This window comes from Clostridium hydrogenum, assembly GCF_021432385.1.
GTDB lineage: Bacteria > Bacillota > Clostridia > Clostridiales > Clostridiaceae > Clostridium_S > Clostridium_S hydrogenum.
Genome location: NZ_JAEACT010000002.1, coordinates 2040929 through 2098599, shown reverse-complemented (window position 1 = coordinate 2098599; position 57671 = coordinate 2040929). Strand labels below are relative to the sequence as shown.

Annotated in this window: 51 protein-coding genes and 2 pseudogenes (2 of these 53 running past the window's edge); 40 read left to right on the top strand and 13 right to left on the bottom strand. The window is 30.9% G+C overall.

Annotated features, from left to right (window positions below):
- A protein-coding gene (locus tag CUEA01_RS09495; protein ID WP_234121398.1) for a glycosyl hydrolase 53 family protein crosses the window boundary here: on the top strand, positions 1-1850 show its 3' portion. Its footprint begins 1030 nt before the window's first position; 1850 of the gene's 2880 nt are visible here — the last part of the coding sequence; its start codon lies beyond the left edge, outside the window; the stop codon is at positions 1848-1850.
- Positions 1851-2713: 863 nt separating this feature from the next.
- A pseudogene (locus CUEA01_RS25340) lies at positions 2714-3921 on the top strand (IS110 family RNA-guided transposase).
- A gap of 290 nt (positions 3922-4211) precedes the next feature.
- Here CUEA01_RS25340 and CUEA01_RS09485 read toward each other — a convergent pair.
- Together CUEA01_RS09485 and CUEA01_RS09480 are read right to left on the bottom strand one after the other, a co-directional pair.
- Positions 4212-6263: a beta-galactosidase gene (locus tag CUEA01_RS09485; RefSeq protein ID WP_234121397.1), complete on the bottom strand. Its 2052-nt coding sequence runs from the start codon at positions 6261-6263 to the stop codon at positions 4212-4214.
- Positions 6264-6603: 340 nt separating this feature from the next.
- Positions 6604-6843, bottom strand: a complete 240-nt coding sequence (locus CUEA01_RS09480; RefSeq protein WP_234121396.1) for an alpha/beta-type small acid-soluble spore protein — start codon at positions 6841-6843, stop codon at positions 6604-6606.
- Positions 6844-7163: 320 nt separating this feature from the next.
- Between CUEA01_RS09480 and CUEA01_RS09475 the strand changes: the two genes are divergently transcribed.
- Both CUEA01_RS09475 and CUEA01_RS09470 read left to right on the top strand, forming a co-directional pair.
- A complete protein-coding gene (locus CUEA01_RS09475; RefSeq protein ID WP_407929251.1) occupies positions 7164-7361 on the top strand; it encodes a hypothetical protein in 198 nt (65 codons plus the stop codon).
- Positions 7362-7781: 420 nt separating this feature from the next.
- Entirely contained in the window at positions 7782-8213 is a 432-nt protein-coding gene (locus CUEA01_RS09470; RefSeq protein ID WP_234121394.1) for a hypothetical protein, read from the top strand.
- A 378-nt stretch (positions 8214-8591) separates the two neighbouring features.
- On the opposite strand, the gene CUEA01_RS09465 is transcribed toward CUEA01_RS09470, so the two are convergent.
- Entirely contained in the window at positions 8592-8840 is a 249-nt protein-coding gene (locus CUEA01_RS09465) for a hypothetical protein (protein ID WP_234121393.1), read from the bottom strand.
- Positions 8841-9286: 446 nt separating this feature from the next.
- On the opposite strand from CUEA01_RS09465, the gene CUEA01_RS09460 reads away from it, so the two are divergent.
- The 8 genes from CUEA01_RS09460 to purD all read left to right on the top strand — a co-directional run bounded on the left by CUEA01_RS09460 (position 9287) and on the right by purD (position 17847).
- Entirely contained in the window at positions 9287-9748 is a 462-nt protein-coding gene (locus CUEA01_RS09460) for a chemotaxis protein CheX (RefSeq protein WP_234121392.1), read from the top strand.
- A 567-nt stretch (positions 9749-10315) separates the two neighbouring features.
- Complete coding sequence (purE, locus tag CUEA01_RS09455; protein WP_329603991.1) at positions 10316-10813, top strand: 5-(carboxyamino)imidazole ribonucleotide mutase; 498 nt, start codon at positions 10316-10318, stop codon at positions 10811-10813.
- Position 10814: 1 nt separating this feature from the next.
- Positions 10815-11522, top strand: a complete 708-nt coding sequence (gene purC / locus CUEA01_RS09450; protein WP_234121390.1) for a phosphoribosylaminoimidazolesuccinocarboxamide synthase — start codon at positions 10815-10817, stop codon at positions 11520-11522.
- A 389-nt stretch (positions 11523-11911) separates the two neighbouring features.
- Entirely contained in the window at positions 11912-13339 is a 1428-nt protein-coding gene (purF, locus tag CUEA01_RS09445; RefSeq protein WP_234121389.1) for an amidophosphoribosyltransferase, read from the top strand.
- 22 nt (positions 13340-13361) lie between these two features.
- Positions 13362-14360, top strand: a complete 999-nt coding sequence (gene purM, locus CUEA01_RS09440) for a phosphoribosylformylglycinamidine cyclo-ligase (RefSeq protein WP_234122160.1) — start codon at positions 13362-13364, stop codon at positions 14358-14360.
- Positions 14348-14962 (top strand): phosphoribosylglycinamide formyltransferase, encoded by a 615-nt coding sequence (gene purN, locus CUEA01_RS09435; protein ID WP_234121388.1) that lies wholly within the window; start codon positions 14348-14350, stop codon positions 14960-14962. Before purM ends, purN begins: the two co-directional genes overlap by 13 nt.
- Positions 14963-15080: 118 nt before the next feature.
- Positions 15081-16580, top strand: a complete 1500-nt coding sequence (gene purH / locus CUEA01_RS09430; RefSeq protein WP_234121387.1) for a bifunctional phosphoribosylaminoimidazolecarboxamide formyltransferase/IMP cyclohydrolase — start codon at positions 15081-15083, stop codon at positions 16578-16580.
- Between the two features lie 16 nt (positions 16581-16596).
- Positions 16597-17847 carry a phosphoribosylamine--glycine ligase gene (gene purD / locus CUEA01_RS09425; protein WP_234121386.1) on the top strand — a complete coding sequence of 417 codons (1251 nt, stop codon included), beginning with the start codon at positions 16597-16599 and terminating at the stop codon, positions 17845-17847.
- Between the two features lie 38 nt (positions 17848-17885).
- Here the strand turns inward: purD and CUEA01_RS09420 are convergent, their stop codons facing one another.
- Positions 17886-18302, bottom strand: a complete 417-nt coding sequence (locus CUEA01_RS09420) for a hypothetical protein (RefSeq protein ID WP_234121385.1) — start codon at positions 18300-18302, stop codon at positions 17886-17888.
- A 355-nt stretch (positions 18303-18657) separates the two neighbouring features.
- On the opposite strand from CUEA01_RS09420, the gene CUEA01_RS09415 reads away from it, so the two are divergent.
- From CUEA01_RS09415 to CUEA01_RS09395, 5 genes are all read left to right on the top strand, one after another.
- Positions 18658-19560 carry an Rpn family recombination-promoting nuclease/putative transposase gene (locus CUEA01_RS09415; protein ID WP_234121384.1) on the top strand — a complete coding sequence of 301 codons (903 nt, stop codon included), beginning with the start codon at positions 18658-18660 and terminating at the stop codon, positions 19558-19560.
- A gap of 140 nt (positions 19561-19700) precedes the next feature.
- Positions 19701-20597, top strand: a complete 897-nt coding sequence (locus CUEA01_RS09410) for an MBL fold metallo-hydrolase (protein ID WP_234121383.1) — start codon at positions 19701-19703, stop codon at positions 20595-20597.
- Between the two features lie 79 nt (positions 20598-20676).
- On the top strand, positions 20677-22122 hold the full coding sequence (locus CUEA01_RS09405) for a carboxylesterase family protein (RefSeq protein WP_234121382.1): 1446 nt from the start codon (positions 20677-20679) through the stop codon (positions 22120-22122).
- A 37-nt stretch (positions 22123-22159) separates the two neighbouring features.
- Entirely contained in the window at positions 22160-22405 is a 246-nt protein-coding gene (locus CUEA01_RS09400; RefSeq protein WP_234121381.1) for a TIGR04076 family protein, read from the top strand.
- Positions 22406-22522: 117 nt separating this feature from the next.
- The gene (locus CUEA01_RS09395; protein WP_234121380.1) at positions 22523-23152 is read left to right on the top strand and encodes a non-canonical purine NTP pyrophosphatase; all 630 of its coding nucleotides are present in this window, start codon (positions 22523-22525) and stop codon (positions 23150-23152) included.
- Between the two features lie 98 nt (positions 23153-23250).
- Here CUEA01_RS09395 and CUEA01_RS09390 read toward each other — a convergent pair whose 3' ends face one another.
- The gene (locus tag CUEA01_RS09390) at positions 23251-24294 is read right to left on the bottom strand and encodes a S1C family serine protease (RefSeq protein WP_234121379.1); all 1044 of its coding nucleotides are present in this window, start codon (positions 24292-24294) and stop codon (positions 23251-23253) included.
- Positions 24295-24429: 135 nt separating this feature from the next.
- Here CUEA01_RS09390 and CUEA01_RS09385 point away from each other — a divergent pair, with 135 nt between their 5' ends.
- From CUEA01_RS09385 to CUEA01_RS09350, 8 genes are all read left to right on the top strand, one after another.
- Complete coding sequence (locus CUEA01_RS09385) at positions 24430-25737, top strand: C45 family autoproteolytic acyltransferase/hydolase (protein ID WP_234121378.1); 1308 nt, start codon at positions 24430-24432, stop codon at positions 25735-25737.
- A gap of 317 nt (positions 25738-26054) precedes the next feature.
- Complete coding sequence (locus CUEA01_RS09380) at positions 26055-26783, top strand: hypothetical protein (RefSeq protein WP_234121377.1); 729 nt, start codon at positions 26055-26057, stop codon at positions 26781-26783.
- 38 nt (positions 26784-26821) lie between these two features.
- Complete coding sequence (locus CUEA01_RS09375; protein ID WP_234121376.1) at positions 26822-27220, top strand: MerR family transcriptional regulator; 399 nt, start codon at positions 26822-26824, stop codon at positions 27218-27220.
- 63 nt (positions 27221-27283) lie between these two features.
- Positions 27284-28480 (top strand): enoyl-ACP reductase FabV, encoded by a 1197-nt coding sequence (fabV, locus tag CUEA01_RS09370; protein WP_234121375.1) that lies wholly within the window; start codon positions 27284-27286, stop codon positions 28478-28480.
- A gap of 106 nt (positions 28481-28586) precedes the next feature.
- Positions 28587-29108, top strand: a complete 522-nt coding sequence (locus CUEA01_RS09365; protein ID WP_234121374.1) for a GNAT family N-acetyltransferase — start codon at positions 28587-28589, stop codon at positions 29106-29108.
- Positions 29109-29135: 27 nt separating this feature from the next.
- Positions 29136-29774, top strand: coding sequence for an MBL fold metallo-hydrolase (locus CUEA01_RS09360; RefSeq protein ID WP_329603990.1), 639 nt, complete (start codon positions 29136-29138; stop codon positions 29772-29774).
- A 4-nt stretch (positions 29775-29778) separates the two neighbouring features.
- Complete coding sequence (locus CUEA01_RS09355) at positions 29779-30936, top strand: iron-containing alcohol dehydrogenase (protein WP_235699826.1); 1158 nt, start codon at positions 29779-29781, stop codon at positions 30934-30936.
- A gap of 82 nt (positions 30937-31018) precedes the next feature.
- Entirely contained in the window at positions 31019-31180 is a 162-nt protein-coding gene (locus CUEA01_RS09350; protein WP_234121373.1) for a hypothetical protein, read from the top strand.
- A gap of 257 nt (positions 31181-31437) precedes the next feature.
- On the opposite strand, the gene CUEA01_RS09345 is transcribed toward CUEA01_RS09350, so the two are convergent.
- The gene (locus CUEA01_RS09345) at positions 31438-33330 is read right to left on the bottom strand and encodes a PTS fructose transporter subunit IIABC (RefSeq protein WP_234121372.1); all 1893 of its coding nucleotides are present in this window, start codon (positions 33328-33330) and stop codon (positions 31438-31440) included.
- 157 nt (positions 33331-33487) lie between these two features.
- Positions 33488-34399: a 1-phosphofructokinase gene (gene pfkB / locus CUEA01_RS09340; protein ID WP_234121371.1), complete on the bottom strand. Its 912-nt coding sequence runs from the start codon at positions 34397-34399 to the stop codon at positions 33488-33490.
- A 147-nt stretch (positions 34400-34546) separates the two neighbouring features.
- Here pfkB and CUEA01_RS09335 point away from each other — a divergent pair, with 147 nt between their 5' ends.
- Both CUEA01_RS09335 and CUEA01_RS09330 read left to right on the top strand, forming a co-directional pair.
- Positions 34547-34897, top strand: a complete 351-nt coding sequence (locus CUEA01_RS09335; RefSeq protein ID WP_234121370.1) for a hypothetical protein — start codon at positions 34547-34549, stop codon at positions 34895-34897.
- Positions 34898-35285: 388 nt separating this feature from the next.
- Complete coding sequence (locus CUEA01_RS09330) at positions 35286-36515, top strand: deoxyguanosinetriphosphate triphosphohydrolase family protein (protein WP_234121369.1); 1230 nt, start codon at positions 35286-35288, stop codon at positions 36513-36515.
- A gap of 475 nt (positions 36516-36990) precedes the next feature.
- Here the strand turns inward: CUEA01_RS09330 and CUEA01_RS09325 are convergent, their stop codons facing one another.
- The gene (locus tag CUEA01_RS09325; RefSeq protein WP_234121368.1) at positions 36991-37416 is read right to left on the bottom strand and encodes a GtrA family protein; all 426 of its coding nucleotides are present in this window, start codon (positions 37414-37416) and stop codon (positions 36991-36993) included.
- A gap of 673 nt (positions 37417-38089) precedes the next feature.
- On the bottom strand, positions 38090-39076 hold the full coding sequence (gene galE / locus CUEA01_RS09320) for a UDP-glucose 4-epimerase GalE (RefSeq protein WP_234121367.1): 987 nt from the start codon (positions 39074-39076) through the stop codon (positions 38090-38092).
- 253 nt (positions 39077-39329) lie between these two features.
- On the opposite strand from galE, the gene CUEA01_RS09315 reads away from it, so the two are divergent.
- From CUEA01_RS09315 to CUEA01_RS09300, 4 genes are all read left to right on the top strand, one after another.
- Positions 39330-40346 (top strand): LacI family DNA-binding transcriptional regulator, encoded by a 1017-nt coding sequence (locus CUEA01_RS09315; protein WP_234121366.1) that lies wholly within the window; start codon positions 39330-39332, stop codon positions 40344-40346.
- A 225-nt stretch (positions 40347-40571) separates the two neighbouring features.
- Entirely contained in the window at positions 40572-41213 is a 642-nt protein-coding gene (gene uppS, locus CUEA01_RS09310) for a polyprenyl diphosphate synthase (protein ID WP_234121365.1), read from the top strand.
- A gap of 134 nt (positions 41214-41347) precedes the next feature.
- On the top strand, positions 41348-42115 hold the full coding sequence (locus tag CUEA01_RS09305) for an HAD hydrolase family protein (RefSeq protein WP_234121364.1): 768 nt from the start codon (positions 41348-41350) through the stop codon (positions 42113-42115).
- Between the two features lie 22 nt (positions 42116-42137).
- Positions 42138-43283 (top strand): glycoside hydrolase family 113, encoded by a 1146-nt coding sequence (locus CUEA01_RS09300; protein WP_234122157.1) that lies wholly within the window; start codon positions 42138-42140, stop codon positions 43281-43283.
- Positions 43284-43700: 417 nt separating this feature from the next.
- Here CUEA01_RS09300 and CUEA01_RS09295 read toward each other — a convergent pair whose 3' ends face one another.
- Positions 43701-44501 (bottom strand): TSUP family transporter, encoded by an 801-nt coding sequence (locus CUEA01_RS09295; RefSeq protein WP_234121363.1) that lies wholly within the window; start codon positions 44499-44501, stop codon positions 43701-43703.
- A 59-nt stretch (positions 44502-44560) separates the two neighbouring features.
- Positions 44561-46471, bottom strand: coding sequence for an LTA synthase family protein (locus CUEA01_RS09290; protein WP_234121362.1), 1911 nt, complete (start codon positions 46469-46471; stop codon positions 44561-44563).
- A gap of 226 nt (positions 46472-46697) precedes the next feature.
- Between CUEA01_RS09290 and CUEA01_RS09285 the strand changes: the two genes are divergently transcribed.
- The 4 genes from CUEA01_RS09285 (at position 46698) to CUEA01_RS09270 (ending at position 50122) form a co-directional block, all read left to right on the top strand.
- Positions 46698-47051, top strand: a complete 354-nt coding sequence (locus CUEA01_RS09285) for an RDD family protein (RefSeq protein WP_234121361.1) — start codon at positions 46698-46700, stop codon at positions 47049-47051.
- Positions 47052-47069: 18 nt separating this feature from the next.
- Complete coding sequence (gene rlmD / locus CUEA01_RS09280) at positions 47070-48425, top strand: 23S rRNA (uracil(1939)-C(5))-methyltransferase RlmD (protein ID WP_234121360.1); 1356 nt, start codon at positions 47070-47072, stop codon at positions 48423-48425.
- Between the two features lie 197 nt (positions 48426-48622).
- Positions 48623-49036: a M60 family metallopeptidase gene (locus CUEA01_RS09275; protein ID WP_234121359.1), complete on the top strand. Its 414-nt coding sequence runs from the start codon at positions 48623-48625 to the stop codon at positions 49034-49036.
- Positions 49037-49117: 81 nt separating this feature from the next.
- Positions 49118-50122 (top strand): NADH:flavin oxidoreductase, encoded by a 1005-nt coding sequence (locus tag CUEA01_RS09270; protein WP_234121358.1) that lies wholly within the window; start codon positions 49118-49120, stop codon positions 50120-50122.
- Between the two features lie 232 nt (positions 50123-50354).
- Here the strand turns inward: CUEA01_RS09270 and pflA are convergent, their stop codons facing one another.
- Positions 50355-51149 carry a pyruvate formate-lyase-activating protein gene (pflA, locus tag CUEA01_RS09265; protein ID WP_234121357.1) on the bottom strand — a complete coding sequence of 265 codons (795 nt, stop codon included), beginning with the start codon at positions 51147-51149 and terminating at the stop codon, positions 50355-50357.
- A complete protein-coding gene (gene pflB, locus CUEA01_RS09260) occupies positions 51115-53367 on the bottom strand; it encodes a formate C-acetyltransferase (RefSeq protein ID WP_234121356.1) in 2253 nt (750 codons plus the stop codon). Before pflB ends, pflA begins: the two co-directional genes overlap by 35 nt.
- Before the next feature lie 485 nt (positions 53368-53852).
- Here pflB and CUEA01_RS09255 point away from each other — a divergent pair, with 485 nt between their 5' ends.
- The 5 genes and pseudogenes from CUEA01_RS09255 to CUEA01_RS09235 form a co-directional block, all read left to right on the top strand.
- On the top strand, positions 53853-54287 hold the full coding sequence (locus CUEA01_RS09255) for a hypothetical protein (protein WP_234121355.1): 435 nt from the start codon (positions 53853-53855) through the stop codon (positions 54285-54287).
- Between the two features lie 943 nt (positions 54288-55230).
- On the top strand, positions 55231-55623 hold the full coding sequence (locus tag CUEA01_RS09250) for a hypothetical protein (protein ID WP_234121354.1): 393 nt from the start codon (positions 55231-55233) through the stop codon (positions 55621-55623).
- Positions 55624-55625: 2 nt separating this feature from the next.
- Positions 55626-55844, top strand: coding sequence for a helix-turn-helix transcriptional regulator (locus tag CUEA01_RS09245; protein ID WP_234121353.1), 219 nt, complete (start codon positions 55626-55628; stop codon positions 55842-55844).
- Positions 55845-56194: 350 nt separating this feature from the next.
- Positions 56195-56431, top strand: a pseudogene (locus CUEA01_RS09240) (hypothetical protein); the annotation flags it as partial.
- Between the two features lie 1113 nt (positions 56432-57544).
- On the top strand, positions 57545-57671 hold the start of the coding sequence (locus tag CUEA01_RS09235) for an FRG domain-containing protein (RefSeq protein WP_234121352.1). Its footprint extends 836 nt past the window's final position; 127 of the gene's 963 nt are visible here — the first part of the coding sequence; its start codon is at positions 57545-57547; its stop codon lies beyond the right edge, outside the window.

Below are 57671 nucleotides of genomic sequence, written 5' to 3'. Positions count from 1 at the left end.
CTGCTACAGTTCAAGGGCAAGCAACTGAAGTTAGAACAATGATGAATGTAATGGCGCAGCTTCCAAATAACAGAGGTTTAGGTGTGTTTTATTGGGAAGGAGATTGGATTCCTGTGAAAGGAGCAGGCTGGATATCTGGACAAGGCAATGCGTGGGAAAATCAGGCTATGTTTGATTTTAAGGGTAATGCACTTCCTTCTTTAGATGTATTCAATCAAGTTAGCAGCAGTGCAACAGTTGATCCAATTGTAATAAGTATTCCTAAGGTAAGTATAGATGGTTTTGTTGGAAGTGATCCGACTTCAAAGTTACCTTCCACAGTCACTGTTGTTTATAGTGATGGAACTATGAAAAGTGAAAATGTTGCATGGGATAAAATATCAGCTTCTGATTATGGAAAAGAGGGAACCTTTACTGTAAGTGGAACTGTTGATGGCACAACTGTAAAAGCAGCAGCAGATGTTAAAATGTCAAGCAATTTAATGCAAAATGGAGGTTTTGAAACAGGAGATACCTCAGGTTGGCAAATAACAGGTGATGATGCTAACGATGGCGTAATAAAGATGGATTCTTGGACGGCAGATGGGGGCAAGTATACTTTAAATTCTTGGAAAGCTACACCTTTAAAGTATAATGTTAGTCAAAGCTTTGAAAATATACCTAATGGCACTTATGTTTTAAAAGCGTGGGTAGTAGGCTCAGGTGATGGCAAAAGCAATGTAAAACTCTTTGCAAGCGGCTTTGGCGATAAGGATACGACTTTAGATGTATCAAAGTATAGTTCTTGGACACAGGTTACTTTAGGAAATATAAATGTAACTAATGGAAAATGTACAGTTGGAATGAATGTTGATGCAGCTGCAAATACTTGGTGGGATTTAGATGGCGTTGAGTTTTCAAGGGTAACAAATACAACAGTAACTAGTATTAAGCAGCCATATGTCGAAGGAGTTGTGGGTACTGATCCAACTTCGAAGTTACCAGCTACAGTTGATGTTTCTTATAGCGATGGAAGTACTCAAACAAAAAATGTTACTTGGGATAAAATATCAGCTTCAGATTATGCAAAAGCAGGAACCTTTAATATAAACGGAACTGTTGACGGTACAGATGTAAAGGCAGTAGCTACTATAAAAATGTCAAATAATGTATTGCAAAATGGAGGCTTTGAAACAGGAGATACCTCAGGTTGGCAAATAACAGGTGACAATGCTAATGATGGTACGGTAAAAATGGATTCATGGACAGGAGATGGAGGAAAGTATACATTAAATTCATGGAACAAATCAGCATTTAATTATAAGGTTAGCCAAACGGTTAATAATCTTCCAAATGGTATATATACTTTAAAAGCCTGGGTAGTAGGTTCTGGAGATGGCATAAGTGATGTAAAACTTTTTGCAAGTGGTTTTGGAGATAAAGACCTTACATTAGATGTATCAAAATATAGCTCTTGGACACAAGTTACTATAGGTAATATTAAAGTAACTAATGGAAAATGTACAGTAGGAATGAATGTCAATGCACTTCCAAATACTTGGTGGGATTTAGATGGTGTAGATCTTGAAAAAACAGGTGACTTAATAGTAGTACCATCACCTATATCATCAACAACGACATCAGCTAATCAGAATCAAGGAGGAAGTGCTGTAAACGGAGCCAATCCGGCACAAACTGTAAATACATCTACTTCTACTGGTAGCATAAATAAAAACCTAGGAACCCTTCCTAAAACAGGTTCAAGTGTAGATTTTAGTGTACTTGCTGAACTTGGAATGATTTGTATTGCTTTAGGAGGCGCTATAGTTACTTTAAGTAAAAAAATTAGAAGAAAGAGAATTGTAAAGTAATTTTTCAAAGTACAGTGAAGGATGATTTTCTTCCGCTTTGCTAAAGAAAATCTTAAAACTTATTTTTTTGATTGCTTGCGCAATTGTAGTATTTCTTGTTTTTATCTTAAAATTCCGTAGGAACGGAGGAATTTTTTCATTAAACCACTGTAATTGTGAAATAAGAGCGTTTTGGAACGATTTAAATAACAGCTTATAAATCTTAGAGGAATATTCTTAAAAGGCTTAGAACTTTCAATTTGTTTGAACGGTAGTTAGTTATTGAAAGTTCTTAGGATTTTAAGGATATTCCTCTTAGATTTATTGCTTCTATTACTCTCATTTAGTCCTCTGTTTAATAACTGGTTAACTGGTATATTTGTAATATTTTTATTAAGAATAATTATACAAGATATCAATAGCTATTTCAAAATATTTAGTACGTAACTTATAATTACTGTATTAAGTTGTTAGAAAATAATTATATATTGTGAAACAAAGAGATAGTGGATTAATCAAATAGCCTTTGGTAGGCGGAGGAAAAAATGATGTTAGGGAATAGCATTGAAAAAATATTTTAAATAAAATTGTATAAAACTTAGTGGAAAATTTTTTAAGCCTTTAGAGCTTTAGATTGTCTTGTACTATAAGTGTAGATACTTAATCTCATTTGATTAAGTAATCTGCACTTATTTTTATTATAATAAGAAATGGGCTGATGATTCAATTTGTTGGAATTTTACTTCCGTAGCTCAAACTATCACCCATTGCTTATTATGGATATTCGATTAAGCAGGTTGGAACTATAATTAGCTTCCGCGTAACGAACAAAAATGAGTAGTAATAAGTGGATGGACAAAATTTTTAACAAAGGAGTTGATATTATGATTAGCATTGGGATAGATATTTCAAAAGGCAAAAGTACAGTTTGTATTCGTAAATTACACGGTGAAATTGTGGAGAAACCTTTTGAAGTTAAACACACTTTAGAAGATCTAGGAAAATTAGCTGACAAAATTATAAGTTTTGATGAAGAAAGTAAGGTAGTTTTAGAAGCAACAGGACACTATCATATTCCAGTATTGTCGTATCTACAAGAAAGGGGTATTTTTGTTTGCGTTGTTAACCCTATGCTTATGAAAAAATATGCAAGTATATCTCTTAGAAAAGGTAAAACAGATAAATTAGACTCTAAAAAAATATCAAAGTTTGGATTGGATAATTGGTATGAACTAACCAATTATAAAGTAGAAGAAGATATATATTATGAACTCAAAACTCTTTCAAGACAATATTTTCAATTTATGTCCTTAAGGATAAAACTTAAAGTAATGCTTTCAAATCTTTTAGACAAAACTATGCCAGGTATTGCAGGACTCTTAGCTTCAAACTCAACTAGTTTTGCAAAAGATAAGTTATCAGACTTTGTACAAAAGTATTGGCATTATGACAATATTGTTAAGTTAAGTTAAGTGAAAATAAGTTTACTGAAAGCTATAAAAAATGGTCAAAAAAAGAAGGATACCAATTTAGTGAGAATAAAGCTCATGATATATATATTCTCGCTAAAAATAGTATCCCAACTATGCCTTCTAAGATGTCAAGCACAAAAATGATCACCTCAGAGACTATCAAAGGAATCCATTCCATTGGAATATCCTTGAATCTAATATTATCACGAATGAAGGAACTTGCCAAGTTATTGCCAGAATACGATGTTGTTTTGAACATGAATGGTGTAGGAGAAAAATTAGCACCAAGAATTATTGCAGAAGTAGGTGACGTAAGAAAGTATTACAGTTCAAAAGCTCTTGTGGCTTATTCAGGAATAGATGCTCCTCCTTATCAATCTGGAAATTTTAACGGTAACGATCGAAAAATATCCAAGCGAGGATCTCGATATCTGAGAAAAACAGGTTATGAGATAATGAAAAGCATAAAATGCAGAGTTCCTACTAAAGACACAGCAGTATATGACTATATAATAAAAAAAGAATCAGAAGGTAAAGCAAAGAAACAAGCTAAAATAGCAGGACTAAATAAATTTTTGAGGATATATTATGCTAGGGTTTCAGAAGTTTTAAAAAACTAAAAAATATAAAAATAGGGCACTTTAAAAAATCTTCTATAAGAAGGTTTTATTAAAGTTACCCTATTTTCTTAAAAAAATTTTTAAAATTTTTTTAAGAAAAACACTTGACTTTACTTAGCAGGTTTGAGCGTCTTTTTGCGAGTTATCTAAAGCTCTTAAGGATTAGAAAATTTGCTGCTTAGTTTTATTAATTTTATTTAAGATTTTAAGATGCTATTCACTAACATCATTTTTCTACACCTACCAAAGGCTATTTGATTTTGCACTACACCTTTGTTCGCAATCTTTAATTATTTTTTTAGTATAGCAAGTCCATATGGAGCTAGAGTGATTGTTTTATCAACTTTTTCTTTTGAAAGAATGTCATAATAACTGCAATCATCAAGTTCAATTTTTGTAGTAGCATTATTAAAATTCATTAAGAATATATAGTCATTTTCTCCATTAGTTCTTAATTGTGCAGTCACACCATAAGGTAATTCGGTAGTAATTGCGTGTTTTAAGCTTAGGGTATTATTTAAATAAGTATAAAATGTATCATTGAAATCTTCTTTAGTTCTTGCAGCAATGTAGTAAGCCTTTCCAGATCCAAAGTTATTAACAGTTACTGCTGGTCTCCCTTTGTAAAAATCATCACCATAAACAGCAAGACTTTCAGCTGTTTCAGTATGTATCAAATCACAAAGTTCTATTGCTTCAAATTCACCCTTAAGTTCATTTGAATTGTTAAAGTTTATTGTATTGCGCTGGTCGTCTGTAAGAGAATCTATTTCTTCAGACCATATCCCTAGAACTTTTCTTAATGGACCTGGGAAACCTCCAAGAAAACATAAATCAGTTTCGTCTGCAATGCCAGACCAGTAAGTAGAAACCAGCGTACCACCATTTTTAACAAAGTTTTCAAGTCTCTCGCCAACACCTGGTCTTACCATATAAAGCATAGGTGCAACGACAAGCTTGTACTTAGAAAAATCACAATCCATATTTATAACATCAACAGGAATACCTTTTTTCCAGAAAGCTTTGTAGTGTTGTTCTATAGTTTCTTTATATTTAATGCCACAATTTCTTGGACCTTGAGCATCATCTATTGCCCACCAGTTTTCCCAATCAAATATTATTGCTACATCAGGATTAACAGAAGTACCCAAAATCTCATCCAATTTTGTAAGTGTTGTACCAACATCTGTAACATCTCTAAACACTCTTGTGTTTTCATGACCGCAGTGATCTACTACAGCGCCGTGAAATTTTTCACTAGAGCCTCTGCTCTTTCTCCATTGGAAATATTGTACTGTGTCAGAACCATGGGCTACTGCCTGCATTGAGGATAGTAAATGCATTCCTGGTTTTTTTAATTTGCTTGTAGCCTGCCAATTTGTTGCTCCTGGTGTGCTTTCCATAAGCATAAAAGGTTTTCCGCCTTTTAAAGATCTCATTACATCATGTACCATAGACATTCTTGAAGCTAAAGTTACATCGTCGGCTTCATTGTGCCAAGTAGGATAGTTGTCCCAAGAAACTACATCTACTTCTTTTGCAAATTTCCAATAATCTAGCCCGTAGAACATTTCCATAAAGTTTGTAGTGATTGGCAAATCAGCATTTGCTTTTCTTAGTGGTTCAATTTCCCACTTATAAAAATCGATAGTTTGATGAGTAACAAAACGTTTCCAATCTAGATTTAAGCCATGAACGCCTTCTTCACCGTAAGGAACAGGAGATTCAATTTGAGACCAATCTGTATATGTATGACTCCAGAAAGTAGTCCACCACGCCTTATTTAAATTATCTAGAGTTTTATATTTTTCTTTAAGCCAATTTCTGAAAGCTTCCTCACAAAGGGGACAGTGGCAATCTCCACCATACTCATTACTTATATGCCATCCTATTACACCAGGATGGTTAGAATATCTTTCAGCAAGTTTAGTATTTATTATTCTAGTTTTTTCTCTATATATAGGGGAGGTATAGCAGTGATTATGTCTTCCTCCATGTGAATTTCTCATTCGATTAGAACTAACTCTTAGCACCTCAGGATATTTAAAAGACATCCATGCAGGTCTTGCACCAGTAGGAGTAGCTAAAAGAACGTGTATATCGTTTTCATATAACTTGTTTATAACACCATCTAGCCATTCGAAATTAAATTTACCTTCTTCTGGTTCAAGAGATACCCAAGAGAAAATTCCTACAGTCATTACATTACATTTTGAAAGTTTCATTAAACGAATATCTTCTTCTAAAATTTCTGGATGGTCAAGCCATTGATCAGGGTTATAATCTCCACCATGAATAAAGTGAGGAAGTTTGCTACTGATTGGTTTGTATTTGTTAATCATTGTAATATCACCTCTAAAATCATTATTAGTAAATCAAGAAAACCTTTTCTATCATCTATTATAACATATTTAGAGATGTAATCAATATGTTGCTATAAAAATATTTGAAAGCAACTAAATCAAAGTACAAAGTACAGAGTACAAAGAATGATGATTTACCTTTCCTTGCGTCAGGTAAATCTTAAACTTACTGTTGTTAGCTTTGCTGACAACAGTAGAACTGCTATTGAAAGTAATTCTACTAAGTTAAAGAATCTACATGGGCTTACGCCAAAACCCATAGCAAGTGTATCCTTCTTTGTACTCTGTACTTTATGCTTTGTACTTTGGCTTAATGCTCTTATTTTAGTTTTTTTTCAAAACTTTCAACCATTTTTTTCACCATTCCTCCACCAACGTTAAGCATTTGATGTTTTGAATCTTTATGGCTATTAAATTCTGAAAGCTCTTCGGATGTTTCTTCCTTTAATTTTTCTAACCCTTTTCTAGCTCCTGGAACTAATATTTTATGATTTTTAGACAAAATATCACCTTCTTTTGTAAAGAGTATGTAAGTAGTTTTTACAATTCTAATAATCATATGCGTATATTATAGATAAATTACAATTTAACTCAGAGTACAAAGTACAGAGTACAACGAAGGACGATTTTTCTCCGTTAACACTATGAAAAATCTGAAAACTTATTTTCTTTATTGCTGCGCAATTGCGTCATATATGGCGCTCAGCGAAGCTGACACCATTTAAGTTTAAGATTTGCCTAAGCAAAGCGAAAGGTAAATCATCATTCACTGTACTCCGTACTCTGTCATCTGTACTCTGCTCGACAAATTACAATTTAACAGAATAAATAATATTGTAGGGGATAAAATAAACTTAAATAAAGTCTAATTTTTAGGTGGTGATAAATTTGAAATTTACGACCGAGGATATGATAAAGCAAAAGCTTATTGATGCACAAGAAAATGTAAGGGATTATCAGGAATATTCAGGAAAAGTAGATGATAAGGAAGTTGATGAGACTTTTAAAAGGTTTGCAGAAGAATCAGCATATCAAGCCCAAACATTGCAAAAGCTTCTAAATAAGTACGAAAAGTAAAAATATTGCGAAGTAAGAGCATTCTGGAACATTAAATAACATCAATAAATCTAAGAGCAATATTCTTAAAATCCTAAGAATATTGCTCTTAGATTTATAAGATGTTATTTAAATCGTTCCAAAACGCTCTTACTTCGCAATTACAGTGACTTAAGGAAAGAACACATACCAGAGGCTTAGGCGTAAGCCCATTAAGATTCTTGAACCTGTATTATTAATTTCTAGTGCTCCATTTCAAATACATAAATTAATCAAGAATATTAGTGTGCCTACGGAATTTTGGTGTAGTACAGAAACAATAATAAGGACCATGTATTACATAAAATCAACCTTAACTGTACTCTGCATTACAAATTCTAATTTACAAAAAAATGCGTATAATGTATAATTATAAAAAAACTTAAGAATGGGGGATATTATATGGGGAAACTTGCAAATTTATTTGGATGGATTGGCTTATGGGGATATGTATTTGCACTGCTGAATTATTTTGTTAAGTATATCAATAAACGATATATTAATAAAATTGGGAAAAATAAGTTTACCAATGCCTATAGGGGCATTATGAAATACATTGTAAAGTACCATAAGATTGCAGGAATAATAGCTACGGCATCAATATTAATTCATTTTTATCTTATGCTTACTAAAGGAAAAGTATCGGTGACAGGAGTCATAGCAGCATTGATTATGATAATTGTAGCAATACTAGGTGTATATTACTATGGAATAAAAAAAAGAGCAAGGGGTTCATGGGTTAAAGTTCACAAGATTTTATCTATAATATTGATAGTACTTGTGGTATTTCATGTTTTGTTTGCTAAAGCATTTTTAGTTAGATTATCTCATTAAAAGAACTTATCTAATATTATTATTTAATACAGATTTTAAAAGTATTGCGAAGCTTTAATCAAAGTACAGAGTACAGAGTACAAAGTACAAAGTACAGTGAATGATGATTTCCTTCCGCTTTGCTACAGAAAATCTTACAACTTATTTTTGATTGCTTACGCAATCGCGTCATTACTGTTGTCAGCAAAGCTGACAACAGTTAAGTTTAAGATTTAGCTGACGCAAGGAAAGGTAAATCATCCTTCTTTGTACTTTGTACTCTATACTTTGTACTTTGATTTTGTTCGCAATATTTTAAATTTTTGTATTAAACAATCGTATTGCATAAGTTGTTTTTTTATAAATTACAAGTTAATGGATTTTCAACTTGATTTATTTTTAGTAGTACATCCACCAAGGCCTTTTATGATGGTAGTACATGTGATAATGAGGATATGGATAATAGTGGTAGTTGTGATGGTGATGATGATGCTGTCTGTAATCATCGGAATCCCTATCATCCCAATCGGAATCATCATCGTCATATTTTGACATATGCATACCGTAGTTGCTCATTGACATTGGACAACCACTCATTTTATTTGGGCATTGAGGAGTTTTCATGCCCATCATAGGACATTGCATCATAGGGCACCCCATCATATAAGGCATTTGGGGATATGAAAAGTTTTCATATTCGTGATCATGATCATCATGATGATCATGTCTGATATCATTTTCTGAATCCATAAGTAACCTCCATAAATTTTAATTACACTATAATAGTATATTTATATAACAATAAAATGTTTACAAAATTTTAAAAAAATTTAAGTGTATTTAATATGTAATGGTATATGTACATAATATCTGATATAATAAAGTTAAATTACTATGAGAATTTTAAGGTATCTCCAAAAAATTATAGATAAACCAGTTCAACTAATGAAATTCATGTGCACCATAATGCTAAGAAGACGGCATTTTGGTACAAATAAATTTCAAGTTTCAAAGTGGTATATCTTTAAATATAACAAACTTAAGAGACTAACATAAAAAACTATAAGCATAATTATTTTAGAGGTGAAGGGAAAATGAAAGTCGAATATATAAATCCATTTATAGTATCAAGTATTGATATTTTAAAACAAGTGTGTAATATCAGCGTAAGCAAAAATCAGCTTTTTGTTAAAAAGGGTTTTACGCAGCTTAAAGATGTAACTATATCGGTAGGAGTTACAGGCGATATAAAGGGAAATTTTGTTATGGGGTTTGATAGAGAAACTGCTATGAATATTGCATCAATAATGATGGGAGGATTTCCTGTTACGGAGTTTAATGAGATTACAGCAAGTGCAGTTTCGGAAATTTGTAATATGATAGGTGGACAATCAGGAATCCATTTTTCAGATATAAATACAAAAATTGACATAACACCTCCAATGATGCAAATTAATAGAGAACATGCTACTGCAAATTACGCAAATCAAACAATATGTGTTCCACTTTCCTTAGATATAGGTGGTACTTTGGAATTAGATGTATGCATAATTTAGGCTATGGACTGTTGCATAAAATTATTTAATATGCAAATCTTAAAGATTACGAATTAAATCAATTCACAATTCACGATGCACAATTCACAATGAAGGATGATTTTCTTCCGCTTGCTACAGAAAATCTTAAACTTAATTTTTTTATTGCTTACGCAATAGCACCATTTATGGTGCTAAGCGGAGCTTATAATATTTAAATTTAAGATTTACCTGACGAAAGGAAGGCAAATCATCCTTTATTGTGCATTGTGAACTGTGAATTGATTAAATTAGTTCGCAATAATTATAAATTACGTATTAAATGCCATTAGTGTAGTAACCCCATAGTCTTATTTATTAGGCTATGTTCTAAATAAGTGTTGATTTTCACACTTATTTAAAACATAGCCATTTATTATAAAATAATAGTTTAACCTAATTTTAAAATAAAAATACGAACGTTAACGAAAAAAATACACCGTATAATTGACATGACACGAACAATCATAATGATAAGTTAATTAATGTTATTGACTTATGCAGAATATTATGCTAACATGAAATTAAAATGACAAAGAAATTTCATATATTAAGGAGGCAAACTTCATGAAAGTTGCTATAATATTCGGAAGTAAGTCTGATACAGAAAAAATGAAAGGTGCGGCTACTGCACTTACTGAGTTTGGCGTAGAATATAAGGCTTACATTTTATCAGCACATAGAGTACCAGAAAAACTAAGTGAGGTTATAAAAGAGTTAGAAGAAAATGGCTTTGAAGCTATTATTGCAGGAGCAGGTCTTGCAGCACATTTACCAGGTGTTATTGCATCTCAAACAACGCTTCCGGTTATCGGAGTTCCAATAAATGCAGCTATTGATGGCTTAGATTCTTTATTTTCAATAGTTCAAATGCCTAAGAGTATACCAGTTGCTACTGTGGGAATAAATAACAGTTACAATGCAGGAATGCTTGCAGTTCAAATACTTTCTATAAAATATCCAGAAATAAAAGAAAAACTTGTTAAATTCAGAAAAGACATGAAAGAAAAATTTATAAAGGATAATGAAGAAGGAGTGGAATTTTAATATGGAAAAGAAAGAATTAATGTACGAAGGAAAAGCTAAGAAAGTTTATGCAACAGATGATAAGGATAAAGTAGTAATATATTATAAAGATGATGCTACAGCTTTTAACGGAGAAAAGAAGGGACAAATAGAAGACAAAGGTGTTCTTAATAATATGATAACATCAATGTTATTTGAACTTCTTGAAAAGCATGGAGTAAAAACTCATTTTGAGGAGAAATTAAATGATAGAGAGCAACTTTGCAAAAAAGTTGAAATAGTACCTCTTGAAGTTATAGTAAGAAATGTAGCTGCTGGAAGTATGGCTAAAAGACTTGGACTTGAAGAAGGAACTGAACTTAAAACAACAATTTTTGAAATATGCTACAAAGATGATGTTCTTGGAGATCCACTTATAAATGATACTCATGCAGTAGCAATTGGAGCTTCAACTTTTGATGAATTAAAGAAAATTTACGAAATGACTGCAACTGTAAATGACGTACTTAAAGAATTCTTCCATAAGCAAGGAATTAAACTTATAGATTTCAAAATTGAATTTGGTAGATTCCATGGAGAAGTTTTACTTGCAGATGAAATAAGCCCTGATACTTGCAGATTATGGGATGAAAAAACAAACGAAAAATTAGATAAAGATAGATTTAGAAGAGACTTAGGTAATGTAAAAGAAGCTTATGTTGAAATACTTAAGAGAATAAGCGGTAAATAAAGATAAACCATTTGAAACTTCAAAATTAATTTGTATCAAAATGCCATGTTCTGGGCATTATGATGCAAATTGATTTTGGTAGTTGAAATGGTTTATCTAAAGAAAACCTCTATGAAACTTCAAAATTAATTTGTATCAAAATGCCGGTTTTGGGTACTTTGATGAATATATAGTTTATAATTGAGCTAGTTTTTTTTACTTACAAAATAGGCTGAAGATGCTTTTTAGTGCTTCAGTCTATATTAGACTTTAGTAAAGATAAACCACCTTGAAACTTAAAATTTATTTGTATCAAAATGTCGGCTTCTAGACATTATGATGCAAATGAATTTTAATAGTTGAAATGGTTTATCCATAATATTGTAGATAATTTTGAGAAGGAGATAAGCATGAAAAATATTCAGTATACAGTAGAACATGAAGATGTGGATAAGTTCAAAGAAGAATGCGGAGTTTTTGGTATTTTTTCCACTAGTAAAATAGATGCAGCACAATTAACATATTACGGCTTATATGCACTTCAACACAGAGGACAGGAAAGTGCGGGCATTGCTGTTTGTAATGATGGTAAAATTGATGTTTACAAGGAAATGGGATTAGTAGCAGATGTATTTAATACTGAAATATTAAATTCAATGGTTGGAAATTCTGCAATAGGTCATGTAAGATATTCAACTACTGGAGGAAGTACTGCCTTAAATGCTCAACCTATAATAAGTAATTTTAAATTAGGTTCTATTGCTATTGCACATAACGGAAACCTAGTAAATGCAGATGTTATAAGAGAATTACTTGAAGACGGTGGAACTATGTTTCATACATCAATAGATACAGAAGTTGTACTTAATTTAATTGCTAGAGGTGCCAAAAAAGGAATAGAAAATGCTGTTGTTGATGCTATTCAGGCAGTTAAAGGTTCATATGCACTAGTAATACTTACAAAGGATAAACTTATAGGAGTTAGAGATCCAAATGGTATTAGACCACTTTGTATTGGAAAACTTGATGATAGCTATATTTTATGTTCAGAAAGCTGTGCCCTTGATACAATTGGAGCTGAATTTGTACGTGACGTAAATCCTGGAGAAATTGTAATAGTTGATAAAGACGGACTTAGAAGCATTAATTTTGCAGAAAGAACAAAATGTGAAACTTGCTCTTTTGAATATATTTATTTTGCAAGACCAGATAGTGTAATTGATGGAATTGATGTTTATAAATCAAGAGAACTTGCTGGAGAAGAATTATATAAGAGTTCACCAGTTGAAGCGGATATTGTAATAGGAGTTCCTGATTCAGGTATTCCAGCTGCACTTGGTTATTCAAAAGCTTCTGGTATACCATATTCTCTAGGACTTATAAAAAACAAGTATATTGGAAGAACTTTTATATCTCCAACTCAAGAATTAAGAGAAAAAGCTGTATCTGTAAAACTAAACCCAGTTAAATCTTTAATAGAAGGAAAAAGGGTTGTTTTAATAGATGATTCTATAGTGAGAGGAACTACTAGTAAGAAACTTGTAGATTTAATCAGGAAAGCTGGAGCTAAAGAAGTACATTTTAGAGTTTCGTCACCAATAGTAAAATTTCCATGCTATTTTGGAATAGACACTGCTTATAGAAGTGAGCTTATAGGAGCACACAAAACTGTAGAAGAAATAAGTGATTTCATTGGTGCTGATAGTGTTGGATATTTAAGTATAGAGGCACTTTTAAAGACTCTTGGAAAAGATAAAAAATTCTGTTTAGGTTGCTTTAGTGGAATTTACCCTGTTTCCGCACCTATGGAAGCAGCAAAAGATAGACTTGAAGATTAATATTTTGAAAGGTTGTGTAGGAATGGTAACATATAAAGATAGTGGAGTTAATATTGAAGAAGGTTATAAATCCGTTAAATTAATGAAAGAATATGCGGCAAAAACTTTTATACCAGGAGTTATAAACAATCTAGGAAGCTTTGCAGGTATGTTTGAAATAGGAAAAGGCTATGAAAACCCGGTTTTAGTATCTGGAACTGATGGTGTAGGAACAAAACTTGCTGTTGCCTTTAAAACTAAGAAATATGATACTGTAGGAATAGATTGTACAGCTATGTGTGTAAATGACATATTATGCCATGGCGCAAAACCAATATTTTTTCTTGATTACATTGCTTGTGGAAAACTTGAAGCTGATGTAGCGGCAGATCTTGTTAAAGGTGTTTCAGCAGGCTGCGAGGATGCTGGATGTGCGCTAATTGGAGGAGAAACAGCAGAAATGCCAGGCTTCTACGATGAGGGAGAATATGATTTAGCTGGTTTTGCTGTAGGAATAGTTGATAAAGCTAAAATAATAGATGGAAGTAAAATTCAAGATGGCGATGTGCTTATAGGAATTGCTTCATCTGGAATCCACAGTAATGGTTATTCTTTAGTTAGAAAACTTATAACAGATTTAGATCAAGATTTTAACGGAAAGAAAATGGGCGAAGTTCTTTTAACTCCTACTAGAATATATGTTAAGCCAGTTCTTAAACTTTTAGAAAAATTTGAAATCAGAGGAATGGCTCATATAACTGGCGGCGGTTTTTATGAAAACATACCAAGAATGTTTAAGGGTGATTTTACAGCTGAAATTGATAAAAATAGTTTTGAAGTTCCAGAAATATTTAAGCATTTAATGTCACTTGGTGTAGATGAAGATCACATGTTTAATACATACAACATGGGAATTGGTTTTGTTTTATGTGTAGCAAAAGAAGAAGCTGACAAGGTACTTTCTGAACTTAAGAATATGGATGAAAAGGCTTATAAAATGGGAACTGTGAAAGCTGGAGGTAATGGTGTATGTTTAAAATAGCTGTTCTAATTTCCGGCGGTGGAACAGATCTTCAGTCAATTATCGATGCGGTTGAAAATAAAGAAATAACGAATACGGAAATTGTGGCTGTCATAAGCGATAAAAAAGGGGCTTACGGAATAGAAAGAGCAGAAAAACATGGAATAAAAACTTATGTTTTTGATAGAAAAGAATATAAGGGAACAGTTTCAGATGAAGTATTAAATTTACTTAGGGGTAAAGTAGATTTAATAGTTCTTGCAGGTTTTTTATCAATATTAAAGGGAGATTTAATTCACGAATTTAATGGCAAAATAATAAATATACATCCTTCACTTATTCCTTCTTTTTGCGGAAATGGAATGTATGGTTTGAAAGTTCATGAAAAAGCTTTGGAATATGGAGTTAAAATTTCAGGCTGCACAGTTCATTTTGTTGATGAAGGTACAGATACTGGAGCTATAATACTTCAAAAAGCAGTAGAAGTTTTAGATGATGATACTGCTGAAGCTCTTCAAAAAAGAATATTAGTTGAAGAGCACAAGCTTCTTCCTATGGCAGTAAAGCTTTTGTCAGAGGGAAAAGTTATGAAAGAAGGCAGACACGTAAAAATCACTAAATAAAGATATACCACTTGAAACAGTAAAATTAATTTGCATCAAAATGCCGTCTTCTAGGCATTATGATGCAAATTAATTTTGGTAGTTGAAATGGTTTATCTATAATGAAAGGAAGTAGAATATGTTAAAGAGAGCATTAATAAGTGTTTTTAATAAAAATGGAGTTTTAGAACTTGCACAATTTTTAAATAAAAAAGGTGTTGAAATAATATCTACAGGAGGAACTTTCAAGTATCTAAAAGAAAATGGAATTCCTGTTGTTGAAGTATCAGATGTAACAGGCTTTGATGAAATGCTTGATGGAAGAGTAAAAACACTTCACCCATTTATACACGGTGGAATTTTAGCTATAAGAGAAAATGAAGAACACATGAAGGCTATCGAAGCAAAAGGAATAAAACCAATAGATATGGTGGTTGTTAATTTATATCCTTTCTTTGATAAAGTGGATGCGGATATTACTTTTGAAGAAAAAGTTGAATTTATAGATATAGGCGGTCCTACAATGATAAGGGCAGCTGCAAAAAACTTTCAAGATGTAGTTGTTTTAACTGATGTTAATGATTATAAAGACGTAATGGATCAAATTGAAACTAATGGAGAAGTTGATTATAAATCAAAGAGAAAATTTGCAGGAAAGGTATTTAACTTAATGTCAGCTTATGATGGTGCAATAAGCAGATTCCTTCTTGAAGATGAATATCCAGAATACTTAACTCTTCCATACAAAAAGAGAATGGATTTAAGATACGGAGAAAATCCTCACCAAACAGCAGCTGTTTATGAAGCAGCAACTGGAAGTGGAGCAATGAAGGATTTTGAGCAACTTAATGGTAAAGAACTTTCTTACAATAACATAAAAGATATGGATATAGCTTGGAAGGTAGTAAATGAATTTGAAGAATTAGTATGCTGTGCATTAAAACATAATACTCCATGCGGTGTTGCTATGGGAGAAACTCCATTTGAAGCATACAAAAAGGCTTTTGATTGTGATTCAACTTCAATATTTGGAGGAATAGTTGCATTAAATAAAACTGTTGATAAGGAAGCTGCTACAGAAATGGCAAAAATCTTCCTTGAAATAGTTATAGCACCAGATTTTACAGAAGATGCTCTTGAAGTTTTTAAAGCTAAAAAGAATTTAAGAGTTATAAAAGCCTTAAAGAAACCTTCAGATAAATTTGAACTTGCAAAGGTTGATGGTGCAATTTTAGTTCAAAGTGCTGATGAAAAGTTAATAGATGAAATGAAAGTTGTTACTGAAAAAGCTCCAACAGATCAGGAAATGAAAGAAATGATTTTCGGAATGAAAGTTGTAAAATACGTAAAATCAAATGCAATTGTCGTTGTAAAAAATGGAGCAGCAGTAGGAATTGGCGGCGGTCAGGTTAACAGAATATGGCCTGCAAAGGATGCTATGGAAAGAGGAGAAGGGGCAACAGTGCTTGCTTCAGATGCTTTCTTTCCATTTGGCGATATAGTAGAAGAAGCTGCAAAACACGGAATAAAAGCAATAGTTCAACCAGGTGGTTCTTTAAGAGATCAAGAATCAATAGATGGCTGCAATAAGCATGGAATTTCAATGGTTATGACTGGAGTAAGACACTTTAAACACTAGGAATTGGAGGTTTATTATGAATATATTACTAATAGGCTCAGGTGGTAGAGAGCATGCACTTGCATGGAAAATGGCACAGAATTCAAAAGTTGAAAAGATATACTGCGCACCAGGAAATGGCGGAACAGCTAAAGAAGATAAATGTGAAAATGTAAACTTAAACAAAATAGATGAACTTTTAAAATTTGCTAAAGAAAATAAAATAGAGCTTACAGTAGTAGGCCCAGAAGTACCACTAGTAGACGGAATAGTAGATGAATTTAAAAAAGAAGGACTTAAAATATTTGGACCAAGTAAATATGCAGCTGGGCTTGAAGGCAGCAAGTCTTTTTCAAAGGATTTCATGAAAAAGTATAATGTAAAAACAGCAGAATATGCAGTTTTTGAAAATGCTGAAGCTTCTATAGATTATTTGAAAACTTGTTCATATCCCATAGTAATAAAAGCAGATGGTTTGGCAGCTGGAAAAGGTGTTGTAATTTGTGAAAAATATGAGGAAGCAGAAGAAACAATTAAATCCTTCATGGTTGATGATGTATTTAAAGGTTCAGGCAAAAAAGTTGTCATTGAAGAATTCTTAAGAGGTGTTGAAGCTTCAATACTTTCAATAACAGATGGTACAACTATACTTCCATTTGTATCTTCTAAAGATCACAAACAAATTTTTGACGACAATAAGGGACCTAATACAGGTGGTATGGGAGCAATAGCACCAAATCCATATTGCACAAAAGAAGTTCTAGAGAGCTTTAATGAAGAAATTTTAAAGGCTACACTTCATGGTATACAAGAAGAAAAAATGGATTTCACAGGTATAATTTTCTTTGGAATAATGATAACAGAAAAGGGAGTATATCTTCTTGAATACAATGTTAGAATGGGAGATCCAGAAACTCAAGCAGTGCTTTGCTTAATGGAGAGTGATTTAGTAGATTTAATAGAAGCAGCACTTTCAAAGAAGCTTACAGAATTTGATTTGAAATGGCACGATGGAAATGCTTGCTGTGTTGTTGCAGCTTCTAAAGGATATCCAGGTAAATATCCTACTGGATTTGAAATCACAGGAATTGAAGATGTAGATAATAAAGTATTCTGTGCAGGAGTATCACTTGAAAATGGAGTTTATAAGACTAACGGTGGTAGAGTGCTTTGTGCTTCAGCAAGAGGAAATTCTCTAGAGGAAGCAATTGAAAAAGCGTATGCAGATATAAATAAAGTTAAATTTGATGGCATTTACTATAGAAAAGATATAGGAAAAGCACGTTAGAAATCAAAAAAAGCTGTAGGGTTGAACCTACGGCTTTTTTAACTTAAATTGATTTTAATATTTCCCTTGGCTTTTTTTCCATCAATTTCAATTTTTATATTCTTACTATCATTCTTGTTTATTGTTATAGTTTTACTTACCGAACCACTTCGTTTGAATAAAACCTTATTGTCATTATAAATTTTTAAATTAAAATCTCCACTTGTAATGTTAGAATCAATTTTCATATTATAAGCATCTTTTTTTGAAATAACTTCTTTAATGTCATCTCCATTAAGGGAGTCGAATTTAATATCATATCTATTATGCTCAGAGTTATCAGTCCAAAAAAATCGTTCACCATCCGCAGCTAATTGTTTTAAATCGAAGCTGTTTCTTGTCTCAATATTCTTATATGCATCAAATCCCATAATACAAACTACTACAATTAAAATTCCAATTAGAGCTTTTTTCATTTTAGCCTTCCTCCATATTTTACTGAATTTGAGTTTTAAATTAACTGTTTTGTAATTTTATACCTTAATTGTACTGCCAAGGTTCATGTAAGTCAATAAATATCCTTTATGCATTGACAGAACTTTTCCTCCTAATTGTTACTATTACATTTATTGCATTAGGATTCATGAATCAATAATAGATATGGAAAGCTAGAATTTTGAGGTAAGTACAGCGGAAATTATAGAAGTGTGGCAATAGCAGCTACTTAGTTTAATGAAGTAGATTTTGTATATAAATTCAGTTAAAAAATAAGTTCAGTATAGAATAAGAATAGCAAATTTGGTAGAATATTATTAACGGAGGAGGATTACAATGAATAATAATTATGATGATAAAATAATTCTTGACCCGAAGAATGACATAGTATTTCAAAAAATATTTGGAAGTCCTGAAAATGAGGATATATTAATAAGTTTTTTAAATGCTATTTTAGAAGAAACTGAAAAAGAAAAGATAAAGCATATAGAATATGTGGATACAAAACTATCAGATATAGAAGCTGTAGATGATAAAATTGGAATATTAGATGTAAGAGTTATAACAGAAAAAGAAATTCACATAAACGTCGAAATACAACTTATAAATAGATATAATATGTTGAAAAGAACTTTGTTTTATTGGTCTAGGTTGTACTCAAACCAAATAAAAAAAGGTGAGGACTATAAGAGGCTTAATAAAACTATAACCATAAATATATTAAATTTTAATTATATTGAGAGCAAGAAGTATCATACAGCATATCACTTATACGAAGATGATGAAAGGACGATGTTAACAGATATATTAGAAATACATTTTGTTGAATTGCCAAAGTTTTTAGATGAAAATCTAGAGATGAATAACAGTCTGGATAAGTGGCTTACATTTTTAACAAAACCAGAAAAAGAAGTGATGGAGGTGGTAGAAATGAGTGAACCAGCAATAAGAAAAGCTATAACAGTTTTAGATATGTTAAGTAGAGACCCGGAAACTGTGAGACTCGCAGAACTTCGAATGAAAAAAATATTAGATGAGAAGAGTATGCTTGAAGGTGCAAAAGAGGAAGGCAAGATTGAAGGTTTAGAAGAAGGAAGAGCAGTAGGTAAAACTGAAGCAAAAGAAGAAACAGCAATAAGCTTCTTAAAACTAGGAATGAGTGAAGTTATAGTAGCGCAAGGAACTGGATTAAGTATTGATAGAATAAATGAACTTAAAGCAAAACTAGAAAATGATTAATTAATGTATGTATGGCAGCAATTGTAATGATTGCTGCCACTAAAATTTTAAGCTTAAATTTAGAATCGATATTTATTTGATACTATTCATAATAAATTATATAATTAATTTAAAGTAATTTTTGCAGAAGGGAGAATATTATGGAACTTACTAAGATTAAGGGTAGTACATATTATATAGATGCACCAACAAATATAGGAGTTTATGTTTTTAAAAATAAAAATTGTCTTTTAATAGACAGTGGAAAAGATACTGGAGCAGCACGTAAAATAGATGAGGTTTTAAAACAAAATGGACTTCATCCAAAGTATATAATAAACACTCATCACCACATGGACCACTGTGGGGGTAATGTATATTTTAAAGAAGAATATCCAGGCTGTTTAGTTTATACCTCAGAGAAAGAAAAACTTCCTATGGAAAACCCTCATTTATATCCATTTTCACTTTTTGGTGCAAGTCCAATTAAAGAACTTCACAAAAGTAACAAGGAATTTTTAGTGGATTTTGTAACTGTAGAAGGTGAAAATAAAATAAATGATGAGAAATTTGAAATTATAAGTTTAGGTGGACACACAGTAGATCTTATTGGAATAATTACACACGAAAAGGTATGTTTTGTTGGGGATAGTGTATTTAGTACAGAAATACTTGAAAAATATTCACTGCCATATCTTTATGATGTAAAACTTGAAAAAGATACTTTAAATAAGTTAAAAACTGCTGATGCAGATTATTTTGTAATAAGTCACAGCAACAGTGTGTTAACAAAAGAAGAGTTTATGTTAGTTATAGATAAGAATTTAGCTAATATAGAAAACTATGAGAATCAAATTTTAGATTTACTTGATCAGCCATTAACTAGAGAAGATATTTTAGAAAATTTATCGGTATTAAATGAGCTTGCAATGGATTTTAATCAATACCACATAAATTTTTCCGCAGTTTCAGCCTTTGTTGCTTATCTTTACAACAAAAATTTGCTTCAATATTCAATAGATGATGGAAAACTATATTATTTTAAAAAACCACAGTAGTGTTAAAGATAGCATAATGCAGGTAAATCCACCTTTATAAGAATTTTGATAAAGTACGTGAAGATTTGGGGGCATTACTATGATAGAAACAGATATTGTAAATACAACAGGCGGTAAGGTTCAGGGCTTTGTTTCAGATGTATATGAAATTTTTCTTGGAGTTCCATTTGCAAAGGCAAAAAGATTTTGTCCACCTGAGGAAATAAATTGGGAAGGGACCTTTAGAGCAGTTCATTATGGTCCAAGATGCTGGCAAGCGCCTAGGAAAATGCAGAGTATTTCTAAAGAGAAATTTAATATGTCAGATGATTGCTTAAATATGAATATATTCACACCAAGTATTAAAGGAAAACTTCCCATTGTAGTAGATATATATGGTGGAGCATTTCAAAATGGTGGAGCAGATAAGAAAATAAAAACAGGAGTTGGACTACTTAAAGGAGAACAATTTGTTTATGTAGGGTTCAATTATCGTGTAGGGGTATGGGGATATCTTTATTTAGGAAAAAAGCTTGGAGATAAATATAAAACTTCAGGTAATAATGGGACATTGGATCAAATAGCAGCATTAAAATGGATTTATAATAATGCAGCTGCTTTTGGTGGTGACAGGGATAGAATTACGGTGATTGGTGAATCTGCAGGGGCTAAGTCCATTGGTGCACTTATGGTAGCTAAGGAATCTAAAAATTTGTTTCACAGTGCAGTGTTATCAAGTGGTGGAATTCAAAGTATAAGGGATACAAATACTGCGCATGAGATAACAAAGCGTTTTCTTAAAATTTTAAAGCTTAATAATATTGAAGACATACTTACTGTAGATAATGACATTTTAACGAAAGCAAATGAAGAGTTTTGCAGCAGCGGTGTATCGACTTGTTATTTTGGACCTGTAGCTGATGATATTGTAATTCCAACTGATTGGCATGAGGACATTAAAAGTGAAAATGGTTGGAAAGGCAAAGCAGTTATTGGCTGCAATAAAAATGAATGTGGATGGTATAGCTACTTTGCTCAGGATGAAGAATTTAATACAATAGCGAAACAGCTTTTTGGCGATAATGCAGTATATGCGGAAAATGAATTCAGTAAAATTGCGAGTGACATTGATGAAAAAGAAAGAATTCAGAAGAAATGTGATATCCTTTCTGATTATATGTATAGAACTCATACTTATAAATTAGCTGATACTCTAATAGAACGTGGATTAACAGTATGGCAGTATAGCTATGAATTGCCACCTGCACTTCATGCACTTGATATGATGGCGCTTTGGGAAGAGGAAGTGCCAGAAATGCTAATTAAAATACTATCACAAGAGCAACTAAAAAAATCTGGAGATATTTTACGCGATATGTATGTAGGTTTTGCTATAAATGGTGAACCTAAATTTACTTCAAAATGGCTGCCATCTACTAAAGAGCAAAAATATGTTTTCAGAATTAATGAGGCTGCCAAGGTAGAAAAATTAAATGGATCGGATGCATTAATGGACTTCCCGGAAGAGGCAATATTATTAAAGTAAATTATAATTAATAAAAACAAGAAAGAAGTATGTTATTATGAAAGTTAAGTTGACGATACTAGAAAGTAAATGTCGTGGAGGATATCATAAAGCGGGGGATACATATATTGTAGAAGACCTTTGTCCTCCTATATGCCATGAATTGTGGCAGTGTATATATCCCAATGTTTATACGCTTTTAAACAATGGAGATTTAGATTATGGCAGCACTAGAGAAAAGAAATTTCAATTTAGATGTCCAGATGAAGGAAGAGTCTTAATTGAAGGAAAAGTTATTGAATAAAGATAAACTACTTGAAACTTCAAAATTAATTTGTATCAAAATGCCATCTTCTAGGCATTTTGATGCAAATTGATTTTGGTAGTTGAAATGGTTTATCTATAGAATGTAGGTGAAGATATGAAAATTTTGTATGGTACAACAAATCCATCAAAGATTAAATGGATGAAAAAAATGCTTGAAGGATTAGATATAGAATTATTGACTTTAAATGATGTAAAACTGCAATTAGGAACTATAGATGAAAGTGGAAATAAGCCTTTGGAGAATGCGAGAATTAAGGCGCTTGCATATTATAAAGCAGCTAAAATTCCTGTGTTTTCTTGTGATTCGGGTTTATATATTGAAGGCTTAAACGAAGAAGAACAGCCAGGTGTGCATGTTAGAAGAATTCATGGAAAAACATTAAATGATGAAGAGATGATAGAATACTATTCTGGAATTTCAAGAAGCTTAGGTGGAAAAGCTATAGCAAGATATAGGAATGCAATATGTCTTGTAATTGATGAAAAGCAAATTTTCGAATATGATGGTGAGAAGATAGCATCTGAGAAATATATAATAGCAGCAAAACCACATAAAAATAGAGATGAAGGATTTCCATTAAATTCTCTTTCGGTGCATATTGAATCGGGCAAATATTATATGGATATAAAAACACCTATTAAGGAAGATGAAAATGAAGCAAATGCTTATAAAGAATTTTTTATGAAAGCCCTAAAAAGGCAGACAGAGTACAAAGTACAGTGAAGGATGATTTTCTTCCGCCACTGTACTCTTATCTATAAATTCTGGTTTAACAGGATACACTCGGTATGTGTAATTTCATTGTTTCAGGTTGCTTGTATCTATTGCATTGCATTAATTTTAACATCAAAATTTCTTTCGCCGCTAGAAGTCATAGCTTTTATCCTTACAGTATTTCCTACTCCTAAATTATAAATGACCTCTCTTAAATCATTTACAGTATTAACTATATTTCCGTTCATAGCTAAAATGATGTCACCTTTTCTAAGACCAGCAGCATATGCACCACTGCCTGAATTAACATTGTAAATATAAATACCATTTTGAAAATTTATATTTAAATACCCCGACATTGATTTATCGAAAGCAATAACTCCGAGGACAGGAGTTGTAAATTTGCCAGTTGCCTTTACACTTTTTAATACAGGTTTAATTATATTTATTGGTATTGAAAAGCCTATTCCTTCTGCACTCGTAATTTTCGCTGAATTTACACCAATAACCTCTCCATTTATATTTATAAGAGGACCTCCACTGTTACCGGGATTTATTGAAGCATCGGTTTGAAATAAATCTTCCATAAAACTACCTTCGCTAACTTCAAGAGTTCTGTTAACTGCACTTATAATTCCAGAAGTAACGGTCCTTTGAAAGTTTAATCCCAATGGGTTACCAATAGCTATGGCAGTTTCACCTATTTTTACCTTTGAAGAATCTCCTAATTTTACAGAAGAAAAATTTTTACCTGCTATTTTAATTATAGAAAGATCTAATGCTTCATTTGACCAAACAGGAGTACCAGAAAGGTTTCTACCGTCGTATAGAGATACAGTTATATCCCTACTGTTAGCATTAGCTACATGGTTATTTGTAAGTATATATCCAGCATTGTCAATTATCATACCGGAGCCAACACCCTGAACTGTTTGGTTGTTTTCATTTATGCTTGTTGTTGTAATTCCAACCACAGAGGGGATTACTTTTTCCGAAGCAGTAGTTATAGAAGAACCATTAGATGCGGCTTCTGCATTTGCAGTATTTTGATTTGTATTAGATTTAGTCATTGGAATATTTTTGCAACCAGTAAGTCCAGAAATAAGAAATGTATTTATCAATATACTACTTATTAATTTAGAATTTTTCATAATGTCACCTCCAATGTTTTTATTATTTTTTCACAAGGGACAAATTAATATTCATTACCATATATTTACAATTAACGTGGCTTAGTATAAAATATTTATAATGGCAAAAGTATAAATTGTAAATAGAGGTGAAACATGAACAAAAAATTTATTTTAATAATAGTTGTATTCTTTATTATACAAATATCGGTAACTGGATGTGGTTATAGAAAATCATCAAATAATAATGATTCAGTAGCTATAATAATTAATAAGGGCAAATACTATAATGTTACACTTGATTTTACAAAAGCTAAATCGCATAAACAAGTAGGTGAGGAGTATGGGGAAGAAATTTTAAAAGTTGTACCTAATTATGAAACAATGGTTGATTCATATATTAAATATTTGGTTACAGTAGATAATGATTATAAAACTATAATAAAAAGGGCTAAAGGTATTGAAGCCCAATTAGATAAAGCTTATAAAGATGAAATAGAGGGAATGGCATCTAAACTATCAAACTCTAAAAAAGACATACCCGGTGATGGTAAGTTATCTAAGGATGAAATATATTTAATGAGTTTATTACCTGATGTGTTAAGTGCGACTAAAGGCTCAGCTCTTGCGGTATATGGGGAACGTTCTAAAAGTGGACATACATTAGTTGCTACGAGTTTAGAATTTCCTTCAGATTTGAAAAATGATTTGGCTAAAATACAGGCTGTAACTACCTTTAATAATAATGGCAAATCCATTTGTACTGTAGGATATTTGGGGTATTTAGGGGTTATATCCGGTTTTAACTGTAATAAAGTTTTTGCCTCAATTTTAGCTTCAAAGACAAATGAGATTTATTCATCAAACTTGAAACGTTCATATCCATTTGATTTAAGATATGCTTTAGAAAATTGCTACACTTTGGATGATGTTGGAAGTTATCTAAAAGAAAAAGAAAGAAATTATGCATTTAGCAATTTAATTTTTTTAGCTGATTCAAAAACAAGTAAAGTTTTAGAAAACAATCAAGCACTTGATTCAAATGCGGTCAGAGATTTTAGAACAGAAAAATCTATACTCAATCCAGGAATAAACTGGGATGTGAAGAACTCCATCGCCTGTGTTAATTCGTTTTTATTAAAGGGAAATTATGATAATCACTCTTATGATGCGTCCAATGTTAAAAGATGGGACAGCATGAAGAAGGAACTTTTGTCAAAAGGAAATTCTATTGGAATAAAAGAAATTAAAGAAATAACAGATTTTTATAGTGGAAGCAAGCCTGGAGATGCTGTTGATGGAGATTTATATGATAAAAATTTTCAACAAAAAATAATATTTGAGCCTAATAATTATAATTTACAGGTGTCTTTTAGAACTACAGATAATAAGTTACCTAAGAATCCAGTTTACTTAAGAATTAATTTAAAAGATAATGACAATAAATTTTGGAAAATTAATTAAAACAAACAAATCAGAGTACAGAGTACAGATGACAGAGTACAGTTAAGGTTGATTTACCTTCCTTTTGTCAGGTAAATCTTAAACTTAAATGTTGTCAGCTTCGCTGATTAACATTGATGTTACGATTGCGTAAGCAATCAAAAACTAAGTTTTAAGATTTTCTGTAGCAAAGCGAAGAAAAATCATCCTTAACTGTACTCTGTACTCTGTCAACTGTACTCTGAATAAAGGTTCGTATTTTTTAAGATATCTAAGTTGAATAAAAATATTACATGTTATAAAATAAAAGAAAATCAATAAATAGGTAGGTGAAAAACTTGGCAGATGTTGCTTTGATTTGTGTAACACATGATCCGAAGGGTAAAAATTTAAAGTTTTATGAGAAGGTAAGCAATGTTTTTAGGGAGATTTATTCTAATTTATTTATTACAGTAAGTGAAGAAACTGATATTAAATTACAAGAAAAACTTATGGCAGGAGGCTTTAATGTAAAAGTAATAGCTAAAAAGGGTGCAGCTAATGCTAGAAGAGAAGCTGTAAATTTTGCACTTTCAGGGAATGATAAGTATTTTCATTATTGTGATTTTGATAGACTACTTACCTGGGCTATTGAATATGAAAGTGAACTTAGAAGAATTCCTTTATACATAGAACAATTTAATTATCTTATATTAGGAAGGACGGAAGAAGCTTTTAACACTCATCCTGTTGAATGGATTGAAACAGAGAAGATTACAAATAAGATATTTTCATTAGAATTTGGACAAGAAGTAGATATTACTGCTGGCTCCTCTGGTTTTTCAAGAAAAAGTGCAGAGGCTATTGCAAAATATTCTAAAGATAAAATGACAGATGCGGAATGGCCAATGATAGTGCATAGAATTGAAAAGTTAAAAGTTGGATACAAGGCAGTTAAAGGATTATTGTATAAGGAAGAAGAAAATGGATATGGAAGAAAAATTTCAGCTTCAGAAAGATGGCTATCTAGAGTGAAATTATGTTATATTATTAGTGAATCAGCCGTAAAAACTGGAAAAGAAAATTAAGGCATCTTAAAGAAAATAACTAATAAAGGTAGGTTTCTATGAGATATTATACAGTCGGTGAATTAAGCAAAATTGTAAATATGAATATCGAAACAATTCGTTATTATGAAAAGATAAACTTAATCCCTAAACCAGAAAAGTTTGAAAATGGATATAAAAAGTATTCAGAAATGTATGTATACAAATTAAAATTAATAATGAAAGCAAAATCTTATGGTTTTACTCTACATGAAATAGCTAATTTCCTTTGTGAGGTTTCAAATAACGGAATTGAAGGAATGGGATTTAATGAGATTATTGAAAATAAAGTAAAAGAAGTAGATGAAGAGTGCAAAAAGCTTATTCACAAAAAAGAAATGCTAATAGAATTTCAAAGTGAAATAGAAGAACTAACATGCCCTGTGCTAAATAAAATAATAAATGAAAAAAATGTTTGACAATGTAGTATACTCCACATAGTATAATTTTATTATAAATTAGGTATGCTTGGAGGAGAAATGATGAAAATAAAAGCGGAGATTATTAGAGGGCTTGTTAAAAATGTTCATCCATATGGATGCAGACAGGAAGTATTAAATCAAATAGATTATTGTAAAAAAGCTAAACAATTTAATGGAGCTAAAAAGGTTTTAATAATCGGTGCTTCGTCAGGCTTTGGTCTTGCAACTAGAATTTCATTGGCATTTGGAGGTTCAAAAGCTGATACTATTGGAGTATCATATGAAACAGGTGCAACGGATAGAAGGCTTGGAACAGCTGGCTGGTATAATAATATATTTTTTAAAGAGTTTGCAGAAAAAGAAGGTTTAATCGCCAAAAACTTTATTGATGATGCTTTCTCATATGAAGTTAAAGAAAAGGTAATTGAATACATAAAAAAAGAGTTTGGAAAAATAGATTTGCTTGTGTATAGTCTTGCTGCACCAAGAAGGAAAGACTATAAAACAGGAAAAATCTATAATTCAACAATTAAAACAACCTCCGGAGAATTCACAGGTAATACTATTGATATTTCTAACGATGAAATAGTTATGAAAAAGGTTAGTAGTGCAACTCCAGAGGAAATAGAAGGTACTAAAAAGGTAATGGGAGGGGAGGATTTAGAAGAATGGTGCTATGAGCTTTTGAAGAATAACTGTTTTTCTGATAAAGCAATTGCCATAACCTACTCATATATAGGATCGCCAAAGACGTATAAGATATATAGAGAAGGTACTATAGGGGTAGCAAAAAAAAATCTTGAAGAAACTGTTCTTAGGATAAATAAAAAACTTTCAGAAGAAATAGGTGGAAGGGCATTTGTATCTGTAAATAAGGCATTAGTAACAAAAGCAAGTGCATACATTCCAACGTTTCCTGTATATGCTGCAATTTTGTATAAGGTTATGAAAGAAAAAAATATTCATGAAAACTGTATAATGCAGATGCAGAGAATGTTTTCAGAAAAAATATATTCAGGAAGTAAGATAGAATTTGATGAAGCTGGTAGACTTAGAATGGATGATTTAGAACTCAGGGAAGATGTGCAAAGAGAAGTAGATGAGCTTTGGAAAAAAGTCACTCCAGAAAATTTTAAAGTTTTATCAGATTATGCTGGTTATAAAAATGAATTTATGCAGCTAAATGGTTTTGATGTTGATAAAGTAAATTATGATTCGGAAGTTAATACTGAAATATTGAAAAAAATGATACCATAAATAAAGATAAACCACTTGAAACTTTAAAATTAATTTGTATCAAAATGCTGGCTTTTGGGCATTATGATGCAAATTGATTTTGGTAGTTGAAATGGTTTATCTATAAATGAAGCAAGGTGGAATTAGGTTGGTTGAGCTAAAAGAGTTATCTCTTCACGATGGAAAAGAAATATTTGATATGATTAAAGAAATTGGACCGGGCGAAAATGGATATATGAATGCTGGATATAATATAAGTTATGATGAGTTTGAAAGTTATCTTATTGGACATATAGAAATGTCTAAAGGTATAAATTTAAATTCTAAATATGTTCCACAAACAACATATTGGCTATATATTGATGAAAAACCGGTTGGGATTACAAAGCTTAGGCATTATTTGAATGAAAACTTAAAAAAAGAGGGAGGACATATAGGATATACTATAAGGCCAACTGAAAGAGGAAAGGGGTATGGTAAGCTAATACTTAAAGAAGCTTTAAAAAAAGCTAAAGAAAAAAGTATGCTGGAAGTACTTTTAACTTGCAATGAAAATAATACAGCTTCAAGAAGTGTAATAGAGGAAAATGGTGGAGAACTTCAGGATATTATTGAAGGTATATGCAGATATTGGATAAGAAAATTTTAATTACAAAAGAGGTGAGAATTTACGAAAATTAATAAAATAACAACTAACGCTATAGCATATGAATTTGATGAACTTGGAAGCTGCCTAACCTATGCATTTTTAATTGAAAAAGAAAATGCCTTCTATTTAATAGATACATTTTGCGGCAGTGATTATATGATGCCCATAATAAAAAAAATAGGTGAGAAAAAAGTTACAGCTATAAATACACATTCTCATTGGGATCATGTATGGGGAAATTGCTGTTTTCAAAAATCTGATATAATAAGTCATGAAAAGTGCAGGAAACTGTTAGATGGAGTATGGGAAAAGGATTTAGAAAAAAACAAGAAATATGCTTTAGGAAATACAACTAAATGCTTGCCAAACATAACTTTTACGGATAAATTAGAATTTCATAAAGATGGTATTGAAATATTTTATAGTCCGGGTCATACTATAGATTGTATTTCTATATTTGATCATGAAAATAAGACGCTTTATGTAGGGGATAATTTAGAAAAACCTAATGTATCTGTTGAAGATGATGATATTGAAACTTATATTAATACACTTAAAAAATACATAAGTTATAAGCCTAAAAGGATTATGGCAGGGCATACTTTAAATTTAACGGAGCAGGATATTTTAGATACGATTGAACATTTGAAGAAAAAAGGAGACTAGAATTATGATTAACTTTGATTATTTTTTACCAACAAGACTTTTATTTGGACCTGGTAAGCTAGCGCAAATAGGAAAAATTACAAAAGAGTATGGCAATAAGGCATTAATAGTTACAGGAAGAAGCAGTACTAAAAAAACAGGTTTATTAGATAGAACAGTTTCATATTTAAAAACAGCAGGGGTTGAAAGTGTTATATTTGATAAAGTTCCATCAAATCCACTTACAACTACAGCAGAAGCTGGTGTTAAGTTGGCTAAGGAAGCTGGCTGTAATGTTGTAATTGCATTAGGTGGGGGAAGTGCGATGGATGCTGCTAAGGCAATTGCTTTTATGGCTATTAATGAAGGAGACATTAATGATTACATATTTGGAAGAAAAATAGGAACGACTGCGCTCCCGATAATAGCGGTAACAACAACAGCAGGAACTGGAAGCGAAGGAGACAAGCTTGCTGTTTTAACTAACCCTGAGAATAACGATAAGAAATCCTTAAATTCACCACTTATATATCCAAAGGTTTCAATAATTGATGCTGAGCTTATGACAACACTTCCAAGACATATAATAGCACCTACTGGAATTGATGTCTTCTGCCATGCAGCTGAGGCATATGTTTCAAACAATAGCAATCCAATAAGTGAAATTTTAGCTTTAAAGGCTATGGAACTTGTATACCAAAACTTGCCTAAGGTGTATGAAAATCCAGAAGATATAGAGGCATGGAGTAAAATGGCTTTTGCTAATACACTTGGTGGAATGGTGATAGATGCATCGGGAGTAGCACTTGCTCATGGACTTGAACATCCTGTAAGTGGTCTTTTGGATGTAACACATGGTGAAGGGCTAGCAGCAATTTTAGCTAATTGGGCAGAATATTCGTACGAGAGCGCAGAAGAAAAATTTGCAAACATAGCTAAAATACTTGGTGAAGATGTAGAAGGCTTAAGTGTTCATGATGCCGCTAAAAAGAGCATAAATGGAATTAAAAAACTTCTTAAGAAATTAGATTTAAATAAGACACTAGGAGACCTAGGCGTAAAGGAAGAACATATAGAATGGCTTTCAAATAATGCTGTAAAAACCATGACTTATGCTATAGGAAATAATCCAAGAAAGCCTGAACTTGACGAAATAAAAATGTTATATAGAAAATGCCTTTAATTTGAGTACAGATTAATAAATGTTTACATATTTTGAAAATGATGATAATATTATAAATAAAATTTACTTAAGGGGGAGGACTATGTCTACAATGGTTGTGTTTTCATTTATTAATATAATAATTATTTTAGCCTTATTAGGCATCGGAATTTATGGATTTGTATTGTTTATAAAACTTGCTAAAAGGGGAATCAAAGCACTAGATATTTATATTGAGGAAAAGTCTAATAATAAGCTTAAATAAGAGACCGTGGGAGAAAATAAAAAGACAGAGTAAAGAGTTGATAGTAGAGAGTAGAGTTAAGGATGATTTACTTTTCCTTACGTCAGGTAAATCTTAAACTTAAATGGTGTCAGCTTCGCTGAACGACATTTATGATACGATTGCGTAAGCAATCAAAAATAAGTTTTAAGATTTTCCGTAGTGAAACGGAAGAAAATCATCATTCACTCTACTCTCTACTCTTTACTCTCTACTCTGTTTTTTACTTTGTATTAATTTTAAGCTTCAGTGTTTACTGGTTTCTTTAATATACCAAGAAGTATTGCAGTAATAACTGCTCCAATTATGATTGATAATAAGTATAATAAAGGGTTTCCTTTAACTATAGCTATTACAAATATTCCGCCGTGAGGGGCTGGAAGGCCTATATTAAAGAACATAGCTAAAGCTCCTGCTACAGCTGAACCTACAACAGATGCAGGTATTACTCTAGTTGGATCACTAGCAGCAAAAGGAATAGCACCTTCAGTTATAAAACAAGCACCCATTATATAGCAAGTTAAACCAGATTTTTTTTCATCAGCAGTAAATTTGTTTTTGAATAAAGTAGTTGCAAGGGCAATTCCAAGAGGAGGAACCATACCGCCAGCCATAACAGCAGCATGTGGATAATAGTTTCCAGAACTTATCATTGCAATACCAAAAGCAAAAGCAGCTTTGTTTATTGGACCACCCATGTCGATAGCCATCATTCCGCCCAATACTAAACCTAGAATAAGTTTATTTGTTGTACCCATTCCAGTTAACCAATGTTGAAGACCTAAATTTATTGCTTTTGCAGGTCCTACTATTACAATAAACATTATTGCACCAGTAATAAATATACCAAACAGTGGATATATAAGTACAGGTTTTAAACCATCAAGGGTTTCAGGGAGTTTTGCAAATATTTTCTTTAAAAGAACAACTACATAACCACCAAGGAAACCAGCAATTAAGCCACCTATAAAGCCTGCACCATTATTTGCTGCAATGAATCCACCAACCATAGCTGGCGCAAAACCAGGTCTATCAGCAATACTCATACCAATAAAGCCGGCAAGTACAGGAATCATTAAGGCAAATGCATTTCCGCCGCCTATATCGTTCAATAATTTTGCAAAATAATTATAAGTAGGATCTTTAGGATCATAAGCTTTAATTCCAAACATAAAAGATACAGCAATTAATATACCGCCACCAACGACAAAAGGAAGCATGTTTGAAATACCATTCATAAGGTGTTTATAGAAACCTACTCTTTGTCCAGACGATTTAGTAGAAGCACTAGCACTTCCACCTTCATGCTTGTACACAGGAGCATCTCCATTTAATGCCTTAGTTATAAGCTCTTCTGGTCTTTTGATACCGTCAACTACTGGTACTTGAAGAACCTTTTTACCATCAAATCTTGCCATTTCAACTTGCTTATCAGCAGCAACAATAATTCCAGCTGCTTTTTCTATTTCTTCAGCAGTTAATCTGTTTTTTACACCAGTTGATCCGTTAGTTTCAACTTTTATGTCTACACCCATTTCTTTAGCCTTATTTTTTAAAGCATCTGCGGACATATATGTATGTGCAATTCCAGTTGGGCATGCAGTAACAGCTAATACAAGACCTTTTGAATTTTCATTTTCTGTTTGTATTTCTTCTGAAACTTCTTCTTCTAATTTTTCTTCTTCTTGACTATTAATAAGATTTAGAACTTCATCTTCACTTTTTGCTTCAAGAAGACCATTTTTAAAGTCTGGATTCATTAGCATAGTAGATAATCTAGATAAAGTTTCTAAATGTTCATTGTTAGCACCTTCGCTTGCTGCTATCATAAAAAATATATTAGCAGGTTGTCCATCAAGTGAATCATAATCTACTCCATCTTTTGAAAGTCCAAAAGCTAAAGCAGGTGTTTTTACGGCAGCAGTTTTTGCATGGGGGATTGCAATTCCATCACCAATTCCTGTAGAGAATTCTGATTCTCTTTTTAATATGGCTTTTTTGTACTCGTCTTTGTCATTTAACTTTCCAGCGCTGTAAAGCTTATCAACTAATTCATCGATTACAGCTGGTTTTGTTGTTGATTTTAAATTTAAAATAATAGTGTCTTTACTTAAAAGTTCTGTAATTTTCATTATTAACCTCCTAATTGAATGAAATCATTGTAAATCCTAAACTAATATTATCTAGGTATGGGGTTATAGTTTAGAATTTTTATGATTTCACAATAATATAAATATAATTATTTGTACCAAAATAAGAATAAGCTGCATATTTTGGTACAAATGAATTTTATAATTTTGAAACTTGAATTTGTTTTAAATAGTGCTCAACATCTTCTTTTATGCATAAATCCTTTGAAAAGGCTGTTGTACTTCCAGAAGCAGCACCATATCTGAAAGCTTCTAGTATATCTTTATTTTCAGAGTATTTTGCAAGGAATCCACCTATTACAGAATCACCAGCACCAACTGAATTTTTAACAGTGCCTTTAGCAGGTGTTGCATGATAAACTCCAGAAGAATTGATTAAAAGAGCACCTTTTGCAGCCATTGATATAATAACATTTTGGGCACCCATTTCAATTAATTTTTTTGCATAAAATATTATGTCTTCTTTAGTTTCAAGTTCTTTGTTAAATATTTCACCTAATTCATGATTATTTGGTTTTATTAAAAATGGCTTGTTTTTTAAAGTAGCAACTAAAGCATCGCCAGTTGTATCAACAATGACTTTAACGTTATTGTCAGCACATTTTTCTTGAATAATAGAGTAAATATTGCTAGGAACAGATTTTTGAACATTACCAGCTAATACTAAATAATCTTCAGAAGTTAAACTTTTTATTATATCAAATAATTTTTCTAAATCGCTAGAAGTAACTTCAGGACCAGCACCGTTAATTTCTGTTTCAGTGTCAGACTTCATTTTCACATTTATTCTAGTGTCCTCTTTTACCTCAATGAATTGAGTTTCTACACCTTGTTCTTCTAAGGAATCTACAATAAACTTACCTGTAAAGCCACCAACAAATCCTAAAGCCTTACTTTTTACACCAAGATTATTTAAAACTCTTGATACATTTATTCCCTTTCCGCCAGCAAACTTTTCGTTGCTTGATACCCTATTAACTGAACCTTGCTTAAATTTATCTACATTTATTACATAATCTATAGCGGGATTGAAAGTAACTGTATATATCATTTATTTTCACAACCTTTACAAAATAGTTTAATTTTTAACACTATGAATATGATAATACAAATTCAATCAAAAAACAACACAATTAATCATAAAATTATTGGTTTAAAACCATAAATGAAAATATATAATCAATAACAAACATGCCAAATGTCGATATTTAAAATTAATACAAATTTTATGGCATATTATTGGAGGTTTAACCTAAAAATAACTAATAATGTGTTTTTTATGTTTAAATATGATATAATGTGTAAGAACGTTAAATTAATAAGTATAACTTTTCATATAAATGTCAAAGATATATTATGTATTAAAATTTTTGAGGTGAATTTAATGAAAATTGGAAGTATAGTTAAAATTGAAGACAACAACGATTGGAAAGGCTTTTACGGTATTGTGAAATACATGAAAGATGAAGAGGCATATATTTTTTGCATTAAAAACCCATGTTATCTTTACAAGGCTTCTCATAGAAATAATATAGTTGTTGTAGGATAGATTTACTATATAAGCATTGCTTAGACAATAACAAGTGACTTTATATTATTTTGCAGGTGGTTTTTATAATATTTAAAATTATTCCCCATATAAACCACCTCAATATCAATTTAACCCCTTTACTTTATATAAGGCATCTTCAAAAAATAATAAATCCATCTAGGAAATGGTTTTGTGTAATACTTTGTCAATAGAACCCACTAAGACTATTAAGTATTAACGGAATTTCCTTGTAGTATGGAATTGTTATTTTTTGAAGATGCCTAATATGCATATGCGTATTTGCAATAAAAATATGTATATGCATATTTTTATTGCAAATTTTTTTATATATGACAGGAAGCTTTGATATATGTGTTAAAATAAATGATAAGAAGGAGATGATTTTATGAAAGAAGGTAAACTAAGTGAAGTGGCTTCAAAAGTAGGAAATCCACTTTGGGAAAACTTTATAATGCGAAATGAAGAAATTCATGATAGAGAATATGATATAAGAAGTGATTTTGAAAAAGATTATAATAGAATCCTTCATTGTACAGCATATAGACGTTTAAAGCACAAAACACAAGTTTTCTTTGCAACAGGACATGATCATATATGTACTAGGATAGAACATGTTAACCATGTTTCAGCTGTAAGCTACAATATAGCTAACTTTCTAGGATTAAATACAGAACTTGCCAATGCTATTGCAATTGGTCATGATTTAGGACATGCTCCTTTTGGACATGAAGGTGAAAGAATTTTAAGAGATATAATAAAAAAAGAAATAGATGGGACATATTGGCACGAGCAAAATAGTCTAAAATTTGTAGATGAACTTGAGACACTGCCAGACCAAGAAGGAAATGAAAAAAATTTAAATTTAACTTATGCCGTTAGGGATGGTATTATAAGTCATTGTGGAGAGGTCAATGAGAATGCGGTGTATCCAAGAAAAGAGTTTATTGACCTTAAAAAAATTTCAAAGCCAAATGAGTATTCACCATATACCTGGGAAGGATGCGTTGTAAAGATAGCTGACAAAATATCATATTTGGGAAGAGATATTGAGGATGCTATTACTTTAAAAATATTGGCAGATGATAAGATTAAGGAGCTTAAAGGAATTATTGGCGATGTTGTAAATATTAATGTAGGAAATATAAATAATACATTTCTCATGCATGATTTTACAATTGATTTGTGCAAGAATAGTTCTATTAAGGAAGGACTTAGATTTTCAGATAAATATTTAAAACTTATGAATTCTATTAAGCAGTTTAACTATGACAATATATATAATCATAAGAGACTAGAATTTTTTAAGGATTATGCAAGACTTATAATAAGATCCATTTTTAAAACTCTTAAGGAATTTTATTCAAATAAAAATATATTTGACGAATTGGAGAAGGCAAGAGCTGACTATCCAAATTTAATTCATTCTTTTAAGGATTGGCTTATTAAGTATTCATTTAGTTCTTGGAAAATAGAAAGGGCTGCAAATTATAAAAATAAATTGATATATAATTTAAATGATGAAAGAGAATATATAAGAGCTGTTGTAGATTATATAACTGGTATGACAGATCAATATGCCATAAAAATATTTGAGGAGCTTATTAAATTCGAGTAAATGGAATGCTAAGTAAGAGTATCACAGGATGTTAAATAAAATTAATAAATCTAAGGTAAAAAACTTTAAAAGCCTAAGAAGCTTCAATAACTCGCTGAAAGGATGCTCAGACAATTGAAGCATCTAAGGCTTTTAAAGTTTTTTATCTAAGATTTATAAAATTTTATTTAAATCATCCTGTAATACTCTTACTTAGCATTTACAGTGGTTTAAGGAAAAAATTCCTCCGTGCCTACGGAATTTTGAAATACATATCTATTTTAAAATATGTAATTATTTTGTAAACTTAAAATAGCAACTGCGACAATTTAAATAACATCTTATAAATCTTAGGGGAATATTCTCAAAAGCCTTAGAAATTTCAATCTGTTTGAACGTTAGTGAGTTATTGAAATTTCTTAGGATTTTAAGAATATTCCTCTTAGATTTATTGATGTTATTTAATGTTCCAGAATGCTCTTACTTACCATTATTTTTATTTTTTGAATATGACAAGCTTACTTGCTGCATAGTTAAAAATTACTACAATTATGTTTGCAATGATTTTTGCTACAAAATTATGTATTCTAAGCATTTGTACACATAAAAACATAGTGCCTAAATCGATAAAAAGTGATATAAACCTAAAAGTAAAGAAAGAAATAGTTTCTTTTAGCAGTACATTTAAATCTTTGCTGTAACTTTTAAAAACAAAAAGTTTGTTAGTTACAAATGCAAAAATTACTGCAAAAACCCATGCAAATACAGAGGCAATCATGTAATTAAGATTAAGCTTGGAAGTTAAAATCCAATAAGACGCTAAATTAATTATAGTTGTAAACCCACCAAAAATAAGATAAGATATTTTTTCTATATTATTTTCAGTTAAATATTTATCTTTAATTTCATTTAATTCTCTCATATAATATACCTACTTTAAATTATTTTTAACAATAATAATATAACTTTTAAATAGGGGAGTGTCAAGAAAAAAGACGTGCAATTTGAAATTTGAAAATTGCTTATCCAAGTTTATTTTGGAAAATTACAATTTAACACAGAGTACGGAGTACAGAGTACAGAGTACAACGAAGGATGATTTTTCTACGCGAGCGTAGAAAAATCTGAAAATTTATTTTCTTTATTGCTTACGCAATCGCACAATACATGGTGCTCAGCGAAGCTGACAACATTAAGTTTAAGATTTACCTGAGAGAAGCGAAAGGTAAATCATCATTAACTGTACCCTGCTTTTCAAATTGTAATTTTATTAAGAGACATTATGTATTAAAAATTTCAAGATTCACGGTGGTTTATCTTTATCTGTATATGTTCAGTGTTTTGCACTATTCTAAAATTCCGTAGGCACGGAGGAATTTTTACATTAAACTACTGTAAATGCGAAGTAAGTGCATTGTAGGATGATTTAAATAAAATTGTATAAATCTTAGGTGAAAAACATTAAAAGCCTTAGATGTTTCAATTGTCTGAGCGCTTTTTCAGCGAGTTATTGAAACTTCTTAGGCTTTTAACGTTTTTTAGCTTAGATTTATTAATTTTATTTAATATCCTGCGATGCACTTACTTCGCAATGTTTATTCGTTATAACCGTTAGGATGAGCACTGTGCCATTTCCAGGCAGTTTCAATTATTGTTTCAAGTGAATTAAATTTAGGTTCCCATCCAAGTTCGTTTATTGCTTTATCGGAAGAGGCTATTAAGATTGCAGGATCACCAGCACGTCTTTCAGCAACTTCTGCTTTTATATTTATACCAGTAACTTTTCTTGCTACTTCAACAACTTCCTTAACTGAGAAGCCTTTACCATTTCCTAAATTAAAGATTCTGCTATCTCCGCCATTTTGAAGTCTTTTTAATGCTAGTAGATGGGCTGATGCAAGATCAGAAACATGAACGTAATCTCTAATACATGAACCATCCTTTGTATTGTAGTCATCTCCAAAAATCATTATTTTTTCTCTTACGCCACTAGCAGCTTGAAGTATTATTGGAATAAGATGAGTTTCAGGATTATGATCCTCACCAATTTGTCCATTTACATGTGCTCCACAAGCATTAAAATATCTAAGAGCAGTATATTTTATTCCATAAGCCTTATCACACCATTTAAGTATTTTTTCAACTGCAAGTTTTGATTCTCCATAAGGATTTGTAGGGAAAGTTCTGTCTTCTTCCTGTATTGGTGTACTTTCAGGTTCTCCATAAGTTGCTGCTGTTGATGAAAATACTATATATTTTACACCATGCTTGTTCATTGCACCTAAAAGTTTTACTACTGAATGTATATTATTATCAAAGTATTTAAGTGGATTTGTAACACTTTCTCCAACAAGAGAATTTGCAGCAAAATCTATTACAGCATCAATTTTGTTTTCTGTAAAAACTTTATCAAGAAATTCTGAATCTCTAAGATCTCCGACATAAAGTTTTTGACCTAAAACAGAAGATTTATGTCCTGATTGTAAATTGTCAAGTATAACAACTTCATGATTATTTTCTAATAAATGGGCTACCATGTGACTTCCTATATATCCAGCGCCACCGCAAACTAATACTTTCATTTATATATCCTCCTTGTATGTGAATAGTAAATATAATAATTAACTTAGAAAAGGTTTTCTTTACTACACATCCTATTATAATTCATTCTAGCACAAAAGTCATTGGCATAAAAGAGAATTTATTATTAAGTTTTTATGAAATCCTATAAATATATTTGGGTTATATGATATTTACTTTACAATGCGATATAAAACTGATAGAATTTAAGAAAAGGTTTCCACAAAATTAAGTTGGGAGGTTAAGTTAGGTATTATGTCTGTAAATATAAAAGATGTTGCACGAGAAGCCAAAGTCTCAATGAGCACTGTATCTAGAGTTATAAATAACAACTATCCTGTAAAACAAGAAACAAGGGAAAGAGTTGAAAATGCAATCAAAAAATTAAAGTTTAATCCTAATACACTTGCTAGAGCACTTATAAATCATAATACTAAAACAATTGGTGTATTAGTTCCCAGTATAGATAACCTATTTTTCCCAACGGTAATTAGAGCTATAGAAAATGTATTGAGAAAAAATGGATATTCTATATATCTTTGTGATACAGATGATAAAGCTAAGCAGGAAGTTTTTTATATAAAGTCTTTGATGGGAAGACAAGTTGATGGACTTATTTGTATAGATCCCAAGACTGAAAATATGAAAAGTGGTTTTTATGAAGAGATTAGTAGACAAATACCTCTTGTTTGTATAAACGGTTACAATAAAAATATAAATTGTAATTTTGTGTTAAATGACCAAGAAAGTGGAGCAAAACAAGCAATGGAGTATTTGATAGAAATGGGTCATAAAAATATTTTGTTTGTTAGAGGAAGAAAGAGTTATTCTTATGATTTAAAGGAAGATGTATATTTAGAAATACTGAAAAAGAAAAAGCTTTCTAAATATAAGAAGATAATAGATATAGGTGATGGAAATAGTTATGAAACTGTAAATAATACCATGGATATAATTTGTGAGGAGCTTAAAGAGAGTAAACCTCCAATAGCTATATTTGCATGTAATGATCTTATGGCAATGGGAGTATTAAATGCATGTAAAAAGATGAAACTTGATGTTCCTGGTGATGTATCTATAATTGGTTTTGATAATATAGTAATTACTAGGCTAGTTGAACCTCAAATTACAACCGTAGATCAAAACATGTATTTGTTGGGTGAAAATGCTGGAAAGATGCTTTTGGACATAATAAACGATAATAACGAAAAGATTGGAATGGTAAAACTAAATACAAGGCTTATCATACGAGAAAGCTGTAGAAAGTTATAAAAAAATATATGAAAAAAAATCTCCTAATTAATATGGAGATTTTTTTATTTAAATTTTTAATTAGTAATGTTAAAATAAGTAATGGATGTAGCATAAATTTTTACTTATGATGAAAACATTGAGTGTTTTACTTCATATTTAAAACATATTGAATAATTAATGTAAATGTTGCTAATAATATTTACATAAAATTCTACATGTAGAAAATATTGAGGTGAAGTAAATATGAGATTGCCAAATCATATAGGAATTATTCCAGATGGAAATAGAAGGTGGGCAGCATCAAGAGGTATGCAAAAGGAAGAAGGCTATGATAATGGAATAAATCCTGGACTTAGTCTATTCAAACTATGTCAGCGTGAAGGAATAAAAGAAGTGACATATTATGGTTTTACTACGGATAACAATAAAAGACCACTAAAACAAAGAATTGCATTTACTAAGGCATGTATAGATGCAGTCAAGGTTTTAGCCAAAGAGGATGCTTCACTTCTTGTTGTTGGAAATACAGATTCAGATGTGTTCCCTAAGGAATTAATCCCTTTAACGAAGAGAAAAAAATTTGGTAAGGGAGGAATTAAGGTTAATTTTTTAGTGAACTATGGTTGGGAATGGGATTTAAATAATTTAAAAAAATGTGATAGTAATAAAAAGAATGTAGCAAATTATATAAAATCTGCAGATGTATCTAGAATAGATTTGATAATTAGATGGGGAGGAAGAAGAAGACTTAGTGGATTTTTACCAGTTCAATCAGTATATTCAGACTTTTATATAGTAGATAATTATTGGCCAGATTTTAAGGAAGCAGATTTTTATAAAGCATTAGAATGGTATAATAATCAGGATATTACCCTTGGTGGATAAGAATAGTTAAGCTGCTAAGGTTAAAACATAGATTATTATGAAGATATACCATTGTGAAATTTGAAACTAATTTCACTTTGGTTTTCCTTTAGTTGCATGTGGAATATTACTCTAATTTGAGGGAGATTTTTACAATGAGATATGATGGATTAGTAATAGATATAGATAATAGTATATTTAATGCTGAAAATGAAGACAAGCATTTAGAAGATATAAAAGCTATTAAGTCATTAACAAGCAGAAATATACCTGTTATTATTTGTACAGAAAATGATAAGGAATATGCTAAAAGAGTAATTGAACGTTTTAATATAATAGAGCCGGCTATTATCAAGGAAGGTGCAGCGGTTTATTCACCTTTTGAAGTAGAATTTAATTTTAATTTTCATTTGCCGCTAAGAACTGTAAAAATACTTTGTAGTTGGGCTAATGAAAATAATGTTTCAATAAGTTTAATGACAAGCAGTGGAGAAATAAAATATGATAAATGGTCTTTGGCATTACAGAAATTTGTTTTAAATGATGAAAGCTTATGTCAATGTTCAATTGTTAATGAAGTTATAATGCATATTTCAAGTGATGAAGTAAAAACAAAATTGTTTGATTATACTTCTAATAATGATTTAGATTGTTATCTACGTATTCGTGATAAATACATTGTTCAATTTATGCCTAAAATCGATAAAGTAAAGGCATTAAGATACTTAGCTGAAAAGAAAAAATGGAATATAAAAAATTTTATAGCTCTTGGCAAGATTTCTAATATTTCCTCATTATTTGAAGAAGTTGGGCTTGGAATTTCAACATGTTCAAATTTACAGGACCAATGCAATATTGGTAAAAAGGATAGTAATGAAATTAATTGTAATATAATAAGAAAGTGCGTAGAATGTTATTTTTAGAAAAAGGGAAGGCGTTTTAATGATTAAAATAAAGAAATTTGCAGTGTTTTTAGCTTTAATAGTAGTAATTTCAATTGTAATAATTTTAAGTTTAAAAAATCCAGATATTAGAGGCAGTGTTAATAAGCAAATAAATAAGATGGAAGGTAAGACTCTAAATAAGGACTTTAAAAGCAAAATTAAATCTGGAAATCTTTCTACAGATTATAAAATTGAACAAGTATTAGAAGACGTAGATAAATTTCATCTTAATACTGTAAATGTTCCGGTTGTTGTAGATATTAAGGATTTAAAATCAGATAAAATGACTGTGAATTATGAAAGTGAGCAGAAAGCAATAAAACTTATAAAAAAATTAAATAAAAAGGGTATAAATGTCCTTTTGGAACCTTACCCATGGATAGCAAATGGAACTTTATATGAAACTGAATGGAAACCTACAAGTATAAATAGTTTCTTTTGGAACTGGAAGACAGTAGTTCTTAAAAGACTAATTGATGATATAGCAGTGCCGTATCATGTTGATGCTTTAAATGTAGCTTCAAATTATGTGAATATGGAGTATGCGGACAACTATTGGTGTGATGTAATTGACTATGTTAGAAAATATTATAAGGGTCTTGTTACCTATAGAACCTCTTATTGGGTTACAGCTTCTTGGGATAAAAATACTCAAAAAGCTTATGAAAAAAAGCTTAATAATAAGTTGTTTTCAAAGGTGGATTTTATTAGTATTGCTGCATATTTTGAGCTTACAGACAAAGATAGGAATTCTGTGGAAAATTTAATGAATGCAATATCAAGTACTCAAATTTACTATAGAAATCAAAATGTTAAACAGGAAATTAAAAATTTTAATACAAAATGGAATAAACCAATATTCTTTGGTGAACTTGGCTTCCCAAGAGAAACAGGAGCTTCAATTCAGCCATGGAATCCTTCATTAACTAAAAAACTATATGTAAATGGAAAAGTAGAGGAAAGAAAAGAAGTAGTTGATGGACAAGAACAGGCAAATTGTTTTGAAGCCTATAGAAGAATGTTTGAAGGTGAAAAGTGGTTCTTAGGTTTCTCTATATTTGCTGTAGGTGAACACGGGAGTGATAAGATGTACTATCCAAGTAGTGAAAGTACTAAGGTTATCAATAAGTGGTACGCAAAACAGTAAAAATTAAACATTGCCAAATAAAGTGTAGTGCAAAATCAAATAACATGGGACAGGTACATTAAAAATGATGTGGTCTACGAGTATCTCGAAATCTTAAATAAAATTAATAAAACTAAGTGGCAAATTTTCTGAAAACTTAAGAACTTTCAATAACTCGCTGAGAGGAAGCTCAAACAATTGAAAGTTCTAAAGTTTTCAAAAAATTCCCCACTAAGTTTTATACAATTTTATTTAAAATATTTCTTCGACACTCGTATACCACATCATTTTTTTAACGCACCTGTCCCATGTTATCTTGATAGTTTCACTGCATCTTTATTTCTGTGCAATGTTTAAATAAATTTGTATTACAAAATTTACAGTTAAAAACTTCCTTAAACAAAAGTGTAGTACAAAAACTTATTATTTTGTTTAGTGCTAAAAAAACAGTCCATACAGCATTTTTAATGCCACGCATAAGGACATTGATATAAATATAGGCTTTACAAGTTTAGTGCCTTTTTTTAATGCCAAACGGGTGCCTAAATTAGCACCTATAATCATAGCTGTGGCTGTAATTATACCTATGCCGAAATATATCTGACCATGGATTGCAAATAAAATTAAAGCAGTTATATTGCTTGTTAAATTTAGTATTTTTGAATTTCCACTTGCATTTATATAGTCAAAACCATAGATTTTTATAAATCCAAATATTAAAAAGGAGCCTGTACCAGGACCGAAAAAACCATCATAAAAGCCTAAACAAAATGCTAACAACATTCCGCAAAGTATACTCTTCTTATTAAGTCCTTTAAAATTATCTTCAATTCCTAATTTCTTTGAAAATAAACTGTAAATGCCTACGAATAAAATAAGAAAAAGAACTATTACCTTTATTATATTTTGATCAATTTTAAGTACAGTATAAACGCCTAAAGCCGCGCCAATAAAGGAAAATGGTATAAGGTATTTTAAAAGCTTTAAGGTTACTTTGCCATTTTTATAATAAGTAAAGCTGCTCACAGTAGTTCCAGAGGTTGAGGAAAATTTATTTGTACCTAAAGCTATATGCGAGGGTATTCCACATAGTATAAAGGCGGGTAAACTTATGAGCCCTCCGCCACCAGCGATAGAATCAACTGCTGCAGCTAGTAAGCATGCAACAAAAAGAAATAAAATAACTGTAAGGGATATTTTTGTATGGTTTAAAGATAACAAATTGATAAAGTAATTCAACTATAGTCCCCCTAATTAGTTAGAAGCTAATGCAAAGAAGCATCACGTAAGCTTACTAATTATTTTTTCCTTAAGTATTTTCTTAAAAGATTATGATTTAATATATCGTCAGAGTACTGAAGATTTGATAGTACTTGCGATTTTTTTGCTTTTAAATCTTTAGTTTCACTGATTTGTTTTCCAGATTTAATATCGTAATAGGTATTGGTCCAGGATACGTAAAAAGTAGTTCCGTCTGTAAATGAACCATTTCTAAATATTATAGGTTTATTTGAGGTATTGAATAAATCATTTCCAAGCATATAGTTTTTAGGTAAATTAAACATGTTTGCAACTGTTGGATATACATCAATTTGTCCTGAATATTTATGATTTACGCCCTTGTAGGCATCCTTTGGAAAATGTATAAACATTGGAACCTTTTGAAGTTCATACCAATCTAAATCAGTAGGATTATTTATATGTTCAAAGCTGTAAAGTTCGTTTATGTGGTCCTTTGGTATTGCATAATGATCTCCATAAAGCACAACAATAGAGTTATCAAGCATTCCGTTTTTCTCAAGTTTGTCAAGAAACGTACCAAGCTGTGCATCGGCATAATGAATTCCTTTTAAATAGTTACCAGTAAGAGTTCCTTCTAAATCACCAACGTTGAAATCACCATAACCTTTCACATCATCATATGGATAATGGCTGCTTAAAGTTATTAAAAAAGAAAAATATGGCTGGGAGAACTTTTGCATTTTTTCCATTGCTTGATTTAAAAAGGATTTATCACTCAAACCAAGACCAACAGTTTCATTTATTTTATAGGATTTTTCACCGTAAAAGTCATCAAATTTTTCAGCTTTATACATAACATTTCTATTCCAAAAACTTTCTCTATAACCATGAAGTGCTGCGGTATAGTAATTTTTATCGTCAAATTCCTTAGCCATTGAACTATAAGTATTTCCAGCGTATAAATTATAAGCAGCACCTGAAGCAGCAGGATAAAGAGAATTATTTGTTAAAAATTCTGCATCGGAAGTGTTGCCAGCAGCTACCTGGTAAAAGAAATTATCAAAATACAAGGATTTATTAACCCATCTATTTAGATTTGGGGTAATTTCTTGTCCATCAACCTTTGCATTAATTACAAATTGCTGAAGTGCCTCAACTTGAATCATTATTAGATTTTTACCTTTTCCTATACCAGCCATATTTTGGGTAGATAAATTTGTATTTCTAGCAAGGGAGGTTTGAATGCTTTTTTGCTCATCATTTGGCAGCATTTTAAAACTTTTTAACTTGGTTGCAGCAGCATTGTAGATATCAAGTGCATGGTAATCTAAATTACCTAAAAATCTAGAAATATATACGCGGTTATACATTGTAGTTAAAAGTCCCGGCTGATCAATTGACATCTTATACATTTGGTAGCCGTCTACATAAATGCTTACGGCCAAAACTACTGCAAATAAGGCAAATCTTTTAATAAAAGATAATTGATTCCTTTTGTGTTTTTTGTACAGCATAAATAAAGGGATAAAAATTAAAACATCAAGCAAATATGTAAAGTCTTTTAATTTTATCAAATCAGAAACACTTGATTTTACTCCACCAAGCATTACACCATTTCTTATAACGCCTATGGAAATAAGATCTTTAAAATATCTATAGTAAACCATATCAGCTATTATGAAGAGACTTATTACAATATCAAATATGTAAAGAAATGTTGTTCTAGCCTTGTTTTTAAATAAAAAGGAAATTGCAATAATACATACAATAGAGGCAACAAGAGGTTTGATAACAAGCTTATATTTGAAAGGATAAGGTGATAAATATTCATCAAAGTTTAAAAGCTTTACAGTTGCTAATATTAAAAATAATATTATATCTATATTGTTAAGAAAAAAATTTTTTATAAACAAGAGAAAACCTTTAAAATTAAATTTAGAAAAAAAATTAGAAAAACGATTATTCATAATGAGCCCCCAAAACATAAGATTATAAGGAGTATTGGATATATCTTTGTTAAAAAACAGAATCAATATATCAAAATACCCGATTCTCATAATTATAGATAAATTTAGACACATTTTCAAGTTTAAATATAAAGTAAATTATTTATTAACAGTATTTACATACAAGGCTCATTAGTGCATAATAGGTATGTGTCATTATATTTTATTATACGTGGGAGGAATAATAATGTCAGAAGAAAATAATAAAAATTTAGAAGAAAAAGTTGACGATAAAGCGTTGGAATCAAAAGAAGTTGAGCAAAATATAGAAGTAGCAAGTGATAAAATTCCATTTGTTAGAGTATTCTCTTCAGTATTAATAGATGAAGTTATTACTTTAGCAATATCAGGAATACTTCTTTTATTAGTTGGCTTTATACTTAAAAATGTATTTTACAGTTATGTAACTAATCCTTTAGGCATGTATTTCATTATTTATGCTGTAGTTACTGTATTATACAATCTTATAATGCTAAGTTTAAAGAAAAGTGCTACATTTGGAAACAAATTTTCAGAACTTAAATTATCAAAAATAAAATAGTTCAGAGGTAATTATATAATGAGAAGAAATGAAATAAGAGATTTTTTAATTGATGATATAGAATTTCCAGCACAGGGAACGACACAGTTCAATGATAGAAAAATATATATTAAAGGTGCTGTGCCTGGCCAAAAAGTTAAAGCAAAAATTACTAAAGTAAGAAAAGAATATGCTGAGGCTAAACTTCTCGAAGTTCTAGAAAATATAGCTGATGCTATAGAACCCGTTTGCCCAAGATTTGGTCTTTGCGGTGGCTGCATATATCAATTTTTAACCTATGAAAAGGAACTTCAGCTTAAAGAAAAGCAAGTTTTGGATTTATTTAAAAATGCTGAAATAAGCGGCTTTAACTATGAAGGAATATTAAGCAGTCCAGAAGAATACGAATACAGAAATAAAATGGAATATACCTTTGGTGATATGGAGAAGGGGGGAGAACTAACCCTTGGTCTTCATGCAAAAAACAATGGATTTTCTATAGTTAGTGCTGATACTTGCAGACTTGTAGATGAGGATTTCAGACTTATTTTAAGCACTGTTTTAGAATATTTTAGAGAAAAAAATCTGCCTTACTATAGAGTTATGAAGCATGAAGGTTATTTAAGAAATCTCCTTGTAAGAAAGTCAAAAAACACTGGTGAGATATTAATAGGTATAGTTACTACAACACAAGAAGATTTTAATATGGAGGAAATCACAGAAAAATTGAAAGCTTTAACTTATAAAGGAACGCTTAAGGGAATTCTCCATATTATAAATAATGGTCTTGCAGACATGGTACGTGCAGATGAAATTCGTGTTTTGTTTGGTCAAGATTACATATATGAAAATATTTTAGGCTTAAAATTTAAAATTTCACCTTTTTCTTTCTTTCAAACAAACTCAAAGGGTGCAGAAAAGCTCTACAGCACCGCACTTGAGTTCCTAGGTGATGCCTCAAACAAGACTGTATTTGACCTTTACTGTGGCACAGGAACCATAGGTCAGCTTGTTTCAAGCAAAGCAAAGAAGGTTATAGGTATTGAACTGGTTGAAGAGGCTGTAGCAGCAGCTAAGGAAAATGCAGGATTAAACGGTATAACAAACTGCACTTTCATAGCAGGTGATGTTGCAAAGGTCATAACAGAACTTACAGACAAACCAGACGCCATCATCCTAGATCCACCAAGACCAGGAGTCCACCCAGAGGCTATGAAGTATGTAATAAAATTCAATGCTCCTGACATAGTTTATGTTTCTTGCAATCCTAAAACCCTTGTGACGGATTTGAATGTCTTAGCTGCAGCGGGATACGTTGTGGAGAAGGTTAAGATTATGGATATGTTCCCGGGGACACCACATGTAGAAACTGTTGTTAAACTTTATAGAAAATAAGAAAGAAGAGTAATGCTTGAGGGCGGAATCGTAGGAAGAGTTAAAGAAATAAAATAGAATTTAAGTATTATAAGAAGCATTCAATCTTAGGGTTGGGTGCTTTTATTATGTCTAAAAGTCTTAATGTATTCAGTAAGGATGGTTGAATTTGCATAAAATATGGATTGTAAATACAATTACGTATGTAAATGGAATAGATGATGGATTTGATTCAAACAAATAATAATAAGGTAGAAAACTTCTATACAGATGGAGAATTAAATAAATATTTTTGCGATAATTCAAAAAAATATCAAGATACAAATGTATTCCTTAGACTGGTTATGTTTGATCAGTTACGACAGAAATTTGGATTTGAAATTTTTAGGAATATGATGATTGAAGCAAGAAGTGCACCAAAGGCATCTTTGCCAACTACAGATGCGGAGAGATATGACTATATTGTATTAACAGCATCTAAAGTTACTGGGTGCAACTTAATACCATTCTTTGATAGATGGAAGTTTCCTTTCTCTGAAGATGCGCGTAATACGGTAAATGCAAATACTCAATACAAACAGATAGGTGATTTTACAAATATCGTTGGTGGTAATTCTTTTAATATGAATTAGCAATAGAAGATATTACTATGCTTATTAACTGTGGAATTGTATAATTAATATAATAAAATAAAGAAAGAAGAAGTGATGAAAATGTCATATTTGATTAAAGCTTTAGATAACTGTAAACTTGCCTTAAATAATAGATTAGTTTTTCCACCAATGGCAACTGGAAAATCAGATAACGGAAGGGTAAGTCAGGAAATACTAGATTATTATAATGAAAAATCTAAAGGTGGCTATATATCTTTAATTATTATAGAGCATAGCTACATAACACCTCAAGGTAGAGCAAGTAAAGGGCAGCTTTCTATAGCAGAGGATTGCAATATGGAAGGCTTGAAAAAATTAGCAGAGGTTATTCATAAAAATAATTCAAAAGCAATAATGCAAATTAATCACGCAGGAAGTGCAACAAACGTAGATATTACAGGGGGATATGAGAATGTAGGCCCTTCAGCTGTAATTAATCCACTAAAGAAGACTGATGTTCCAAAAGAACTTAATAAAGAAGAAATAAAAGAGATAATTGAAAATTTTAAAGCAGCAGCAAAGCGCGTAAAAGATGCAGGTTTTGATGGTGTAGAAATCCATTCTGCTCATTCATATCTTTTAAATCAATTTTATTCACCAATAACAAATAAGAGAACTGATGAATATGGAGGAGATGTATTAGACAGGATAAAAATTCATCTAGAAGTCATAAAAGCTGTAAAGGAAGCGGTAGGCAATGAATTTCCAGTTCTTCTTAGGCTTGGAGCTTGTGATTACATGGAAGGAGGAACAAAAATAGAAGATAGCAAAATAGCAGCCGTAGAATTCCAAAAAGCAGGAATAGATATATTAGATATATCAGGTGGATTATGCGGTTATACTGTTCCAGGTGGATCTAAAGAACAAGGATATTTTTCAGAAATTACAGAGGCCATTAAGGAAGTTGTCTCAATACCTGTTATATTAACTGGTGGAATAATAGATGCCAAGGCTGCTGAAGAGTTACTTTCTTCTGGTAAAGCTGATCTTGTAGGGGTAGGAAGAGCTGTATTTAGAGATTCAATGTGGGCAAAAAATGCAATTGAAAGCTTAAGGGATTTTTGAAGAGGTTGTGCAAAGAAGCCTTACAAATTTAGAGGTTCATACAAGTGGCGTCAAAGTAATGCTTGAGTTGGAAATTGCATGCAGAGTTAAAGAAATAAAATAATATTTAGGTATAATAAAAGGCATTCAATCTTGGGGTTGAGTGCCTTTTATTAAGGTCAATTTGTCTCATTGCCCGATGAAAAATATTCATGGCAACTTTGGACCTGTTGTTTATTTTAATGTGCCTAAATTATCGTGATAAATATCCATTATATTCACTTGTATGAAGAAGCTTTTTGGCATTTTCTATTCTCTCTTTAGTAGGAGGGTCAACACCCTTTAAAGGATAATCAATACCAAGCTGTTCCCATTTGAAAGTTCCAAGAGTATGATATGGAAGCACTTCGACACGATCTACATTTTTCAAAGTCCTTATAAATTCATGGAGCTTTGTAAGCTGCTCATCATTATCACTTCCACCTGGTACAAGTACATGACGAATCCATACAGGTTTATTAATTTCCGATAAATATCTTGCCATATCAAGAATATTTGCATTACTATGTCCTGTGAGTATTTTATGCTCAGCTTCATTAATCTGTTTAATATCCAGCATTACAAGATCTGTTACTTTCATAAGCTCATTAAATTTACTAAAGAAAGGTTCCTCCCTTGTAAATGGATTTCCAGAAGTATCAAGCGTGACATGAACGCCTTTTGCTTTAGCTTTTGTAAAGAATTCAATTAGAAAATCAATTTGAAGGAGGGGCTCACCACCACTTACGGTGATTCCGCCTCCCTTTTTCCAATAAGGTTTGTATTTAAGAGCTTGAGACAAAAGTTCATCTGCAGTTTTTATTTCACCGCCATCCATATCCCATGTATCTGGGTTATGGCAAAACTGACATCTCATATAACAGCCCTTTAAAAAAATAACAAAACGAAGTCCTGGTCCATCAACAGATCCAAAACTCTCTATTGAATGGATCTTTCCAATATTTTTATCCATATTATATTCTTTCATGGCATGTTCTAGAGATAACATCAAGTTGTTGTTCTCTTGTTAAATCTATAAATTTAACTGCATAACCTGATACACGGATAGTGAAGTTAGCATATTCTTCTTTTTCAGGATGTTCCATAGCGTCTTTTAATTTTTCGACACCGAACACATTAACATTTAAATGATGTGCTCCTTGGTCAAAGTAACCATCTAATACTTGTACAAGCTTATCAACTTGTTCATTTTCATCATGTCCTAATGCAGATGGATTAATTGTTTGTGTATTCGAAATACCATCTAAAGCCCATTCATAAGGAAGCTTAGCTATAGAATTTAATGAAGCAAGTAATCCATTTTTCTCTGCTCCATAAGATGGGCTAGCTCCTGGTGAAAGTGGAGTCCAAGCTTCACGTCCATCTGGCATATTACCTGTATACTTACCATATACTACATTTGATGTAATAGTAAGGATTGATGTAGTTGGTTCAGAATTTCTGTATGTGTGTCTTTTCTTAATTTTGTCAAGGAATGACTTAAGGACATATAAGCCAATTTCATCAGCTCTTTCATCATCATTACCGTATTTTGGAAAATCTCCTTCGATTTTATAATCTACTACAAGACCAGTTTCATTACGTATTGTTTTTACTTTTGCATATTTAATTGCAGAAAGTGAATCAATTACATGTGAGAAACCAGCAATACCAGTTGCAAATGTACGTCTTACGTCTGTATCAATAAGAGCCATTTCTGCTGCTTCATAATAGTATTTATCATGCATATATTGAATAAGATTTAATATATTTACATAAAGACCTGCTAACCAGTCACTCATTCTTTCATATTTTTGAATTACTTCATCATAATCAAGGTATTCTGATGTAATCCCCTTGTATTCAGGACCAACTTGTTTACCTGATTTTTCATCAACACCACCATTGATTGCATAAAGTAAACATTTAGCAAGGTTCGCTCTAGCTCCAAAGAACTGCATTTCCTTACCAGTTTGAGTAGCAGATACACAACAGCATATTGAATAATCGTCTCCCCATTCTGGTTTCATAACATCATCATTTTCATATTGTATAGAGCTTGTTTTTACTGAAATCTTTGCTGCATACTCTTTAAAGTTTTCAGGAAGGGCAGAAGAGTAAAATACAGTAAGGTTTGGTTCTGGTGAAGGCCCCATGTTTTCTAATGTGTGGAGAAAACGATAATCATTTTTTGTTACCATGTGGCGTCCATCAACCCCTATACCACCTAATCCAATAGTAACCCATGAAGGATCTCCTGAAAATAATTCATTGTAAGAAGTTATTCTGGCATATTTAACCATTCTGCATTTCATTGTCAAATGGTCGATTAATTCCTGAGCTTCTTCTTCAGTAAGAACACCGTTATCAAGATCTCTTTGAATATAAATATCAAGGAAAGTAGACACACGACCTATTGACATAGCCGCACCATTTTGTGTTTTTATTGCTGCAAGATATCCAAAGTATAACCATTGAATTGCTTCTTTGGCATTCTTTGCTGGTTTTGAAATATCATAGCCATAGCTTTCAGCCATTTTTTTCATATCAGCAAGTGCTCTATGCTGTTCTGTAAGTTCCTCTCTTAGACGAATAACATCATCTGTCATAGTTCCATCGCCGCAGTTATCAAGGTCTTTTGCCTTTTCTTCCATAAGGAAATCAATACCATAAAGCGCAACTCTTCTGTAATCGCCTATGATACGTCCACGTCCATAAGTATCAGGAAGTCCTGTAACAATATGGCTGCTACGAGCTTTTCTCATTTCTGGTGTATAAGCATCGAATACTCCTTGATTATGTGTCTTATGGTACTCAGTAAATATCTTGTGTAATTCTGGATTTGGTTTATATCCATAGTTTTCGCAAGATTGTTCAGCCATTTTAATACCACCATATGGCATAAAAGCTCTCTTAAGAGGTTTGTCTGTTTGAAGACCTACAATTTTTTCGAGATCTTTTAAAGATTCATCAATATATCCAGGACCATAAGCTGTAAGTCCAGAAACAACTTCTGTTTCCATATCAAGAACTCCACCTTTAGATCTTTCTTCTTTTTGCAATTCTTGTAATCTGCCCCAAAGTTTATTTGTAGCATTCGTTGGATCTGCTAAGAAACTTTCATCACCATCATATGGTGTATAGTTTTTTTGAATGAAGTCTCTAACATTTATTTCTTCTTTCCATATTCTTCCTTCGAAACCAGACCATTGTTCATTTTCTAACATTTCAATTCCTCCTTGTGCATTTTATAATTTATATTACTAATTTGGTGCTATAGATAAACCATTTCAACTACCAAAATCAATTTGCATCATAATGCCAAGAAGACGGAATTTTGATACAAATTAATTTTGAAGTTTCAAGTGGTTTATTTTTAGTTAAACTTAATTTTCCTTATAAATTATACATGATTTAATATGATATTTATATAAAACATTAATTGAGATTAGTTCTCAAGTGAATCTTATATCATTCAATGAATATTGTCAATACTATATTTTATATTTTACTTTATACATAAAATAAGTACGTTGCGCTTGCAACATATTCATAAGATGTTAAAATAAAAATGAATCCTTTTAAGTGGAATAAATTTAGGAGGTATTGACTATGATAAGAGTTCGTTTCATATTTTAAAAAGCTTGGAATAGAAGTGATAGAATAATGTAATTATAGCAAAAATATTAACTAGAGAAGCGAGGAAGAAATCATGAATTATAAAGATAAAATAATTTCAGAAATTGCACGAGAAGAATGTAAAAAGGTTTCTGAAAGAGTAATTAAAATACTTCAAGGTATGCACAAAGAAATGGGATCAGGAGATGATACAATTCTTAAAAGTGTTTGGGAAGAAATATGTGTTCAGGTGCAAGGCGAACAATCTTTTACGTGGGAAGCATATTTGGAATGCATTAGAGAAATTGTAAGTGATGAATTGAAGTTATGCGGTGTTCAAATAAAACAAGCTATTTGGTTACAGACCCAAGAAGGAATTGACTGGGAATGTGATAATGAAGATGAAGAAGCAACAGTAGCGTATTTTGATGATGATATGATAGAATATTTATTGAATGATTACATTTTAACAAGTGCGGCTGATTGGACAAGCGATACAATAGAAAGATATTTGGAATCAAATTATTAGAAGAAGTTTAATATAGCTAACTTTTAATTGAAGATAGTGGAAAGTAAGCTATGAAAAAAATAAAGCCTTAAGGGCTTTTTTTATTTTAAGGTGATTTTAGAGCACTGCAATGGAAAAAAGCTTATATTTGATTCCATCAATTATATCATTGATGATGATAAGAAATTAATAAGGGTGATTAAATTAACAGAAGGTGGTTGTTTTCATTTTGGAAAATGCCATTTGTTGAGAAGCCGCTTGAAGATAAAATATTAAAAGATCATGTATGTATTTCTCATAATACTGCTAAGAAAAAGCAATTGGAGAATATCAAGAGTTTAACAAAAATCAAAAACTAGTAATAAAGAGGGGCATGTGTGTGGCATAATCCGTGAATTGAAATTACTGGAATCTTTACATTCTTACAGTGTCTAAATTAAGAATTCAGCTATTTTAATAATTTTATATACCTCAAATACCATATATGGCTGCATGTATGACAATTACGGAAATAATTAGAGCTATGGAAGTAGGTGTATAGGGAATGTTAATTGAAGGCGGGAAAACTGGAAATTATCAATTAATTACTGAAACAACAGCAAAGGCGCTTATTGAAAAGGTAAAAAATGTTAGGTGACAAAAATATGGGTGGAAGGCAGATTTAAGAAGGCTTATAGCCTATGAATTAATGTTAAGCCACCAGACTGGAAAAGATGTGTTTAAAGATGTTGTTTATTCAGGCAGCATAAAAATCTAGCAAATATTTTAAAAACGGGTAAGGTAAGTTAAACTAGATGAAAGTACAAAACTATATGTAAACTTATACAAATATTTTGTGTATCATCATTATAATTAACCCTAATGTATAATTTTTTATTGAATATTTTAAATGAATGTTATATAATTCTAACATAAGTTATATATTTATAACTTATGTTAGAATTATATAACAGGAGGTAATAGTATGTATAAAGCTATAAGTTTAAATACAAAAGAATTGTTGGAGAGTGGAATTGTTGGTGTGTGTTGGGTTATATTTGGATTTATACAGATTTTTAAATTTAACGATACTATTATTATAGCATCAGAGTTTGTTTTAGTAATAGCTTCGATTTTTGCATTTATTCCATATTTAATAAAAACTGAAGTGGAAGATGAAATGGCGAAACGTAATGAGGATAGAGCGAGGGCTGCTACTTATATTTATCTTAACTTATTTATTACGATTTGTATGTTAATATCTATCTTAAAAGGTGGCTGGACAGTAAATTTAAAACTAATTATACCTTTTTTAATAGGCGGAATATATATTGTAAAATATATATTCTTTGCGTACTATGAGAAAGTTGGTGATTAATTTTGCCAATATTAAAAACAAAAATTCACGATTTTCGCAGGAAATTAAATATGAAACAAGAAGAGCTAGCAAAGTTGGTAGGGGTAAGAAGGGAAACCATAGTTCATTTGGAGAATGAACGATACAATCCATCACTAAAATTAGCCATGGATATTGCTAAGGTATTTGGAAAGTCTGTGGAAGAAGTTTTTGAATTTGTAGATGATGAGGATGATATATAGATGATGGTAAAGGAATATGATTGTCTTTAATTATGAAAAAATTTAAAATGATGCAGTTTATGAATAAAATAATATTTAGGTGTAATGAAGGCATTCAATCTTGGGGTTGGATGTCTTTTATTATGCTTTAGCTTAGTAACCTCATTTAAGAGGAACCGATATATAAGTGTAGAGAGTCATATTGTAATTGCTTACAAGTACGAATATAATATAGCTAATTAGTTTTCAATTAAGATATAATTCATGTAGAAAAGATTAAAAGTGACAGCAAACCTTTTGAGATGATGAAGCTGACAAGATTTAATGAAGGAGATCGTATTGGTACTAGCATGGATATGGCTTGGAAGGAATATGCCTTTGCAAATAAATTTTTAAGCGTAAAAGATTTAGAAAAAGTAAGGGAGGAATTGAGAATGACTGAACTTGGTAAAAGCTTAATAAATGAAGGAAAAGATGAAGGAAAAAAAGAAAAAACTATAGAGATAGTCAAGAAAGCAATAGAAAAGGGCATGGATAATGAAACGATAAAGGAATTAATGGATTTGGATATTGATAAAATTGAATTGATAAGAAAAGTTTTAAAGTAAGATAATTTTGCTAGGAGAAAATATTATGGATAAAACAAATAATGAAAAAAGTTTGTAGGAACAATTTTTAGAATACTCTTATTATGATTTAAAGGAATTATTTAAAAAAGCAAAAACAAAGGAGGAACAAGATTTTTATATTAAATTAGCAGATATGGTATTACAAAGAGAACAACAAAAAGTAATAAATAAGTAATAGATGTTTGTACAATATATTTTATAGAATATTTAATGTGGTTTTAAGATAAAACTAGCTTATCGTGGGTATAGTAAGCTAGTTCTTTTATTATTCCAAATTAAGAAGATATATAGAGGTTAGTGCAAGTATAGATGTTTTAAAACTAAAATAGATAGCTGGTAAGTAGTATACAAACTAGAAAAAAGAATTAATTTTGTGATGAATAATGAAGAATTCATGATGTAACCATAATAAGTAAAATACTAATAAGGTTTAATAATAAAAAAAATAATTTACGAGATTTTGGATATGTATAAATTATATGGAACTAATTGGTTTTATATAGTATAATATAGAATATAATGTAAGTGCTTTTATTATGTAAAAGAACTTTAGAAAAATTGAGAAATATTTAATATAAAGAATTAAGATAATACATTATAGCTTAAACAACTATAAGAAAATCTATATATGCAAAAATATATGAAGAAGAAAAGCGTATTAATAGCATAATACAAAGTTTATTAAATACCTATATATATTGAGTGTGATTTAAAATTAAAAATAATTATGAAACAAGAAAGATAAAAATGAAATCGAAAAAGCAAAATATTGTGTCACCAAGAATAAAAATAAAAGAGATAATGCTCAAATGTAGATTAGTTTATAATTATATTGAAAATCAATAAAGGAACATAAATTAAAGTGTAATGGCGAAAAAGTGAATAATATATTAAATAAAAACTTTTATGATAGAGATAATCTGGAGTTAGTTGTAAGTGAATTTATATATGTAAGTGTTGCTAAAAAGAAATGACCAAAAGGTATTATTGAATATATTTTCATGAATTTATGTTGAACTTAAAACTGGATTTAATAATGCTGTAAAGATTGAATTTTAATAAAAAATATTTAAATATAATATGGAGAGAATAATGACAATAAAAACAATTGAAGATTACATAAGAGAAGTGTATTCATGTATGAAAAAATTAAAGGAAAGATTCCCACATGAAGAGTTAATATTTGGATACCGTGGAGAAGCAAAAGACTATGAAAAAA

Bases quoted from the DNA above. Each gene is read 5' to 3' on its own strand.
- CUEA01_RS09410 (WP_234121383.1), top strand. From the start codon at position 19,701: ATGGAACTTACTAAGATTAAGGGTAGTACATATTATATAGATGCACCA.
- CUEA01_RS09460 (WP_234121392.1), top strand. From the start codon at position 9,287: ATGAAAGTCGAATATATAAATCCATTTATAGTATCAAGTATTGATATT.
- CUEA01_RS09470 (WP_234121394.1), top strand. From the start codon at position 7,782: ATGGGGAAACTTGCAAATTTATTTGGATGGATTGGCTTATGGGGATAT.
- CUEA01_RS09385 (WP_234121378.1), top strand. From the start codon at position 24,430: ATGAACAAAAAATTTATTTTAATAATAGTTGTATTCTTTATTATACAA.
- uppS (WP_234121365.1), top strand. From the start codon at position 40,572: ATGAGATTGCCAAATCATATAGGAATTATTCCAGATGGAAATAGAAGG.
- CUEA01_RS09275 (WP_234121359.1), top strand. From the start codon at position 48,623: ATGATGGATTTGATTCAAACAAATAATAATAAGGTAGAAAACTTCTAT.
- CUEA01_RS09405 (WP_234121382.1), top strand. From the start codon at position 20,677: ATGATAGAAACAGATATTGTAAATACAACAGGCGGTAAGGTTCAGGGC.
- CUEA01_RS09330 (WP_234121369.1), top strand. From the start codon at position 35,286: ATGAAAGAAGGTAAACTAAGTGAAGTGGCTTCAAAAGTAGGAAATCCA.
- CUEA01_RS09335 (WP_234121370.1), top strand. From the start codon at position 34,547: ATGTCGATATTTAAAATTAATACAAATTTTATGGCATATTATTGGAGG.
- purN (WP_234121388.1), top strand. From the start codon at position 14,348: ATGTTTAAAATAGCTGTTCTAATTTCCGGCGGTGGAACAGATCTTCAG.
- CUEA01_RS09315 (WP_234121366.1), top strand. From the start codon at position 39,330: ATGTCTGTAAATATAAAAGATGTTGCACGAGAAGCCAAAGTCTCAATG.
- pflB (WP_234121356.1), bottom strand. From the start codon at position 53,367: ATGTTAGAAAATGAACAATGGTCTGGTTTCGAAGGAAGAATATGGAAA.
- purM (WP_234122160.1), top strand. From the start codon at position 13,362: ATGGTAACATATAAAGATAGTGGAGTTAATATTGAAGAAGGTTATAAA.
- CUEA01_RS09375 (WP_234121376.1), top strand. From the start codon at position 26,822: ATGAGATATTATACAGTCGGTGAATTAAGCAAAATTGTAAATATGAAT.
- purF (WP_234121389.1), top strand. From the start codon at position 11,912: ATGAAAAATATTCAGTATACAGTAGAACATGAAGATGTGGATAAGTTC.
- CUEA01_RS09270 (WP_234121358.1), top strand. From the start codon at position 49,118: ATGTCATATTTGATTAAAGCTTTAGATAACTGTAAACTTGCCTTAAAT.
- pflA (WP_234121357.1), bottom strand. From the start codon at position 51,149: ATGTTATCTCTAGAACATGCCATGAAAGAATATAATATGGATAAAAAT.
- CUEA01_RS09365 (WP_234121374.1), top strand. From the start codon at position 28,587: ATGAAGCAAGGTGGAATTAGGTTGGTTGAGCTAAAAGAGTTATCTCTT.
- purH (WP_234121387.1), top strand. From the start codon at position 15,081: ATGTTAAAGAGAGCATTAATAAGTGTTTTTAATAAAAATGGAGTTTTA.
- CUEA01_RS09400 (WP_234121381.1), top strand. From the start codon at position 22,160: ATGAAAGTTAAGTTGACGATACTAGAAAGTAAATGTCGTGGAGGATAT.
- fabV (WP_234121375.1), top strand. From the start codon at position 27,284: ATGAAAATAAAAGCGGAGATTATTAGAGGGCTTGTTAAAAATGTTCAT.
- CUEA01_RS09355 (WP_235699826.1), top strand. From the start codon at position 29,779: ATGATTAACTTTGATTATTTTTTACCAACAAGACTTTTATTTGGACCT.
- rlmD (WP_234121360.1), top strand. From the start codon at position 47,070: ATGAGAAGAAATGAAATAAGAGATTTTTTAATTGATGATATAGAATTT.
- CUEA01_RS09350 (WP_234121373.1), top strand. From the start codon at position 31,019: ATGTCTACAATGGTTGTGTTTTCATTTATTAATATAATAATTATTTTA.
- CUEA01_RS09325 (WP_234121368.1), bottom strand. From the start codon at position 37,416: ATGAGAGAATTAAATGAAATTAAAGATAAATATTTAACTGAAAATAAT.
- CUEA01_RS09485 (WP_234121397.1), bottom strand. From the start codon at position 6,263: ATGATTAACAAATACAAACCAATCAGTAGCAAACTTCCTCACTTTATT.
- CUEA01_RS09395 (WP_234121380.1), top strand. From the start codon at position 22,523: ATGAAAATTTTGTATGGTACAACAAATCCATCAAAGATTAAATGGATG.
- CUEA01_RS09465 (WP_234121393.1), bottom strand. From the start codon at position 8,840: ATGATGCAATGTCCTATGATGGGCATGAAAACTCCTCAATGCCCAAAT.
- CUEA01_RS09345 (WP_234121372.1), bottom strand. From the start codon at position 33,330: ATGAAAATTACAGAACTTTTAAGTAAAGACACTATTATTTTAAATTTA.
- purD (WP_234121386.1), top strand. From the start codon at position 16,597: ATGAATATATTACTAATAGGCTCAGGTGGTAGAGAGCATGCACTTGCA.
- CUEA01_RS09415 (WP_234121384.1), top strand. From the start codon at position 18,658: ATGAATAATAATTATGATGATAAAATAATTCTTGACCCGAAGAATGAC.
- CUEA01_RS09290 (WP_234121362.1), bottom strand. From the start codon at position 46,471: ATGAATAATCGTTTTTCTAATTTTTTTTCTAAATTTAATTTTAAAGGT.
- purC (WP_234121390.1), top strand. From the start codon at position 10,815: ATGGAAAAGAAAGAATTAATGTACGAAGGAAAAGCTAAGAAAGTTTAT.
- CUEA01_RS09305 (WP_234121364.1), top strand. From the start codon at position 41,348: ATGAGATATGATGGATTAGTAATAGATATAGATAATAGTATATTTAAT.
- galE (WP_234121367.1), bottom strand. From the start codon at position 39,076: ATGAAAGTATTAGTTTGCGGTGGCGCTGGATATATAGGAAGTCACATG.
- CUEA01_RS09285 (WP_234121361.1), top strand. From the start codon at position 46,698: ATGTCAGAAGAAAATAATAAAAATTTAGAAGAAAAAGTTGACGATAAA.
- CUEA01_RS09420 (WP_234121385.1), bottom strand. From the start codon at position 18,302: ATGAAAAAAGCTCTAATTGGAATTTTAATTGTAGTAGTTTGTATTATG.
- CUEA01_RS09390 (WP_234121379.1), bottom strand. From the start codon at position 24,294: ATGAAAAATTCTAAATTAATAAGTAGTATATTGATAAATACATTTCTT.
- CUEA01_RS09480 (WP_234121396.1), bottom strand. From the start codon at position 6,843: ATGATTATTAGAATTGTAAAAACTACTTACATACTCTTTACAAAAGAA.
- CUEA01_RS09255 (WP_234121355.1), top strand. From the start codon at position 53,853: ATGAATTATAAAGATAAAATAATTTCAGAAATTGCACGAGAAGAATGT.
- pfkB (WP_234121371.1), bottom strand. From the start codon at position 34,399: ATGATATATACAGTTACTTTCAATCCCGCTATAGATTATGTAATAAAT.
- CUEA01_RS09250 (WP_234121354.1), top strand. From the start codon at position 55,231: ATGTATAAAGCTATAAGTTTAAATACAAAAGAATTGTTGGAGAGTGGA.